Genomic DNA, 57,671 nt, shown 5'->3' with positions numbered 1-57,671 from the left:
GGGCACGCTGCGCGTGGAGACGAGCGCCATCGGTGCGGACACCGCGCTCGCCCGCATCATTCGGATGGTCGAAGATGCACAGGCCGGCAAGGCGCCGATTCAGCGCGCCGTCGACCGCGTGGCGGCGATATTCGTGCCGGTGGTCGTGCTGATCGCCATCGTCACGGTGGTCGCCGGACTCGCGCTGGGTATCGGCCTGGAAGCGGCGTTGCTCAATGCGGTGGCGGTGCTTGTCATTGCGTGTCCGTGCGCGCTGGGGTTGGCCACGCCCGCCGCCATCATGGTCGGCACGGGCGCCGCGGCGCGGCAAGGCATTCTCATCAAGGATGCCGAGGCGCTGGAGCTGGCGCATCGCATCCGGGTGGTCGCATTCGACAAGACGGGTACGCTGACTGAAGGGAAACCGCGCCTGGTGGCACATCTGCCTGCCGGGGGCAAGTCTGCCGAGACGTTGCTGCGCTGGGCCGCCGCAGTCCAGTCGGGCAGTTCGCATCCGCTCGCGAAGGCCGTGATGATCGCCGCGGACGAGGCCGGGGTGACGTCGGCCATGCCCGTGGCGTCCGACGTGATGGCGTTGCCGGGGCGTGGCATGCGGGCGCACATCTCGGAACCCGGAGACGCGAGTGGTGGGCACACCCTGCAGTTGGGCAACACACGGCTGCTCGAGGAACTCGGGGTGTCGGCGGGGGCGCTGGCGAGCGAGGCGACGCGTCTCGCCGCCGAGGGGCGCACGATATCCTGGCTGGTCGAGACGCCTGAGGCGAGTGCCGCGCAGCTGCTCGGGTTGCTGGCATTCGGGGATACGCTCAAGGCGAGCGCCAGGCCGGCGATCGAGCGGCTGCATGCGCTCGGCGTGCGATGCGTGATGGTCACGGGCGACAACGCCGGGAGTGCCAAGGCGGTGGCCGCGGCGCTGGGCCTCGACGAGGTTCACGCGGACGTGCTGCCGGAGCACAAGGCGCAAGTGATAGCGCAACTCAAGCGCGACGGCGCTGTCGTAGCGATGGTCGGCGACGGAATCAATGATGCGCCGGCTCTGGCCGCCGCCGATGTGGGCATCGCCATGGGCTCGGGCACGGACGTTGCAATGCAGACGGCCGGCATCACGCTCATGCGCGGCGATCCGTTGCGTGTGGCCGACGCCATCGATGTGTCGCGTCGCACGTGGTCGAAGATCCGTCAGAACCTGTTCTGGGCATTTGCCTACAACGTTGTCGGCATTCCGCTCGCGGCCTTTGGCCTGCTGAGTCCGGTGATCGCCGGGGCGGCGATGGCGCTCAGCAGCGTCAGCGTGGTGAGCAATGCCTTGTTGTTGCGCCGCTGGCGCCCGGCGGCGCCGGCGTCCGGCGTTGGGGCGTCCGATGTCCTGCACTTGTCGCGCGACGCGCGAGCGTGACATACCCCGGCGCACCTCCGGCAGGTCGCTCGTGCATCGGGCAGCGGCATTCGGCTCGCCCGGGCGTCAGGCGAACGGCGCATAATGAATTGATCAGGACCAATGTCGGGACGACGGGCGGCCCGCCGGCCGCACTGCATCGTCCGAATTTTTTGACTTGAAAATCGCCGAAAGCGACCTCATCTAGGTGATATCGTCTGTCTTCCGGCACGGAGTCCATGCTGCCGAATATGAATAGTCTGCATATCGCGAGTTACAACATTCACAAGGGCTTTTCCGCGTTCAACCGCTTGCGCGTTCATGAACTGCGCGCGGGGCTGGAGGGGCTCGCCCCGGATCTCGTTTTCCTGCAGGAGGTGCAGGGTATGCATCAGAGGCACGCCCTGCGCCATACCGACTGGCCGATGCAACCGCAGCACGAGTTTCTGGCCGGGGCGATGTGGCGCGATCACGCGTACGGCCGCAACGTCGTTTATGAGCACGGGCATCACGGCAACGCGATTCTCAGTCGCTATCCGATCGTGAAATCGGACAATCACGACATCACGACCTATAGTTTTGAGAAACGGGGCATGCTTCATTGCGAGATCGCGGTGCCCGGGTTGGCGCAGCCCCTGCATTGCCTGTGTGTGCACCTGTCGCTGGCAGGGCCTGGCCGTCGACGCCAGTTCGAGATGCTCACCGAGCGCGTTGCCGATGCCATTCCGGCGGATGCGCCGCTGATCATCGCGGGAGATTTCAACGACTGGAGCAATCAGGCCGATCGGTTGCTGGCCGAGAAACTGGCGCTGACCGAGGTTTTCCAGAACAGCGCGGGGCGTCCTGCCCGGAGTTTTCCGAGCGGAATGCCGCTTTTGCGACTTGACCGCATTTACGCACGCGGCTTTCATATTGAAGGGGCGCAGGTTTTACACGGTCGCCCCTGGTCACGGATCTCCGATCACGCGCCGATCAGCGCCCGACTCGTGCCGTCGGGTGGCGACGAGGCGGTGAACGGCTCCAATACCCCGTCGTTCAACCCTCGTTCCCCCCAGTGAGGCAGCCATGAACATCGGACAAGCGGCACAGGCCAGCGGCGTGACCGCCAAGATGATCCGGTACTACGAGAGTATCGGCCTGATGCCCCCGAGCCCGCGCTCCGAGGCAGGTTACCGGCGCTATGGCGAGCAGGATCTGCACCTTCTGCGTTTCATCCGTCAGGCCCGACGATTGGGCTTCGGCATCGATCAGATCCGCCAATTGCTCGCCCTTTGGCAGGATCGCGACCGGTCCAGCGCCCAGGTCAAGGCGTTGGCGCAATCCCACGTCGACGAGCTGAATCAGCGTATCGGGGAGTTGGTGGCCATGCGCGATACGCTCTCTCACCTCGCGATGCACTGCCACGGCGACGATCGTCCCGATTGCCCGATTCTCGAAGGGATTGCTGCGGCAGGGTTGTCGTCGGCACCGAATCCCAAGGCCGATTGCTCGGCGGAAGGCACGTCGTCGTGCGCTCACGAGCCGGCGACGCTCGCGCAGGGAGCGTCCACCGGCGCCAGCGCCGCGCAGGGCGCCACCGGCACTGCGGGCACTACGGCCGCCACGGCGCCCGCCAGTGCTGCCGGAGGGGACGGCGATGGCAAGGCGTTACACGGCCGGCGGGAGTAGTCGAGCCACTTGGACACTGGCCGCGAAGTACGCCTTCGGATCCGGATTTCAGGCCGCCTACCATCCTTTGCAACATGACGCGCCGCAATAGCGGCGCTTTTTTTATCCGCGGAATTTTGATCGATGGCTGCGACGCCATGCCGCAAGCCGGCCGTCGGGGCGGTTTTTGTTGTCCCATCTATTTGATTTTTATGTGATTTTTTTGGAATTAACCGGATTCGAGGCGAGGCTCTAGCAGATTTTGTGGGATTTTTGCACATAGGGGCTAACCCTTACCGGGAAAACCCTATATAATGCGAAGCACTGCTGCGATGCAGCACATTAAATGAACTGGAGAAACGTCATGTTTGCCGCCCTGTTTGAAGTCGTGAACACTTGGTTTGAAACTGCTGAGCGTCGTCGTCGTGAAGCGTTCCTGGCTGAGTCGAAGGACATCATTGAGCTGGAACAACGTATCCGCGCGCTCGAAACCGCCGGTTACTAAGCAAGTCAGCAGGAAGTCCTTTCGGACGAACGGTCGTCGCTGGCGCAATCAGATCAGTCGATCGTCCAACGGGCGATTCCCGTCATCGGTTGCGATGACGTGCGACGGCGCCCCGCCGTGAGTCCGGATGCCAAATCCCGTCGTTCCGGGAATTGGTTCGCGAAAGCCCGCCACTTTGGCGGGCTTTGTCGTTTACCTCTGGTTGTGTCCGTTGGTGTACGTCGCCGCGCCCTCGCTGCAGCGTCGTTGCCGCCAGCGCCCATCGATTCCATCGCTCGCTCCCCGCCATCGCCGATGTTCAGGTCTCCGCCATCGACAGGCGTATCGGCAAGGCGCTGGGGGAGGCGTCGACGCCGGCCCGATGCGGGTGAGGTGCCCGGGAGCGTGCGGCTCCCGGGATACGCTTCAAGTACGCGGTCAGTCGGTGCCGTACTTCGGCGAGCGTGGTCCGTACAGCAGGCCGTTGGGGCGGCCGGCGGACAGCAGACGCGCGTTCGCCGTGCCGGCCACCGTGTAACCCGCGTTCGACACGCTGTTCACGATCTGCTTGACCGCCGCCGTGATCAGCATGCCGATCAGGCCGCCGCCGCTGTTGTTGCCCCCCTCGTTGTTCGATGCACTTGCGGCACCGCTCCAGAGCTTGGCACCGTTGCGCAGGTCGACGAGATCGGCCGACACCGTGACGACGGTCGCGCTGTCGAGCACCATGTACTTCGTGCCGTATTGCTTGATCTTGATGTAGAGCGCGGCGTCGGCGCCGAAGATCTCGCGCAGCTTGGCCGGGCTTACCTGATGGATGTCGCCGGCAACCGTCAAGCCATTCTGACGGAACGACTCGTCGACCAGCGCGACGGGCATCACGTAATAACCGGCTTCGCCCAACGGAACCGTCACCTGCGACAGCACGCTGTAGGTGGCATCGATGTCGGGTGACTCATTGAGCGGCGGCAGCACCAGAATCGACTTCGGCTTGCTTTCCTTGAACGCCGTGTAGTCGTAGGGCTTGGCCTGATGCACGGCGCACCCGGTCATCACGGCCGCGAGCGTTGCGACGGCCATCCATTTGCACAGTCGGACGATCATTGTTTGGCCTCCGGGGTCTTGTTCTTGAGAAGGAAGTCGATATAGCCGGCGGATTCGGGGAACAGCTGCTTTTCGGTCTGGAATTCCTCGACCATCTTGTCGGCCTTGCCGACCGATGCGTAGAGGAGTCCAAGGTGCGCGTGATAGCCCGGGGGCGCGGCGTGGTTGCCGGCCTTGATCTTTTCGAGATCGCGCTCGAGCACGATGATCTGCGCTTCCTTCGATTCTCCCTTGAAGTATTCGTAGACCTGGGGCTGATAGCTTTCCCAGTCGTACAGCGGCTTGGGCGGCGTGGCACAGCCGGTCACCAACGTGACGACGGCGCCACCCACGGCGGCCGCGAGCGCGGCACGGCCGGACGAGAACTTGCGAATCATGGCGTAGTAATCCTGTCAGGCATGGCGCGGCGTGGTTGTGCATCGCGCTCGCGCACACGAGAAGTGCGCGCGATCACGCGATCACGCGATCACGCGATTACGTGAGTACGCGGGCGCGCGGCGTGCGCGTCACGACCGACGCGCCGCGACATGCGGCATTAATGAAGGCTTAGGGCGTGGGTACGCTTACTTGCCGGGCTTCCAGGCGCCGCTTTCGATGCCGGCGACCAGGTTGTTGACCGCTTCGCGCATGGCCAGATCGAGGACCTTGCCATTGAGCGTGGAGTCGTAGCCGGCGGTACCGCCGAAGCCGATCACCTCGCGGTTGGACAGCGCGAACTCGCCCGCGCCACCGCTCGAGAAGACGACCTCCGACGTGGCGATGTCGACCACGTTCAGATTGACCTTGGCGTAGGCGATCTGCTCGCGGCCTCGGCCGAGAATGCCGAAGAGCTGCTTGTCCCCCACTTCCTTGCGGCCGAACTCGACGACGTCGCCGGTGATGACGTAGTCGGCACCCTTGAGCGCCTGCCGCGTCTTCTTGATGTCGGCTTCCTGACGAATCTCGGCCATGTTGTCGCGGTCGAGCACGTTGAAGCGGTTGGTTTGCTGCAGATGCGTGATCAGGATCGTCTTGGCCTGACTGCCGAGACGGTCGACGTTATCGGAAAACACGCCTCGCATGTATGCCGAACGATTGTCGAACTTGCCGACGGCGATCGGCGTGCGCACCCCGACGAATGGGCGGCTGGCACTCTCGACCTTGGCGACTTCCACGGTACGCGAGCTTTCGGTGGCGCAACCGCCGAGCACGCCGACGGCGAGCACGGCTGCGCTGAACAGCGCGACGCTGGACTTCCTGTTTTGCACGGTGAACCCCTTGTAGTGTTGTCACCCGGCGGTCGACGTCTCGTGGCGTCGACCTGCTGCGGGCATCTGATCGCCTTACCGGAATTGCGGACTTCTCGTTCTGATATTTGGTAAGGGGTGCTGATGTTAGCACGCGTGCAAGCCACTGCGGGCGTTGTCGAACGTCAAAAAATGCTCAGGGTTGGCAGCTTCAATCGAGTCCGAAGACGAGCAGGAGGTTGGTGGCGGTGATGACGGCGAACAGGCCCCATGCCGCCACTTGCGTGGGGCGTCCGATGGCATTGCCGTGCATCACGCGGCGGTCGCTCACCGAGCGGATGAGCGGCCACATGGCGAACGGGAGTTGCAGGCTGAGCAGCACCTGACTCCAGACGAGCAGCTTGCCCACGGCGCCGTCGCCGAGCCACAGCACGCCGACGAGCGCGGGCACGAGCGCCAGACCGCGCGTGATCAGGCGTCGCTGATAGCACGGGATCTTCAGGTGCAGGAAGCCGTCCATGATGACCTGACCGGCGATGGTGCCGGTGAGCGTCGAGCTTTGCCCCGAGGCGAGCAGGGCGATGCCGAAGAGCAAGGCGGCCGCACTGCCGGCAATCGGCGTGATGAGCTGATATGCCTGCTCGATATCGGTGACGTTGGTCTGGCCGCTGGCATGAAACACCGAACCGGCAAGCATCAGGATCGCCGCATTCACCCCCATGGCGATCACGAGCGAGACCCACGTATCGATGCGCACCAGCGCGAGTGTGTCGTGTACGTCGCCGCGCTTGCCACCGACCACGCGCCGGGTCTGCACGACCGACGAATGCAGGTACAGGTTGTGCGGCATGATCGTCGCGCCGACAATGCCGAGCGCGAGCACGATGGCATCGCGCCGGTCGTGGCTCGGGGCGCCGGGCACGAGGCCGGCGGCAACCGCATGCCAATCGGGCGGCACCATCGCGACCTGCGCGACGAAGCAGAACGCCATGGTGCCGATCAGCCCGAAGACAATGGCCTCGATCTGGCGGAATCCTTTGCCCTGAAGGCCCAGCACGATCATGGTGTCGAGCGCGGTGAGCACGATGCCCCAAGCGATCGGCACGCCGAGCAGCAGTTTGAAGGCCAGCGCGCAGCCAAGCACTTCGGCGATATCACACGCGATGATCGAAATCTCGGCGGTGATCCATTGCACGAAACGTCCCGCGCGGCCGTACCGTTCATAGCTGGCTTGTGCGAGATCGCGTCCGGCAACGAGTCCCAGCCGCGCCGCGAGCATCTGGAGAAAGATGGCGGCGAGACTCGACATCGCCACGACCCAGAGCAGGGAGTAACCGAATTGCGAGCCGGCCTGAATGTCCGTGGCCCAGTTCCCGGGATCCATGTAGCCGATGGCGATGAGCAGCCCGGGGCCGGCGAAGCGCTTGAGCTTGCGCCAGCGGGAGTCGCGTGCGTCGATGACGATGCTGCCTTTGACTTCGGAGGGACAGAAGGGGGCGGTGGCGGTGGTCGGCAGGGGCATGAAGGCGCAAAGGCGGGAAGCGGGAAATGAGAACGGTTGGCAACGGGTTTCGTCCGATCCCGCAACGTTAGCCGGGTGTGCGCAGGCTCGCAAGCGGGATCGCGGTGGGAGGGGCGGGCGATGAGCGGCGATGAGCGGCGAGGAACGTGGGGGCAAGAGGGCAAGAGGGCGCTGTCGGAAATGCGTTCACGAATCTCTGGTCAATGGCGGACGAACTGCTATACTGTATATTCATACAGTATTTTGGTGCATGATGACCCTGTCGCTTTCCTCCCTGCCTGCCGGGCTGTGGCGTGCCAGTGAACTGGCGCATTGCCACCGTGCCGGGCATGCCTCCGGTTTTGCCGCGCTCGACGCCGAGTTGCCCGGTGCCGGATGGCCATATGGCGCGGTGACGGAGTTGCTGAGCGATCGTCCCGGGATCGGTGAGTGGCGGTTGCTCGCCCCGGCGTTGCGCGATCTCACGCAGGCGGGCAAGCCGGTGATGGTGATTGCGCCGCCGATGCTGCCGTATGCGCCGGCGCTGGCCGGCTGGGGAATCGATCTACGCTGGCTCAGTGTCGTGCTGCGCCCCGCGCATGACACCGCCGGCGCGGGGGGGCATCGGCGTGGCGTGCGTGGCGTTCGTGGGGCCGCCGGCGCGCGGGACCGCGACATGCTCTGGTGCGTCGAGCAGGCGCTCAGGAGCGCGTGTTGCGGCGCGGTACTGACCTGGCTCCCGGCGGCCACACCCGAGCAGATTCGGCGGTTGCAGGTCGCGGCGGGGGGCGCGCAAACGCTGGCCTGGGTGATGCGTCCTTGCGCCGCGGCGGCAACGGCATCGGCGGCGCCGTTGCGGCTGGGGCTGAGTGTCGGCGAGGGGAGCCGTCTTGGCGTGCGGTTTCTCAAGCGTCGCGGTCCGCCCCGGCTCGAACCTCTCTGGCTGAGCCTGCCTGCCCCGTACGCTCGTATTGCTCAGGCGGTCACGGGAGCCGCCGACGTCGCCGACGACGGGATGGCGGTGTCCGCGGCGCCCGATCCCGCGCCTTCGCCCGCACCGTCCACGGTGCCGTTCGTTTCTGCTTCCGGAGTCTCGCATGGCTTGCTGGATCGCCCTGCATCTGCCGTATCTGGCGCTCGAGATCGCCGCGTCGTTCACGCCGGCTGACGCGCAGACGACGGTCGTGCTCGCACAGTCGCGCGTCTGGCAGGCCGGCGAGGCGGCAAGGGCGGCGGGCGTGCAAACCGGCATGCGCCGCGGCGGGGTGTTGGCGCTGTTGCCGCAGGCGCGATTTCATGATCGCGACGAAGCGGCCGAGCGCGTCGCACTCGAAGCGCTGGCGCTCGCATTGCTGCGCTTCGGCCCCGACGTTGCCATTGCCTCGCCGCAGTGCGTGCTGATCGACGTGGCCCCGAGCCTGCGGTTGTTCGGCGGGCTGGCCTCGCTCGCCGCGCAGGTACTCGAGAGTGCCGAGGCGCTCGGGCACCGGGCGTCGCTCGGTATCGCCGCGACGGCCGGTGCGGCCGCGCTGCTCGCGCGTGCCGGCGAGGCAATGCCGCTGCCCGTCGACTCGCAGGCGCCGACACCGCGGCAGATGCAGGCCGCCATGCAGACGCGGGCGTCGCGCCGCTCGATCGTACCCGGGCAAGCCGGGCAGACGGGGGCCGCGAGAACGTCTGTCGGGATGGCGATGCCGCTGGCATCGGCATGGCAGGGCGAGCCGTTGTTGCCGCCGGACGAGCGGGCGCTGCCGCAACAGCTCGACTCGCTGTCGGTGGCATTGGTGCCCGAGGCGCAACCATGGCTCGACTGGCTCGCACAGATCGGGTGTGCGACGTTGGGCGAATTGCGGGCATTGCCTGCGCCCGGCGTGCGACGGCGCTGCGGCGCCGAACTGCTGGCGGCGCTTTCCCGCGCGTATGGCGAGACACCGGAGGCACCGGCCTGGTACCGTGCGCCGCCCCATTTCGAGGCCGTGCTGCCGCTGCCGTCACTCACACATGACGTCGAGGTGCTGCTCTTCGGCCTGCGCCGTCTGCTGGCCCAGCTCACCGGGTGGCTTGCGTCAGGTCAACTGGCCACGCGCGCGCTCACGCTGGTGCTGGAGCACGAGCCGCTTGGCCGGCAGACTCTGGCGCCGACACGTTTCGATATCCGCCTGGCCGAGCCGAGCGCCGCGCCCGCGCACCTGCTGTCGCTGTGCAAGGAACGACTGGCCCGTGCGCCGCTGGTCGCGCCAGTGTTGACCTTGCGGCTCGACGTCACGCAAACGGCCCGGCATGAACCGCAAAGCGGATCGTTGCTGCCCGAGCCGGGACGCGCCCGGCAGGACTTCGTGCAACTGATGGAGCGCGTGACGGCGCGGCTGGGCGATGAGCACGTGAGGCGTTTGCATGTGCGCGGCGATCACCGTCCGGAGGCGGCCTGCGTCAGTGAGCCCTACGGCTCGCCCGCGGCATCCGCCCAGGCACCCGTCGGCAAACGCACGGCGTCCGACGTGAGTCGCCATCTGCCGACGCGGGAGGCGCGGGTCCCGCCGCGTCCGGTGTGGCTGCTCGATACGCCTCAGCGGTTACGCGTGCACGAGGAGCGTCCGTGGCGGCAGGGCGTGTTGCAACTGGTGAGCGGTCCGGAGCGGATCGAGGCCGGCTGGTGGGAGCCGGGAACGGTTACGCGCGACTACTTCATCGCCGCGGACACCACGGGGGCGCTGCTGTGGGTGTTTCGCGAGCGTCCCGTGAAGGGGGCGGACGCCGCGTGGTATTTGCATGGCTTGTTCGGTTGAATCCGACGAGACCGTTCTGCTATGAATGTCGACGATTTTCTGCCATGGCAAGGGCCGACCGAGGGGCTGGCCGCCAATGACGACAGTGCCGATGACAGTGCCGCTGCGTCCGCTTCGGGCGAGACGGACGACGGCGGTCTGCCCGCCTATGCCGAACTGCATTGCCTGTCGAACTTCTCGTTTCAGCGCGGTGCGTCGCATCCGGAGGAGTTGATCGCGCGTGCTGCACATCTGGGCTACACCGCGCTGGCGATCACCGACGAGTGCTCGCTGGCCGGCGTGGTGCGCGCGTTGGCCGAGGTGGTGAAGCATCCGCCGATGTCGCTGATCGTGGGCAGCGAGTTTCGCCTGACGCCTCAGGCACCGCAAGCGGTCGAGCCGGCGTCGGCCCGCGCGCCGATGGCGCCCGTGGGCATCGACATCTCGGGACAGGATCCGGATCGCCTGGGAACCCTTCATCTCGTGGCACTTGCGCAGCATCGCGACGGCTACGGCAACCTTTCCGAGATGATCACGCTGGGGCGCATGCGCGGGCCGAACCGCAGTTATCGGCTGCACCCGCGAGACTTCAGTGCGCCACACGCCGGGCAGGCTCATTTGCGGGGGCTGCCGGGCTGCCTGATCATTCTCGTGCCCGACCCCGACGCGAGTGTCGAGTGCACGCTGGCCCAGACGCGCTGGGCGAGGCAGACATTCGGCGAGGGGCGTGTCTGGCTCGCGCTCGAGCGGCGGCACCGCGCCGACGATGACGCGCACCTGGCACGGCTGCGCATGATCGGTGCCGAATGCGGCGTGCCGCTCGTTGCCACCGGCCACGTTCTCATGCATGTGCGCTCGCGCAAGCCGTTGCAGGACACGCTCACGGCCATCGGGCTGGGCAAGCCGGTACAGGCCTGCGGGCTGGCACTGGCGGCCAACGCCGAGCAGCACCTGCGCACGCGGTTGCGGCTCGCATGGCGCTATCCGGCCGAGGCCCTGGCCGAGACGATTGCCATCGCTTCCCGGTGCCATTTCGATCTGCGCAGCCTGCGTTACGAGTATCCCGAGGAGCTGGTGCCCGCCGGTCATACCCCGCAGACTTACCTGCGTCAGGAAGTCGAGGCGGGCGCGAAGCGGCGCTATCCGCATGGCGTGCCGCAAAAGGTTCGCGACCTGATAGAGAGCGAACTGGCGCTCATTCGGGATCTCGAGTACGAGCCGTACTTTCTGACGGTGTACGACATCGTGCGCTTTGCCCGCAGTCAGAACATCCTGTGCCAGGGGCGTGGGTCGGCGGCCAACTCGGCGGTGTGCTATTGCCTGCACATCACGGCCGTCAATCCGGACGAAGTGCAGTTGCTCTTTGGCCGCTTTCTGTCGAAGGAGCGCAACGAGCCTCCCGATATCGATGTCGACTTCGAGCATCAGAAGCGCGAGATCGTCATCCAGTACATCTACCACAAGTACGGCAACGATCGGGCGGCGCTGGCCGCGACGGTGATTTCCTATCGCATGCGCAGCGCGGTTCGCGATGTCGGGCGGGCGCTCGGCATCGATCTGTCGATCGTCGAGCAGGTGGCGCAGAGCCAGCAGTGGTGGGACGGGCGCGAGAATCTGCTCGCACGCATGGCGGCACAGGGGTTGTCGCCCGATGCGCCGACCACGCGGCTGTGGGCCGATCTGGTGGCGCGGCTGATCGGCTTTCCGCGGCATCTGTCACAGCACGTCGGCGGCTTCGTGATCTCGCGCGACAGGCTTTCGCGGCTCGTGCCGATCGCGCCGGCGGCGATGGAGAATCGTTACGTCATCCAATGGGACAAGGACGACATCGAGACGCTCAAGCTGCTCAAGGTCGACGTGCTGGCGCTCGGCATGCTGAGCGCGTTGCGCCGTACGCTCGACTTGCTGGGCGAGTGGCGGGGCAAGCCGATGGAGCTGGCCGATATTCCGCGCGACGATCCGGCAACGTACGGAATGATTCGCCGGGCCGATACCGTGGGCGTTTTCCAGATCGAGTCGCGGGCGCAGATGAGCATGCTGCCGAGGCTCAAGCCGGACAAGTTCTACGATCTGGTGATCGAAGTGGCGATCGTGCGGCCGGGACCGATTCAGGGCGGCATGGTGCATCCGTATCTGCGCCGCAAGCAGGGCAAGGAGGAGGTGATCTATCCGCGCGAGGAGATCAAGGCGGCGCTCGAGCGCACGTTGGGCGTGCCGATCTTTCAGGAGCAGGTCATGCAGATCGCGATGATCGCCGCCGACTTCTCGCCAGGAGATGCCGATCAGTTGCGCCGCTCGATGGCCGCGTGGAAGCGTAAGGGCGGGCTCGAGAAATTCCAGACGCGCATCATCGGCGGGATGCAGAAAAACGGTTATCCGCTCGAATTCGCCGAAGCCATCTGCCGACAGATCGAGGGCTTCGGCGAGTACGGGTTTCCCGAAAGCCATGCGGCGAGTTTCGCGTTGCTCGCGTATGCCAGTGCGTGGCTCAAGTGCCATGCGCCGGAGATGTTCCTGTGCGGGTTGCTCAACAGTTTGCCGATGGGGTTCTATTCGGCGTCGCAACTGGTGCAGGATGCGCGGCGGCATCGTGTCGAGGTGCGGGCGGTCGATGTCTGCGTGAGCGATGTCGATTCGCGTCCCGAGGCGAGGGTCGGGCGATACGGCAATGCCCGGCGCCCGGCGGTGCGGCTTGGACTGTCGTTGGTCAAGGGCCTGTCGGAGGCGGGAGCGAAAGCGATCGAGCAGGCGCGGCGGCAGCGGCCGTTTACCGACATCGACGATCTGACCGCTCGTGCGGCGTTGTCGCGGCGCGACCTCGATGCGCTGGCGGCGGCCGATGCCTTGTCGGCCTTGCTGGGCGGACGCCGCCAGGCGCGCTGGGCGGTGGCGGCGTGGCAACCGCCCACGCCGCTGCTGGGCGCGACGGCCCTGCGTGACGCGCTGCCGGGCAGTGCCGACGAGCAGGTGGCGTTGCCGCCGATGCCCGAAGGGCAGGACATCGTGGCGGATTACGCGAGCACGGGGCTGACACTGCGGCGTCACCCGTTGCTGTTGCTGCGCGAGAAACTCGCGAGAATGCGCGTGCGAACGGCAAGGGAGTTGCAGACCGAGGGCGTCAACGGCCGGCGCGTGCGCACGGCGGGCATCGTGACGGGGCGCCAGCGTCCCGGCACGGCCAACGGCACGGTGTTCGTCTCGCTGGAAGACGAGACCGGTGTGATCAACGTGATTGTCTGGCCGGACCTGGTCGAATCACAGCGCAAGGAACTGCTGGCGTCGTCCTTGCTGGGGGTGGAAGGCGTGTGGCAGCGCGAGGAGCGAGTGACCCATCTGGTGGCGCACCGCCTGGTCGATCTCTCGTCGATGCTCGGCGAGCTCACGATCTCGAGTCGGAACTTTCACTGACACGATTTCGCCAGCTCACCGAAGCGTGATGCACGCCTCCGGCACGTCGGTTCAATGGGCGGCGTCGGCTTGCTTGCCCGCCTCCTGAGCAAGCGCACTGGCCTCTTCCTCGCTGCGCAGGCCGTTGAAGTGAGCGTTGAGCAGCACGGCGCTGATCGACGCGAGCAAAATGCCGCTGTGAAAGAACGGCGCGAACGCGTGCGGCAGCTTCATGAAGAACTTGTCCGATGCCACGGGAATCATCCCCACGCCGATGCTGATGGCGATGATGTAGAGGTTGTAGCGATTCTTCGACAGATCCACCTTCGAGAGAATCTTGATGCCCGTGGCCGTGACCATGCCGAACATCACGATGCCCGCCCCGCCCAGCACGAATTGCGGCACCGACGCCACCACGTGCGCCACCTTCGGAAACAGTCCGAGCACGATCAGGATCAGCCCGCCTGTCGCGCACACCCAGCGGCTTTTCACCCCCGTCACGCCCACGAGTCCCACATTCTGGGAGAACGACGTGTACGGAAACGTATTGAAGATCCCGCCGATGACCGTGCCCAGTCCGTCGACGCGCAACCCGCGCACCAGCGTTTTCTGATCGACCGGGCGACCGACGATGTCGCCCACCGCGAGAAACATGCCGGTCGACTCGATGAAGGTCACGAGCATGACCAGCGTCATCGTGGCAATCGCGATCGGATCGAAACGCGGCATGCCGAAGTGAAAGGGCATGACGAAGCCGAACCACGGCGCCTCGGACACTCCCGCGAACGACACCTTGCCGAGCACGACCGCCACGATCGTGCCGAACAGAATGCCGAGCAACACGGCTATGTTGGCGAAGAAGCCGCGAACATATTTGGTGATGAACAGAATGCACAGCAGCACCGCGAACGACACGCCGAGGTAAAGCGGATTGCCGTAGTCGGGGTTGCCGAAGCCGCCCGCCGCCCAGTTGATGCCCACGCCCATGAGCGAGATGCCGATCACCGTAATGACCGTGCCCGTGACGACCGGCGGGAAGAGCCGCAGCAGCTTGCCGATGAAGGGGGCGATGAAGATACCGATCACACCCGCCGCGATAGTCGCGCCGTAAATGTCGAGCAGTCCGAGGTCGGGGTTGGTGCCGATCGCGATCATGGGCGTGACGGCCGTAAACGTCACGCCCATCATGATCGGCAGGCGCAGGCCGAAGATCCAGAGACCGAGCGTTTGTATCAGCGTGGCGATACCGCACGCGAAGAGATCGGCATTGATCAGGAATGCAATCTGATCGACCGACATCTTCAGCGCTCCGCCAATGATCAGCGGCACGGCGACCGCGCCCGCATACATCACCAGCACGTGTTGCAATCCCAGCGTGAACAACTTGGGCAGCGGCAGGCGCTCATCGACCGGGTGCACCGGCACAGCAGCGGATTGCGTCATGTCTTCTCCTGATCCGACGGTATACGTAGATTTACAAGGCGAAGCCGAGCGTAAATTTTTTACCGGAGGGCAGCGAGTGCAGTCAAAAAAAGGCCGCGCGTGGCGATCATCCCTTCAAGGCCCGCAATCGGCGTGCGTTCATGGCGAAAAAGTGCGGTATGTCGCCATGGTACGCCCGCCCGCGAGGCAATGGCGCGTGGGACGCAACCCCTTGCCGGACGTGGCATGCGGCGTGATGCCTGCGTGCGGATGACACAATCGCGCATGCGACCGACGAAGTTGGAATGGTCCGGTCGACGGCGTCCGGGCGCACCGTCGAGTGGCTCAATATATCGATTTTGAAATACCAAAGATTGCGTTTGGCGTATGAGGTGGCGCGACACGAACGACGGGTTCGGCGGCGTCCGACACGCCTGGGCGATCGGACGAGCAGACCGGCGCCGGTAGTCCTAGCGCGTACCGGTCGTACCGGAGGGCTTGCGCACGAGCGCGTCGCCGGTGTTGCTTCCCGTGGTGGCGTTGCGTTGCGCCACGCTGTCGAGCTTGCTGGAGATTTCGTCACCCATGTGGTGCAGAAACTCCATTTCCTTCGTGCCGATGCCGCCCGCGCAAAGCGCACCGCCCCAATCGCCGTAGAGCAGCGCCACGGTCTGGTTACGCTGGCGAATCGGCAAAAGGAAGAAGGACTTCACATTGGCGAAGTGCTGCCGGTGCCACAGCGGGATGCGCGCCACGATGCGCGGCTCGCGCGCATTGTCGATCAGGATGGCTCGTCCGTTGGTCAGCGCAAGGTGGAAGACGTCGGGCTCGAACGCTTCGGGGAACGCCAGCCCGAGCAGCGGTTGCACGTCGCGACCGATGCCGAATCGCATCTCGAAGACCTTGTTGGTCGGCGAACGCACGAAAGCGGCGCAATTCACGAAGCCCAGCGACTGCAGGATCGCCTCGAGCGTCAGGTTGAGCAGGCCCACGGCATCCGTCTCGCCGGTGGCGGCGCGCACTTCCGAGAGGCCGTCGGCCAGGCGGCGTGCCGCGTCCAGCGGCTTGCCGGCCGGCGGCTGGCGCGAGTTCGACGCACCGGTGCTGATCGCGATGAATTCCTGATGGCTCGTGTCGCGCGCCATCTCTTCGCCCACCGAGACGACTTCGCCGACGTCCAGCGCCAGACGGTCCGCGTAACGCTCGGCCAGCTCGGCCAGACGCGCCGGGTCGGCGCCGCGCGTGAGCTCGGTCACCATTTCGTTGGACATATTGGCCACCGCACACAGCCAGTCGGCGTGCGAGAGCGGCGCGTCGCCTTCCAGATCGATCGGCCGCATGCTTGTCGCAATCGACTCGGGCAACCCCCACTTCCGGGCGGCTGCCTCGGCCAGTTCCGGGAACGAGATGGCCAGCACCTGTTCGCAGGCATCGCTGTCGCTGATGCCTTGCTGCTCGGCGAGCGTCTGGATCTCCACCCATTCATCGGGAAAGCAGTACGTCACCAGCAATCGCGCCACGTGATGCAGCAACGTGCACACGACCGCCTCTTCGCCGTCGCGAATACCGTTCTTGGACGTGATATCGCGCGCGAACGCGCCCGCGAGCGTGGCGCGCGCGAGTTCGCGGGCCATGTCGTCGCGGCCTGCCGCGACTTCGCCGAAGCCTTCGAGCAGCTTGAGGCTCAGGGCGAGGTGCCCGATCGTATCGACGCCGAGAATCATGATCGCGCGCGAGACCGTCGTCACGTTGCAGCCGAACGGCGCATACATGGCGGAGTTGGCCAGGCGGATCACTTTCTGCGTGAGCGCGAAGTCGGAGAGCACCGACGACGCCAGATCGGCGGTACTCGTGTTCTCGCTTTGCATGGCGGACACAATACCCGTGACGGAGCGCTGCAGCGACGGGAAGTCGCCGCGCTCGGCCATGCGCTGCCATAACAGTTCGAGCGTTTTTTCTTTGGTCAGACTCATGGTGGCGGGTTGTCCGGTCAATGGCCGGCGTCCACATGGAGGCGCCCGCTCGCAAAGGCCGCCTCGAGTTCTCCCGCGGGCAGGGCCTTCGACACCAGCCAGCCCTGGATGGAATGGCAGCCGCGATCGATCAGCATCTGCCGTTGTTCTTCCGTCTCGACGCCCTCGGCGATCGCCGACAGTCCGAGCTCGCGCGCCAATCCGAGGACCGCGGTCACGATCGTACGGTCGTTCGGTGACGTGGGCATGTCTTTCACGAAGCTGCGATCGATCTTGAGCGATGAGAGCGGGAAGCGCTTGAGATATCCCAGACTCGAATAACCCGCGCCGAAATCGTCGACGGCAAAGCGCACGCCGAGGGTCTGCAACTCGCGCAGCACCAGATTGGCCTGCTCCGGATCGCGCATGAGCACGCTCTCGGTAATTTCGAGGACCAGCCGGTGGCCTTCCACGCCCGAATCGGCAATCGCCTGCCAGACCAGGCTCGGGAACGAGGGATGGTGAAACTGCTGCGCCGAGACGTTGACCGACATGTAAATCCCGTCGAGCCGGGTGCGATCCCAGCGCGCGAGTTGCATGCAGGCCGCGCGCAAGGCCCAGCCGCCGAGCAAATTGATCAGACCGTTGGCTTCGGCGAGCGGAATGAATTCCGCCGGCGAGACCGGACCCAGCGCCGGATGCCAGCGCATGAGCGCCTCGACCCCTTTCACGTTCAACGTGATGGGGTCGCAGATCGGTTGGTAATGCAGGCTGAATTCGCCGTTGTGAATCGCCTCGAACATGGCCGATTCGAGCGAGAACGCCTTGCGATGCAAATCGCCCAGATCGTCCGTGTAGACAAACAGTCCGTTACGGCCGCGATCCTTGGCGCAATACATGGCGGCGTCGGCGTGCTTGATGAGCAGGCCGGCAGAGTCGCCGTGTTGCGGATAAAACGATACGCCGATGCTCGTGGTCAGGTGCAACAACTGGTCGCCGACCTGGAACGGCTGCTGCACGGCCGAGAGCAACCGCTTCATGATCCCGCCGAGTGCCTGTTCATTGTCGCAGCCCGGCAGTACCAGCACGAATTCGTCGCCGCCCATGCGTGCGGCCATGTCCGTGTCGCGGATCTGCGCGATCAGGCGCTGCCCGGCGTCGCGCAGCAATTGGTCGCCGACGTCGTGGCCGAGCGAATCGTTGACCTTCTTGAATCCGTCCAGATCGAGCAGGGCGACGGCGAAGTTCGGTCCCCCCTCGCGCGCGTGCTGGATCGCCTCGACGATGCACTGCTGGATGTATTGACGATTGCCCAGTCCGGTCACCGCGTCGCGCACCGCCAGATCGGAAAGACGCGCCTCGTTTTCCTTGAAGGCGGTGATGTCTTCGCCATGGACGAGGAACGTCGCGCCCGCGCCGGCAATGCGCGGGGTGTACTGGGCGATGCGCAGGCGCATCCAGACCCGGTCGGTGAGGCCGCGCAGCAGGCGAACCGTGCACTGCTGGGGACCGAGCGTCTGGGCGGCGGAGAAAGCGTCTTGCAGCAGCGGCACGTCTTCGATGCCGGTGAGCTCGAACAGCGTGGCGTGGTCGATATACTCGCGCGAGTATTCGAGCAGGCGCAAGGAAGTTTCGGCAATGAAGAGGAAACGGCCGTCTGCAGCGACATGTGCCGAGAGTCCGCCGGTCAGCTCGACCAGCGCCCGGGACAGCGCCGGGGCCGGCACCGAGACCTGGGCCTCGGCGATGGCCGGCGCCAGGGTCGAAGGTTCGACCAGGGGCACGCCGGCTGGGAGTCGATCTGAACTCATTGTTGTTGTCTGTGCATGCATCACGTCGAGCGCGCCGCTGCTCATGTGCTTCCCCGTTAAGGCAAACGCGCTCATGGCCGGAGGTCGGTCCGGCAGGTGTCCGATGGATTGTGGGCCATTATAGCCAAAGACGCCAGCGATTTTGGTGGCCGCAACCCTCGTTTCATGCCGCTTTCCACAGGTTTCGGCTTGTGGGTTTTTTTCTGACAAGGCAAGCGGGTTTTTTCCTGCATGGACATCGGGCGTCGAGCCGATGTCGTGTCACAGGTCGAGCCGCGAGCCCACGTCCGACGGCGTCTCGCGCGTATGCGACCGCCGGCGGGCGCCGTTCGCGAGCGCCAAGTCTACTCAGGCGCGGGGTGTTGTGGGAACGGCAATCGCGGATTTCGTCACCGCGGCGCAACATCGCCGACGGCGGGCGGACCGACGCCGCACGCAGTGGACGCCGCCGCCTACGTCGCCAAGGAAGCGCTGCAGTGTGGTGGCCTGGTGGCGCAGAGGCGCCGGCGGACGAATGCCCCTATGCCGTCGCGGGGTTTTCGTGGGCGAGCGACCACGCGATGCACGCACGGGCGAGGGCGGCCGAGGCATCGAGGCCGAAGCGGCCGAGGGGGGTCTCGCAAGTCGCGAGCGCCACCGGAATCTCGGTGCACCCGAGAATGACACGCTGCGCCCCGGCAGCGAGCAGTTGCTCCATCGCCATGGCAAGCGCTTCGCCGCCGCGACGTACGTCACCGGCCTTGGTGAGGCGAATGCCTTCGTTCACGAGCGCCTGATGGGCGAGCGGTTCGGCCGCCGAGGCAAACCGGTAGCCGAGCGCTTCGAGCCGAGGGCGATAGACGTTGGCGTGGTGCGTGCCTTCAGTGGCCATCAGCCCGATGGGCGACCCGGGCGCGACGCAGGACGACAATTCGCCCGCGACGGCCTCGACCACGTCGAGCACGGGCAGGCGGGTGCCATGACGCAGGGCGTCGATCCAGGCATGGGCGGTATTGCAGGCGATGGCGATGCAGCCGGCGCCGGATTGCTCCAGCGCGTGCACACCGTCGAGCATGCCATCCAGCGGGGAGGCGCCGTCGCGCAGCAGGGCTTCGGTACGGTCGGGGATCTGCGGCACCGAGTAGAGGATGAACGGAATGTGATCCTGATCCCGGCTGGCCGGATGTTGATCGACGATCTTGCGGCAGAGGTCGATTCCGGCGGCGGGGCCCATGCCGCCCAGGATACCGAGCGTGGCGTGCGAATTCATGATGGTGACAATCAGGGGGGGGCTGCGGTCGAACGGGATCGGGCGCCGGGCAGGGCGGCGCAGGGGCGCTGGCCCCTGCACGACGCGCCGTCCTTCAGGATCAGTCGTAAGCCTTGGTGATCGGATCCTTGAACATGGCCTTCATTTCCGCGGTCATCGGATAGTTCATGTTCTGACCCTTCGGCGGCACCGGCTGGGTGAACCACTTGTCATAGAGCTTGGTCATTTCGCCCGACTTTTCCATGTTGGCGATGGTCGTGTCGACGACCTTGGTGAACGCCGGATCGTCCTTGCGCAACATGCAGGCGTAGTTCTCGAACTGGAGGTTCGGGCCGACGATCTCATAGTTCTTGCCTTCGTCCGCGGACAGCGACGCACGCTGACCATAGAGCAGCGGCTCGTCCATCACGAACGCCACGGCGCGACCCTGCTTGACCGTCAGGAAGCCGTCCGAGTGTTCCTTCGTCTGGATCAGGTTGAAGCCGATCTCGCCCTTCTTGCCCGACAGAATGCGGTCGGCGGTCGTGCCGGCGGTCGTGGAAATGGTTTTGCCCTTCAGGCTGTTCAGGTCAGTGATACCCGAACCCTTCTTGGCGATCATCTTGATCGAATACAGGAAGATGTTGTGCGAGAAGCCGACCTGCTTGGCGCGCTCGAACGTGTGCGTGGTCGAGCCGCATTCCAGATCGATGGTGCCGTTCTGCATCAGGGCGATACGGTTCTGCGAGGTGATCGGCGTCTCCGTCACCTTCAGGTTCGGCATGTTGAGCTCTTTCTTGACCGCGTCGACGATCTTGAGCGCGATTTCCTGGGAGTAGCCGATGGTCTTGCCATTGTTGTCCGTATACGAGAACGGAATCGACGACTCGCGCACCCCGAGGGCGATCACGCCGGTGTCCTTGATCTTCTTGAGGGTTCCCGTGAGTTCCTGCGCGCTCGCGGTTTGCGCGAACAGGGCGGCAGCAGCGCTGACGAGCAGCAGGGGAGCAAACAGCTTCTTCATGGTCTCTGTCCTATCGGAAGTGAATGGCACGGTGGTCCGCGCCGTTGGAATGTCAAACCCAAACACACTGATACAACTCGACACGTCTTCCCGCGTTTTCCCGTGGGAGAGAGGTACCTGACGTCTCGCACCCGGCGCTGCCTGCATCGCTGGCCGGGCGGCCTGCTATGGTCGTCGACCAAAAATCACCCGGCCAGCCGGGCAAACCCTGCCAGATCGACAGCGGGGCGCTTGCCGTCGATCGCGTCGGCGATCACGCGCGCGGCGCCCATCGACAACGTGAAACCCAGGCCACCGTGGCCGACGTTCAGCCACAGATTGCCCAGCGTATGCGCGCGCCCCAGAATCGGGCGGCCATGCGGCGTTGCCGGACGCATGCCGGTCCACTCGAGCGGCGCGTCCGCACCGCGCAGCGCGGGGAACAAGCCCGCCGACAACGTGCGCAGCGCGTCGATGCGGTGCGCGGCAATGCGATAGTCGTAGCCGACCAGATCGGCAATGCCCGCCACGCGCAGGTGCTCGCCGAGACTGGCATAGACGACCTTGTTGTCCGCATCGGTCACCGACACTTGCGGGCGGGCCTGCGGCGGTGCGCCGCGATACGTCAGGCTGTAGCCCTTGAGCGGATACAGCGACACCGACTCGCCCACGGTGCGCAGCAGCGGCATGGCTGCCAGCCCATTGGCGACCACGCACGCGTCGACCGTCACATCGCCCGAACGGGTGCGGATCGCCCGCACGGTGTTGCCGCGCGCGTCGAAACCGGTGACCTCGCGCTCGTACAGCAGTGCGCCGCGCGAATGTTCGCCGACGAGCCGTGCCAACGCCTGACACAGCAACTGACAATCGCCGGTCCCCTCGCCCGGCGTATGAATGCCGCCGGCCAGCTCGCCCGCGATCTTGCCGAGGGCGGGTTCGAGCTCGGCGCAGGTCGCGGCGTCCACACGCCGTTGCGCATAGCCCAGCCCATTGGCCAGTTCGAGCGAGCGCTCTGCGGCGGCGAGCTTGTGCGCGTCGCGATACACCACGAGCTTGCCGCTCAGCCGGTAATCGAACGACACCGATTCATTCGCCAGGAACTCCAACATCACCTCGCGGCTGTGCAGCCCGAGCGAGAGCAGGCGCAGCGTGGAACTGGCGTTGGCCTGGGCATTGCAATGTTTGACGAACTCGATCGACCACCGCCAGAAGTCCGGATCGAACGAGGGTTTGATCCGCAACGGCCCCGTGCGCGAGAACAGCAGCGAGGGCAGTTGCGAGAGCACGCCGGGGGCGGCGAGAGGCGACACGTAGCCGTAGCTCAACTGGCCGCCGTTGGCGAAGCTGGTCCCGAGACCCGGACCGCGTGCGGCGTCGATGACCGTGACCTCGTGGCCTGCGCGAAGCAACTGATACGCGCTGGCGAGGCCGACGACGCCCGCCCCGATGACTCCAATATGCATGACGATGAATGACAACCAAAAACGCAGGGGAATGCAAGGCGGAAAAATATGCTCCGCCGGGGACGGGGGCGCCTCGCGGCGGGCCTTCCGCACCACCTTTGCTACGCAGTGTAGAGCGAGAAAATTCGGTAACCTATGCGGATTTGAGGCAGCATATGTCTTTTGGGTATAGGGTCGGCGGCCTCGCCGATTCGCGCTTGGGGACAGGGGGACGACGTCAGGCATGAAATTGCGGCATATCGAGACGTTTCGCGCGGTGGTACTGACGGGTTCCGCCAGCGGCGCGGCGCAATTGCTCAACGTATCGCAACCGGTCGTCTCGCGCGTACTGCAGCACGCCGAACAGCAACTCGGCTTCAAGCTGTTCGATCGCGTCAAGGGGCGCCTCGTGCCGACGGCGGAGGCACGCCGGTTGTACCCCGACGTCGAGCGCATCTTCAGCGATCTCGAGCGCCTTCGCACCACGTCGCGCAATCTGCGTCAGCACGGCATCGGACACCTGCGCATCGCCGCCACGCCGAGTCTGGCGCACAGCCTGCTTCCCGCGGCCATCGAGCGCATGCGGCGCGCGCACCCCGATGTCGTCTTCGAACTCATCACCCACCACACGACCGAGATGATCACCGCGATCCTCACGTCGTCGGTCGACGTAGGCATCGTGTCCGCGCCGCCGATGGCGGCCGGGATCGTGAGCCGTCCGGTCGCGCAGGGACACATCGTGCTGGCGGTACCGGCCGTGTGGCCGAAGCTCGCGCGGCGCGGCCCGGCGAGCGCCGATGCGCTGGTCGGGCGCGACCTCATCAAGCTGCACGACGACACGCCGCTCGGTGCGCTGATCAACGAGCGTCTGGAACAGACCGAACTGCTGCAGGATGCGGAGGTCATGGTGCAGACATACTCGCTCGCGGCGGCGCTCGTCGAGCATGGCCTGGGGTATGCGCTGCTCGACCAGTTCACGGCGGCGAGCGCGAACGGGCAGGCGCAGCGCCTGTATCGCGTGGCGCCCGCCATCGTGTTCCCCGTGGAGATGCTGCGCCCGTCGCACGAACCCGAGTCGGTGCTCGCCGATACGCTGCGGCGTCATCTCGCGGATGTGGCCACGGAGCTCAGCGAGCGGGCCGACGCCCTGTGCGAAGGTCGCGAGATCGTGCTGGCGCCGAACGGCGTCGCCGAGGAAGGCTGAGCCCCTCGGCCGCCGTCGACGTGCATCGCTCTTCAGCGGGTGGCGAAGCGCGCGGCCTCAGCGGCAACTCGGTTCGCTCCTCACTTCCAGGTAGGTAAACGGCTGCGGCCGGAGCTTGTCGGCCAGCGACGGGTAATTGGCTTGCACGAAGCGGCGCGCGCCGGCCATGTCGAACGCCGTGCGCAACCAGAGTTTGCCGTCGTGACTGTCGAGCATGAGCGTGCCCGCGTAGATCACGTCGCCGCGACGCACATTGACGGTCGGCACCTTGCGTCCCTTGCAGTAGCGAAAGCGGTAACTGTTGTCGGCGGGAGTGAATTCCATCGGTCCGAAACGCTCGTTGCGCATGAGCGGCGAGACGCGCATGGCGATGAACCCGCGCGTGGGCGGATTGGCGTTGAGCGTGCGGATAAGCTTTGCGCCGACGATGCCGTTGACCGTTTGCGAGTCATCGGAATAACTCCACGGTCCCCAGGTGCTGCGCAGCGGCGTGTCGAGCCCGACGATCACGAGCGCGTATTCGTCGAGCGTGTCTTCGGTGAGGGCGGGGTTGGGCGGCACGCCCTTGGTGCTGCAGGCGGCGAGCCAGACGGCGCTCAGCGACGCCAGCGCGGCGAGCGCCGCACGCCGCGCGAGAGGCGAAAACAACAGGGTGCGAAACGACCTCATTGCAGCCTCCTTGTCGCGCCTGGCGCTCGGGGACGATTCCAACGGTACGAACGGTACGAGTGCTACGAACGGTACGAACGGATTGACCGGATCGACTGAAGCGGCAAGACGTCCGGCGGGCACCGTGCGACGGGCCGGTCCGTGCCGGGCAAGGCGCGCACGCCCGAAAACGCCGTCAGGCGCCCGAATCTCAGTCCTGCAGGAATCTTACCTTGACCTTGCGGCCCTTCACACGCCCGTCGCTCAGCTTTCGCAACGCCACCGGTGCGATGTCGCGTTCCACGGCAATATACGTGAAGTTGTCGAGCACGTTGATCTTGCCGATCTGCGACGCGGCGAAGCCGGCTTCTCCGGTCAGCGCGCCGAGCACGTCGCCGGGACGGATCTTGTCCTTCTTGCCGCCCAGCATCTGAATCGTCACCATCGGCGGCAGCAGATGGCCGCTGCCCGACGGCGTAAGCTCGTCGAGCTTGTGCCACGGCACTTCATGGCCCAGCGCGGCTTCGATATTGCCCACACGGCCCATCTCGTTCATCGTGACGAGGCTGAAGGCCCAGCCGTCTTCGTCGGCGCGGCCGGTGCGGCCGATGCGGTGCACGTACACCTCGGGGTCGGGCGTCACATCCACGTTGATCACTGCCTCGAGCTGGGCAATATCCAGCCCACGTGCGGCCACGTCGGTCGCCACGAGCACGGAGCAGCTACGGTTGGCGAACTGGATCAATACCTGATCGCGCTCGCGCTGCTCCAGCTCGCCATGCAGCATGAGCGCATGGAAGCCTTCGGCGCGCAGCACGTCGGTGAGATCGCGGCACTGCGCGCGCGTGTTGCAGAACGCAATGGTGCTCACCGGGCGGAAGTGATCGAGCAGGCGACCCACGACGTGCAGGCGCTCGTTATCGTCCACTTCGTAGAAGCGTTGGCGGATCTTGCTCGCGTCATGCTTCTCTTCAAGGCGCACTTCGCGCGGTGCGCGCAGCAGGCGCTGCGCGAGCTTGCCGATGCCTTCCGGATACGTCGCCGAGAAGAGCAGTGTCTGGCGCGAGGCGGGGGTTTGGCGTGCGACCGTGGCGATATCGTCGAAAAAGCCCATGTCGAGCATGCGGTCGGCCTCGTCGAGCACCAGGGTCTTCACGCCGGCGAGCGAAAGCGTGCCGCGCTCGAGGTGGTCCATGATGCGTCCGGGCGTGCCGACAACCACGTGCGCGCCATGCGCGAGGCTCTCCGCCTGCGGCCGAATCGGCGTGCCGCCGCACAGGGTGAGCACCTTGACGTTGTCTTCCGCCCGCGCGATGCGGCGCACTTCCTGGGCGACCTGCTCGGCGAGCTCGCGGGTCGGGCAGAGCACGGCGGCCTGCACGGCGAAATCGCGGGCGTCGACGCGCTGAAGCAGGCCGAGCGCGAACGCGGCAGTCTTGCCGCTGCCGGTCTTGGCCTGCGCGATGAGGTCGTGGCCGGCGAGCATGTCGGGCAGCGACGCCTGCTGGATGGGCGTCATCGAGACGTAACCGAGCCGTGCGAGGTTCTCCTGCATGGCAGGCGTGAGCGGCAGGCTCGAGAAGGGGGCGCTGTCGTTGCGCGAGTCGGTGGCTTTTGAGTTCATGCGCAATTATACCGGGCAGGGGAACGGGCCGACGCGGGTCCGTCCTGGGACTCGGGGTTTGCGCCGTTGCCAGTCCGGGGCCGCCGGGCGTAGCATGGCCGTGCCTGGTCGATATCCTCGCATGTCCTGAAGTCTCGTCCATTCCCGCAGAGGTTGCCCATGCCCGCGAATCCGGAAGAGAAGGTCCGCCAGCACATGGCGGAAGTCGTCGCAATGGCACGCGAGCGCGCGCCCGACGTGGCCGCCCTGTTCGAACCGTTCGTGCGGCATTACTACGGACTGGCCGACGCCGAAGACGTCGTCTCGCGCAGTGTCGCCGATCTGTACGGCGCGGCAATGGCCCATTGGCAGCTCGGCCAGAAGTTCGTCAGTGGCGAGCCGCGCATCCGCATCTACAATCCCACGCTCGACCAGCACGGTTGGCATTGCGACCACACGGTCGTGGAGATCGTCAACGACGACATGCCGTTTCTGGTCGATTCGGTGACGATGGAGATCAACCGTCAGGGGCTTGCCCTGCATTCGGCGTTTCACCCCGTTTATCGCATTCGCCGCGACGCAGCGGGCAAGCGCCTCGCCGTGGCGCCGGGCGCGGGGCCGGGGCGCGCGGCTTCGGCGGGCGAGGACACGGCGGTCGGTGCGGACAACGAGGGCACGCCGGGCACTTCAGGCTCGTCAGGCGGCGCAGGTGCTTTGCTGACCCCGGGCGCGGGCGGCGCGGTGTGCGGCAATGGCGCCGACGCGCAAAACGGCAACGGCGCGCCTGCGCACGGCAGCCGTTTCGAGTCGTACATCCACATCGAAGTCGATCGATTCTCCGAGCCCGAGCGTATCCAGGCGTTGGCCGACGGGCTGCAACGCGCGCTCGGCGACGTGCGTGCCGCCGTTGAAGACTGGCGCGCCATGCAGGCCGCGGCGCAAGCCGCCATCGAATCGCTCGCGCAACGGGCGCAGCACGCGGGTGTGAGCGCGCAGGAGCGCTCCGAGATCGACGAAGCGCAGGCGTTTCTCGACTGGATGCTCGCACGGCATTTCACTTTCCTGGGCTATCGCGATTACGAACTGATCGTGCGCGACGGCGATCCCTGTTTGCAGGGCGTGGCGGGTACGGGCCTGGGCGTGCTGCGCGAGTCGCGGCGAGATGCCGCCACGCCGGACGTGACCCGTCTGTCGCCCGGCGCCATCGGCATCGTTCAGGCCACCACGCCGATTTTCCTGACCAAGGCGAACTCGCGTGCGAGCGTGCATCGCCCTGGCTATCTCGACTACGTCGGTATCAAGCGTTACGACGCCCATGGAAACGTGTGCGGCGAGCGGCGGTTTCTCGGCCTGTACACCTCCACGGTCTATATGGTGCCGGTCGACGAGATTCCGCTCGTGCGGCGCAAGGTCGCGGAAGTGATCGCGCGTACCGGCTTTCTGCCGAACGGTCATCTTGCCAAGACGCTCGTGACGATCCTCGAGCAGTACCCGCGCGACGAACTGTTCCAGATCGACGTCGACGCACTGACCGACATCGCGCTGGGCATTCTGCGGTTGCAGGAGCGCCAGCGCACGCGGCTGTTCGTGCGACGCGACCGATTCGATCGCTACGTGTCGTGCCTGGTGTTCGTGCCGCGCGAGAAATTCAATACGGATCTGCGGGTCCGCGTGCAGAACCTGTTGCTCGCGGCGTACCACGGTACGAGCGTGGAATTCACGCCCCAGCTCTCCGAGTCGATGCTCGCGCGCATTCACATCACGGTGCGCACGGAGCCGGGCAAGGTGCCGGACGTCGACGTCAACGAACTGGAGGCGCGCATCGTCGAGGCCACGCGCCGCTGGCAGGACGATCTTGCCGACGCCTTGCGCCAGCACCTGGGCGAGGAGCGAGGCACGCGCGCATTGCGGCGCTACGCACAGGCGTTTCCCGCGGGATATCGTGAGGACTATGCCGCGCGCGTCGCGGTGCGCGACGTCGAACTCATCGAACCTCTGCTCCTGGCGACGTCGGCCACGCCCGCCGCGGCGTCGGGCGCCAGACCGCTGGCCATGCAGCTCTATCGTCCGCTGGAAGCCGCGCCGGGCACGCTGCGCTTCAAGATCTATCAGGCGGGCGAGCCCATCGCGCTCTCACGCAGCCTGCCCATGCTCGAACACCTCGGCGTGCGGGTGAACGACGAGCGGCCGTATCGCATCGAGCCCGCAGGCGAGGGCGCCGTCTGGATGCACGACTTCGGCATGACAAGCCTCGATGGCGCCGACGTCGACCTGGAACACGCCCGGGCGCGATTCGAAGACGCCTTTGCGCGTATCTGGGCAGGTGACGTGGAGAACGACGATCTGAATCGTCTCGTGCTGCAAGCCGGTCTCACGTGGCGCGAGGTGCGTATCCTGCGTGCGTACGCGAAGTACATCCGGCAAGTCGGCTCGACGTTCAGCAATGCCTACATCGAGAGCGCGCTCACCGGGAACCCGTCGATCGCGGGCATGCTGGTGCGCCTGTTCCTGGCGCGTTTCGACCCGGCCCTGGGCGACGACGCGCGTGCATCGCAAGCGCAAAGGCTTCGCGGGCAAATCCACGCCGCGCTGGAGGACGTGCCCAATCTCGACGAAGACCGCATCCTGCGCCAGTTCCTCGGCGTACTGGAGGCGACGTTGCGAACCAACTACTTCCAGACGGCCGGCGATGGCCGCACGCCGAAGACGTATCTGTCGTTCAAGTTCGATCCGTCCCGGGTGCCGGGGCTGCCCGAACCCAAGCCGATGTTCGAGATTTGGGTCTATTCGCCGCGCGTGGAGGGGGTGCACCTGCGAGGCGGTCGCGTGGCGCGCGGCGGCCTGCGCTGGTCGGACCGCCGGGAAGACTTCCGCACGGAGGTGCTGGGTCTGGTCAAGGCGCAGATGGTGAAGAACACAGTGATCGTGCCGGTGGGCTCGAAAGGCGGTTTCGTGGTCAAGCAACCCCCGCCGACGGGCGATCGCGACGCCTATCTCGCCGAAGGCGTGGCGTGCTACCAGACGTTCCTTCGCGGGCTGCTCGACCTCACCGACAACTATGTCGACGGCCGGCTCGTGCCACCGAAGCAGACTGTGCGCATCGATGGCGACGACCCGTATCTCGTCGTGGCGGCCGACAAGGGCACGGCGACCTTCTCCGATTACGCCAATGCGATCTCCGCGGAATACGGCTTCTGGCTGGGCGATGCCTTCGCGTCGGGCGGCTCGGTCGGTTACGACCACAAGAAGATGGCCATCACCGCGCGCGGGGCCTGGGAGTCGGTCAAGCGGCACTTCAGCGAGATGGGCGTCGACACGCAGACGCAGGACTTCACGGTGGTGGGCATCGGCGACATGTCGGGCGACGTGTTTGGAAACGGCATGCTGCTCTCCCGGCATATCCGGCTCGTCGCCGCGTTCGACCATCGTCATGTGTTTCTGGATCCGGTGCCGGACGCGACGACGTCGTTTGCGGAGCGGGAGCGCCTGTTCCAGTTGCCGCGCTCGAGCTGGGCCGATTACGACACGCGCCTGATCTCCGAGGGCGGCGGCGTCTTTCCTCGCACGGCCAAGGTCATCCCGATCTCGCCGCAGGTGCGCGAGCTGATCGGCACGGACGCCACGGAAATGGCGCCCAACGACCTGTTGCGCGCGCTCCTCAGGGCGCCCGTGGATCTGCTCTACAACGGTGGCATCGGCACGTACGTGAAGGCGAGCAGCGAGACGCACGCCCAGGTCGGCGATCGCGCCAACGACGGCCTGCGGGTCAATGGGGGCGAGTTGCGCTGCAAGGTCGTGGCCGAAGGCGGCAATCTGGGCCTCACCCAGCTCGGCCGCATCGAGTATGCGCAGCACGGCGGGCGCATCAACACCGATGCCATCGACAACTCGGCGGGTGTCGATTGCTCCGATCACGAAGTGAACATCAAGATTCTGCTCGGTCTTGTCGTCACCGACGGTGAAATGACGCTCAAGCAGCGCAACAGTCTGCTTGCCGAGATGACCGACGAAGTCGGTGCGCTGGTGTTGCGCGACAACTACCTGCAGACACAGGCGTTGTCGCTGGGCAGGTTGCGCGCGCCGCAGTCGCTCGACGACGAGGCGCGCTTCATGCGATTTCTCGAGCGCGCGCAGCGGCTGGCGCGCGCCATCGAGTTCCTGCCGGATGATGAAGCGCTGGACGCGCGTCGCGCGGCGGGCGCGGGGCTAACCTCGCCCGAGCGTGCCGTGCTCATGGCGTACAGCAAGATGTGGCTCTACGATGTGCTGCTCGCGAGCGATCTGCCTGACGCCGGGTTCGTGGCCGACGGATTGCCGTCGTACTTCCCCACGCCTCTGGCGAGCCGGTGCGGCGCGGCAATGCAGCGTCACCCGCTCAGGCGCGAGATTCTTGCCACGATGCATGCCAACGCGCTGGTCAACCGCGCGGGCGTGACGTTCGTGCATCGGCTCAGCGAGGAGACCGGGGCCGAACCGGCCGACGTGGTGCGTGCCAGTCTGGCCGCGCGCGGCGCCTACGGGCTCGACACCCTTTGGCAGGAGATCGACGCGCTCGACGCGCGGGTGTCGCACGAGACACAGGCGTCGTTGTTTGCCGCGGTGTCGCAGTGGCACGAGCAGGCCACGCTGTGGTTCCTGCGTCGCCGCCTGAGCGATGTGCCGCAAACGGTCGAGCGTTTGCGCGGTGTGCTGGACCCGTTGCTGCCCGCGCTCGACGGGCTCGTGAGCGGCGAGGCCGCCGACGCCGCAAGCGCGCGAGGCCAGACGCTGATCGACGCGGGCGTGCCGCCCGTGCTGGCGCGGACGGCCGCCGACATCGACGCCCGCGTGTCGCTGCTCGACATTGCCGAGGTGGCCAGCACCCACGGTTGCGAACCGGCGCTCGCCGCGAAGGTGTACTTCGCACTTGCGGCGCCGCTGGGGTACGGTTGGCTCCAGTCGGGCGTGCTCGGCTTGCCGATGCAAACGCACTGGCAGCGGCTCGCGCGCGCCACGTTGCTCGAGGAGCTGTCGGTGTTGCGGCGGCGTTTGACGGCGAGTGTGCTGGCGGGCGCCGCGGCGCAGGGCGAAGACGCGCGGGAAACGAGGGGGGCGACCAGGGCCGAGGGGGCAGGAGGGGCAGGCACGTCGACACGAGAGGGAAGCCGTGGCGCCGGGGAGGGCAAGGGAATCCAGGTGAGCGAAGTGAGCGGACTAAGCGACGGGAGCGACGGAAGCGACGGAAGCGAGGTGGACGACGCGTCGCCGGCGGGCCGTCTGGTTGCGCAGTGGCAAAAGACGCATGCCGATGCGCTGGCGCGTTACCACCGCGTGCTGGCCGATCAGGTCGCGGCGGGGAACGCCGATCTGGCGATGCTTTCGGTGAGCCTCAAGGCGCTTGCCGAAGTGGGGCGCTGAATCGGGGGACTGGATCGGGCGCAGAAACCGGCGACAGCCATGCGGCGGGCCGGGGTGGCGCTCGCCGCGCCCGGCGGCGTCCCGCAAGGATGTCGTGCGGGTGGGTTTCGCGTCCAAGTCGCCCCGCAAAACTGTCGCCAGGTCACTTTTAAGCGTTTACACAAAAGACGCGAAACGGCGTATCATCCGGGAAAACCCTAGGATTGCATCGACCCGTACGAACGCTTGCCCGTCGTGCGTCTCGACGCATCCTGGGGTTTCGTCGATTCCTGATCCCGCGAAATGCCCAACGATACCCGCCCTGCGAACGGACAGTTCGCCACGACGTTGCAGATCGTCTCCACCGTGTTTTTCACGTTCCTCTGCTATCTGACGATCGGCCTGCCGCTCGCCGTGCTGCCATCGTTCGTGCATGTCGATCTCGCCTACAGCTCCGTGATCGCGGGACTGGCCATCAGCGTTCAATATCTCGCGACGTTGCTCTCGCGGCCGTACGCGGGCCGAACGGCCGATGCCTGGGGGCCGAAGCGCACGGTGCTTTGCGGACTCGTCGCATGCGGTGCATCGGGCTTGCTCGTGTCGCTCGGCGGACTCGTCTCCGGGGTGCCCTGGCTGTCCCTGGTCACGTTGATTCTCGGGCGCCTCGTGCTGGGCTTCGGCGAGAGCTGGGTGTCGACGGGCGCCATCATGTGGGGCATCGGGCAAGTGGGGCCGTCGCACACCGCACGGGTCATCTCGTGGAATGGCGTGGCAACCTATGGCGCGCTGGCGTTGGGCGCGCCGCTCGGCGTGGCGCTCGACAATGCCTACGGGATCGAAGCGCTCGGTGGCGCGATCGCGCTGGCCGGCGTCGTCGGCGTAGCGCTGGCGCGCCTGAAGCGCGCAACGCCGGTTATTCACGGAGATCGGCTCGCATTCCGCGCGGTACTCGGTCGCGTGGTGCCGTTCGGCATGGGACTCGCGCTGGGTTCGATCGGCTTCGGGGCCATTTCGACGTTCATCACGCTCTATTACGCCAGCCATCACTGGGATCACGCCGCGCTTGCCCTGACGGCCTTCGGCCTTTGCTTCATGGGGGTGCGCCTGCTCTTCGGCAACAGCATCGGTCGTTTCGGCGGGTATCGTGTTGCGATGACGTCGTTCGCGCTCGAAGCCTTTGGCCTCGTCGTGCTGGGTATCGCGCCCACGGGCTTTACCGCGCTGCTCGGTGCGGCGCTGGCGGGCGCGGGCTTCTCGCTCGTGTTTCCGTCGCTGGGGGTGGCGGCCGTCAATCGTGTGCCGGCGCAGAACCGGGGGGCGGCATTGGGCGCGTATTCCGTTTTCCTCGACGTGGCACTGGGCGTTACCGGCCCGGTGGCCGGCCTGATCGTCGGCGCGTACGGATACGCGCAGGTTTACCTTTGCGCGGCCATTGCGGCCATCGCGGCGGTGTTGCTCACGTTGTGGATGTCGCGCAACGTCGCGGCGAACGAAGCGCACGACGCCGAGCCGGCAGGCGGCCATCGGCCAGCCCGGACCGCAACCTCCTCGGCCGCGTCCTCCTGATGACCGTCGCGCGCGTCTGACACCCGTCTTCCCCGCGTCGCGACGTCCCCTGCCGCATCGTCGTTTTCCCACGATCGCATGCTTCGTGCTTCATGCGTCGTGCGCCGGCGCGCGGCCGTTGGGCGCGACGCATCGTCGCGCCGGCACAATCTCCCAAAGTGCCTCGCCGCTGCCGCAATCCCGACACGCGCGACGCATTTCCTGAAGTCTTCCCGCACGCACGCGCCTTAAATCGAATCCGCTGTACGAAGTCAACGGACGTACAACCGCCTCGATCGGCGTAGTGCAGCGCAGTGCGTACGACGTGCGCGTCGTTGGCGTCGCGTCGGCATTCAATGCTTCGGGAGATGACGATGGAACACCGTGAACTGGTTTGGGCCGCCTTGCTGGCGGCTTTGATGGTCGTGGCGACGCCGTCGCATGCCGGCGTCCAGGTCGGCGTGCAGCGTTGTCCGTCGATGGAGGATATCGGCGGCAAGGGTGAGGAATTCAGACAGCCGTTGCTGGAAGCCGAGGGGGAGTGGCGCGCCGCGCCGCTGGCCAAGGGCGCGCGCGGGCGCGTCGTGAGCTTCGTCGACGCGTTGGCGATCGGCGAGGGCGACGAGGTCCGCCTTCAGAAGTGCGTCTACAAGCTCGACGGCAGCGGCGAACTCGATGTGCTCTACGAGCCCGTGTCAAAGGACCGCGCCGTGAGGCTGCCGTCGGGGCCGACGAGTTGGACGCAAACGTCGTTCGCCGGTTTGACGGTATTTGTTTGCGAGGCGGCGAAACCGGAGCGCTGCGTATTCGCGCCCGCGGCGCGTCCCCGGAGCGATTGACGGTATTGACCTTGCCTAAGCGGCTTGCGACGCCACGATCGCTGCAAGTCGTTTGATGAGGCCGGGGATGCGGGCGGCGTCCGTGTCTCCGTAGCCGATCACCAGCCCGTTGTCCGCCGGTTGCGGATCGAGCGCAAAGCTCGACAGCGCCCGCGGGCCGATCCCCTCGCGCTGCGCCGCCGCCACGATGGCCTTGTCGGGGAACGCCGGGTCCAGACGCACCGTGAGGTGCAGCCCGCAGCGCTCGCCGATCACCGCATAGCTCGGTCCGAAATGTGCCGACAGTGCGTCGCGCAACGCGCTCTGCCGCTCCCGATACAGCCGTCGCATGCGTCCCAGGTGACGCGCGAACTGGCCGCTGCGAATGAAGTCCGCGAGCGCGAGCTGTTCGAAGCGATGGCCGCCGCGCAGCAGTTCGTCGAGCGCATCGCGGGCCTGCGCGAGCAACGACGGCGGAAGGATCAGAAAACCCAGGCGCAGCGCCGGAAACATCGTCTTGCTGAACGTGCCCACGTACACCACGGGGGCGTCGGGCACCATCCCCTGCATGGCCGCGATCGGTTCGCCCTGATGGCGGAATTCGCTGTCGTAGTCGTCTTCCAGAATCCATGCGCCATGGCGGCGCGCCTGCGCAATCAGGTCGAGCCGTCGCGCGGCCGAGAGCACGCTGCCGAGCGGGTACTGGTGCGAAGGCGTGACGTACACGAGCCGCGGCGGCATGCGCTCCCACCATCCATCGGGAATGACGATGCCTTCGTCATCCACCCGCAGCGCATGCAGCCGCACGTCGCTCGAATGAAAGGCTGCCTTGGCACCGCGATAGCCGGGATCTTCCATCCAGACGGCATCGCCCGGATCGGTGAGCAGGCGCACGCAAAGAATCAGCGCCTCGTGGGCGCCTTCGGTGATGACGACCTGAGAGGCGTCGCAGCGCACGCCGCGCGAGATACGCAGATGGCCAGCAATGGCCTCGCGCAAGGCGGGCTCGCCCATCGGGTCGCCGTAGTGATACAGCCGCGGCGGCGCCTCGCGCATGACCCGCTCGAGGGTGCGCCGCCATGTACTCGCCGGAAAACGCGTCAGCGCCGGCACGCCGGGAGTGAAGGGAAGCGGCGACTCGCCGGCGCGCGCGGCGTGACGCGTGGCCGGCAGGCGTTGCAGTCTGCGCGAGGCAAGCGGCGCGACTTCCGGCTCGCGTGGCGGCAACTGTGCGATGGCCTTCTGCCTGGCCGCCTCGGCGGCTTCTGCCGCGATTTGCGGATCGATGGACAGGTGCGCCACGCGCGTGCCGAGGCGGTGCGGCACGATGAAACCCTCTGCGGCGAGCTGGTCGTAGACGATTGACACCGTATTGCGCGAAACCGACAGATCTTCGGCGAGCGTGCGCGAGGCGGGCAGCCGCGCACCGGCCGGCAGGCGTCCCTCGAGAATGGCGTGTTTGAGCCGTGAGAGAAGCTGCTTTTGCAGCGAGGCGCCGCGCCCGGCACCGACACTCAACGGACTGTCGAAGAGCGCGGCGACGTTTTCGGGTACCGGATCGTGCACGGGCGCAGCCGCTTTGGGATTCATATGGCACCAAGAGATTGTTCGCGAGTGGTGCTTTTCATCGTACCACCGAACCGATACTTTCGACGTCAGAGACAGCGATGTCCCGTCCATCTCCAATGAGGAAGCGATGACCGAAGCGCCCAACTTCAATGAATTCGACCAACCTATCGGGCCGCCGATGCCGGATTGGACACCGCGCGCGTTGCCGCCGCGCACTCCGATCGGCGGGCGCTACTGCCGGCTCGAACCGATCGACGTCGAGCGTCACGCAAAGGACCTTTACGAGGCCTACGCGAGCGCGCCGGACGCTCGCGACTGGACCTACATGTCGACGGGGCCGTTTCCGGACTTCGACGCCTATTACGCGCATGCGACCCGACAGGCGGTGTCGACCGATCCCTTGCACCACGCAGTGATCGACCTGGCGACGGGCAAGGCCGTGGGCACGCTGTCGCTCATGCGCATCGACCCGGCCAATGGCGTGGTCGAAGTGGGGCACGTGGCGTATTCGCCATTGCTCAAGCGTACGCGGGCGGGGACCGAGGCGCAGTATCTGCTGATGCGACGTGCATTCGACGAACTGGGTTATCGGCGGTACGAGTGGAAGTGCGATTCGCTCAATGCTCCGTCGCGCCGCGCGGCGACGCGTTACGGCTTCACGTTCGAGGGCATCTTCCGGCAGGCGACGGTGTACAAGGGCCGCAGCCGCGATACGGCCTGGTTTGCCATGACCGACGGGGAATGGCCCGCCATCAGCCGCGGCTTCGAGCAGTGGCTCTCGTCGGAGAACTTCGATGCCGAGGGCCGGCAGCGCGCGGGACTCGCCGCGTTGATCGCGGCGGCGCGGGTGTAGACGCGGGCATTGCCGCAGGCACGACCGGGGGCCACGACGGAAGGTCACGACGGCACGCCGATGGGCGCGTTTGGGCGGGCGCACGAAAGCAAACAGCCCGCCGGAGTCATCCGGCGGGCTGTTTGCTTCGACGCGTCAACGGGATACCGACGCAATCTCGGACATTGCTTAGCGATCAGCCGGGGAAGAACACGTACTTCAGCACGAACAGCACGGCGATGACCCAGGCGGCCGGATGGACTTCCCTGGCACGCCCGGTGAACAACTTGAGCACGGCGTACGAGATGAAGCCGAAGGCCAGGCCCGTGGCGATCGAGTACGTGAACGGCATGGCCAGCGCCGTGAGGGCGGCCGGCGTGGCTTCCGTGACATCGTCCCACTCCACGTCGAGTAGTTCGCGCAGCATCAGGCCGGCCACGTACAGCAACGCCGGTGCGGCGGCATAGGCGGGCACGGAGCCGGCCAGCGGCGCGATGAACAGCGCGAGGATGAACAGGACGGCGATCGTGAGCGCGGTAAGGCCGGTGCGGCCGCCGGCCTGCACGCCCGAGGCGCTCTCCACGTACGCGGTGGTGCTGCTCGTCCCCAGCAGGGAACCGATGAAGATGGCGATCGAGTCGGCGAACAGTGCACGTCCGAGTCCCTTGTAGTGCGTACCTTCGAGCAGACCGGCGCGCTTTGCCACGCCCATCAGCGTGCCGGTCGCGTCGAACACTTCGACCAGCACGAAGGCCAGGATCACGTGCACGAAGCCGGCATGCAGGGCGCCCGGAATATCGAGTTGGAGGAACGTCGGGGCAAGGCTCGGCGGCATGGCGAAAACACCCTGGAACTGGTTCAGGCCAAGGACCATCGACAGCACCGTGACCACCAGAATTCCGATCAGGATCGCACCACGCACGCGCAAGGCGTCGAGCACGGCGATCAGGAAGAAGCCGAAGATGGCGAGCAGGGCCTGCGGCGAGTGGAGGTCACCCAGCCCGATCTTCGTTGCCGGATTGGCCACGACCACACCGGCGTTACCGAGCGCGATGATGGCGAGAAAGAGGCCGATACCGGCGGCGATGGCACAGCGCAGCGACTTGGGTACCCCGGCAATGAGCCAGGAGCGAATGCCGGTGACCGTCAGGATGATGAACAGACAGCCGGAAATGAACACCGCGCCGAGCGCCTGTTGCCAGGTGTAGCCCATGGCGCCCACGACCGTGAAGGCGAAGAACGCGTTGAGCCCCATGCCCGGGGCCATGCCGATGGGATAGTTGGCCACGAAAGCCATGACCACCGAGCCGATCGCGGCTGCGAGGCACGTCGCGACGAACACGGCGCTCTTGTCCATCCCGGTCGTGCCCAGGATATTAGGGTTGACGAAAATGATGTACGACATCGTGAGGAAGGTCGTGAGACCCGCCACGATTTCCGTGCGTACATTGGAGCCATGCTCCTCGAGCTTGAAGAATTTGGTCAGCAACGTGCTCTCCTTGTGACTTTGTTTTGCCGTTGTCCGTGTGCAGCGGGGGCGCGCGCATTGTACTGCGGGCGCGCCCGTGCAAACGAGTTTGTCAGAACTTCATTCGCATGCCCACCCCGAAAGTATTCCCGGCGTCGAGCCCCGAGACCTTGTCGTTCAGGTAGGCCGCGTACAGGTCCGTACGCTTGGAGAGGTCGTAATCGTAGCCGAGCGCCCAGGTGTTACGACTGCTGGTGTTGGCGCCCGAGTTCTTCGTGTAGGCGTAGGAGGCCATCACGCGGCCGCCGCCGAGCGGCACCGAAACTCCAAGTTGACCGCCGTTGGAGGTGAGGTTGCCGCCCGTGATCGTGTTCTTGATGTACTGATACTGGCCGAACAGCTTCACCACCCGGAAGTCGTACGTCATGCCGGCCTGTAATGCCTGCTGATTGCGAAAGCCCGCGATGCCGGCCATGTCGTCGGGCGTCGTATCGAACTTCACTTGCTGGTAGGCGAGCGTGGCGGCGAACGGGCCGTGAAAATACATGGCGGCGGCGCTCCACTTGTTCTGGCCCGGCTCGCCCGCCTTGTTGCCGAAAGCGTACGAGACGCTGGCGCCGAGGCCCTTGTAATCCGGCGTGGCGTACATCACCGCATTGCTCCACCCCGAATCGCCCACGATGCCCTGGCCCGCGAGGCCGAGGAACGTGTGATACACCATCGGGCTGAAGGTATATGAGTCGACGAACGGATTGAAAAGAATCGTCGAGACGAAATAGGACGTCGTCAGACGCCCCATCGTGATCGTGCCGAGGGTAGTCGATTGAAGGCCGACGTAAGCGTTGCGCGAGAAGAAACTGTCGCCCGTGAATCGGCCATAAGTACCGCGTTGCGGCAGGAAGAAGTCTTCCAGCGTGAAGATCGCCTTCAGACCGTCGCCAAGGTCTTCCGAGCCCTTCATCCCCCAGTACGATGTCGACATGCCCCCGCCGCCCTGCGTCCACGCGCGCTCGCCGCCGGGGGCCTTGGCCGCGCCGACCCAGGCGTCGACCTGACCGTAAAGCGATACGTTCGATTGTGCGTGAGCGACGCCCGCCGCGCCGCAGACCGCGAGGGCGAGCGTGCCCCGCAGCCAACCTGCTGCCTTGCTCATGAATGTGTCTCCGTCTCGTTTTGTTTTATGCGTGCCTCTGGACTTCCGTTCGTCACCGACGAGTGCAAGGGGCCGCCTGAGTCATTGACACACTGACTTCGCTTCGCGCGGGTATCGGTGCTGCTTTGAGGCGTGATCATTATTATCAGGATGCCTCGCGCGAAATATCACGCAGCGTTGATACCCGGTATTACGTTGTTGTCGTCACAGTTCGGGGGTTAACACCGGCAGCCGACCGCTTGCATCCCGTTGCGGTCTCCGATAGGTGCCGCGCCGCGTGTACTAACGAATCGCCCGCCAACTGGCGTGATGCGCGGCGAGCCAATTCCGCGCGAGGCTCGGATCGCCGTGTCGATTCGGATGAAACGACGGCGCGAGGTATTTCAGCATCGGCCCAGTGCTGCGCCAGACCACGCCGTCGCGGCCGAAGAACATCGTGGCGAAGCCCCACCACGTGCGGGGCTTGAAGAGCGTGCCGTCGTGCCAGAGGTTGTTGATCGTCTGCGCGTGGCTCTCGAGCGCGAACATGACGAGCACGTAGAGATAAGTGAGCACCCGTTGGCGCTCGCTGCCGCCAAGTGCACGGTACAGATCGAACGCCACCGCCTTGTGCTCCGTTTCCTCCGCCGCATGCCAGCGCCACATCAGGCGCATTTTCGGTTCGGCGTTCGCCAGCCATCGGTCATAGCGCAATGCGCCGTCGCCGAACACCGCGGTGCAGTGCTCATACGCCGCGGTGACCGCGAGCATGTACATCGGCGAGAGTTTGCGGCGGTGGGCCCAGCGAATGCGCCGGTTCGCCCAGTTCTCCCAGTGGTTCACCAGCCCCTGCCTGGCCAGTTGCGCGTTGTACTGACCATGCAAATGGCGATGCGTGGCTTCCTGCCCGATGAATTGGGCGATGTCGGCGCGCAACGTGTCGTAGCGGGCGTCCGCCGGAAGCCGATCCATTGTGTTGCGCACCGAGTCGATGAACGACTGCTCGCCGACCGGAAAACTCATCGATAACGCGTTGTAGTACATCGTTCGATAGGCGTCGCCGCTGTGCCAGTGCCGATCGAAGCCGGCGGCCAGATCGACCGTCAGCTTGCGCACGGTCAGCGCGGAAATGTCATGGCTCATGGTGTCGTATCTCCCCGGTCGGGTTGAGGAATCGCTTGATATCCGGTGCGAATGTGAGCATTATTCATTTTTCAGGCACCTGGCCGCAACTCGCTTCCCACTCAGATTTTCCTCATGTCCACCACCAAGCCGCCCACGTCGCCGAATGCCTCGTCCACCATGCGAAAGCGGCCGATGCAAGCTCGCGCGCAACATACCGTCGAGACCATTTTCGAGGCCACCGCTCAGGTTCTCGACGAAGAAGGCGAAGCCGCGCTCACGACCAATCGCATCGCGAGGAAGGCGGGCTTCTCCATCGGTACGCTTTATCAATACTTCCCCACGAAGGAGGCGATCCTGCTCGCGATGATCGCGCGCGAGCGCCGGCGGGTCATGGACGAACTCAACGAGCGCATCGCGCGCGCCGCGGAAGAGGGCGCCGACCCCGAACGCGTCATTCGGGAGCGATTGCGTGTGCTGATCGAGGCGTTCGGCGCGGGGGGGCGCGTCAAGCGCTCGCTCATCAAGATGGCATGGCAGCTCGACCATCACGAGAACATCATGCAGGCCATGCGCGAGGCCTCGGAGCACATTGCCGTTGCCATGTCGCGTCGCGACGCGCCCGAGATGCGCCCGCCGAGTGCTGCAACCGTGTTCGTGCTTACGCGCGCCGTGATGGGCACGCTGCGTTCGGCGGCGCTCGAAGACTCGCCGTTGCTTGGCACGCCTGAATTCGAGGACGAGCTTTACCGGTTATGCTGGGGGCTGCTGCGCGCGGACACTTGAGGCGGTCCCGGGGGCCGACCGCGTCGCCGATGGCGCGAGGGTGTGACGCTCCTCGACTTGCCTTACGCAAAGTGCGTGGCTAGAATGCGAACTGATTTTTGGCATCCGGCGCTGTCATCGGTCGGTGCCACGTAAGCGTTCACGTGAACCAACGCATACTCCGCGACAGCGGCCGGGCGATCCGGCACGTCGGTCGAGGGGCGTGCGTTCGTCGATGAACCACCGGGCAGCCCATTCGGCGCAATCCCCGGTTCTCTGCGCGCCACAAGCGCCTTCTCTCCCGATTTGTCCGTACTGCCGGTTCGTTCCGATGCCTGCGTCGCGATCGTTCGCCCGCCGGCTCGCGCTCGCGCCGCGCCCATCGGTATCGATGCCCTGTCGCTTCGGTCGCCGACGTATGCGCGGCACTTGCCTCTGCCGGCCCCTTATGGAGTCATGACACATGCCGTCCCCCGCAACTCCGGCCGCCGCCGCGCCTCAGGCCGCTGACGCGACCGTCAGCGTAACAACCAACGCAACCGCGCTGCTGCTGCGCTTCTCGCTGAACGTCTTCCTCGCATGCCTGACGATCGGCATGTCGCTGTCCGTCGTGCCGCTGTTCGTGCACGACGTTCTCGGTTTTCACAACGTCGTGGTCGGATTCGCTGTCGGCGTACAGTCGCTCGCGACGGTACTCACGCGCAAATTCGCCGGTCGCACGGCGGATCTGCGCGGCGCCCGCGTTGCGCTGATGCGCGGGCTGACGTTCGTCGGGCTCTCCGGTGTTGCCCTGCTCGCCACCGGGCTCGTCACGCTGTCCCCCGAGCCCCGGCTGGCGATGCTGACCGTGGCACGTTTGCTGCTGGGCGTGGGCGAGAGCCTGTGCATCACCGGCACGCTGACGTGGGCCATCGGCAGTCTGGGGGCATCGCAATCGGGGCGTGTGATGTCGTGGACCGGGGCGGCCGTCTTCAGCGGATTTGCCGCCGGCGCGCCACTCGGCCTCTCGCTTTATGGGGCTACCGCGCTCATCGGCGTGGCCATCGCGATCTGCCTGCTGCCCATCGCCGGTTGGGTCGTGATCTCGCGGATTCCCGGCGTGGCGCCGATGCATCAGGCGGGGCGTGCGCTGCCGTACTCGCAGGTGTTGCGCATCGTTTTCCTGCCGGGGCTGGCGCTCGCGTTGCAGGGCGTGGGTTTCGCGGTGGTCGGCGCTTTCGTGGTGCTGTACTTCGATGCGTCGCGCTGGTCGGGCGCTGCTGTCGCGCTGTCGGCCTTCGGGCTTGCGTTCGTGCTGGTGAGACTGATCGGTGGACGTTGGCCCGAGCGCTTCGGCAATCTGCGCGTGGCGCAGGCGTCGCTCGCGGTCGAAGCCGTCGGCCTGTTGCTGGTGTGGCAGGCGCCGGGCGCGTGGCTCGCGCTGGCCGGCACCGCGCTCGCCGGCGCCGGCGCATCCCTGATCTTTCCCTCGCTGGGCATCGAGGTAGTCCAACGTGCGCCCGCCGCGAGCCGTGGCACGAGTCTGGGCACGTATGCCGCGTTTCAGGACGTCGCCATTCTCCTGACCGGGCCGCTCGCCGGCGCCGTGGCCAACCCGTTCGGCTACCGCGCGGTCTTCCTGTGCGGTGGGCTCGCGGCTGCGGCGGGCGTCATCGTCGTCGTCATATTGCGCGCACGTCGCCGCTGATCCAGCAGCCCGCGGCGGCGTCGAGCGGATCGCGCAGCGTCACGGTGATCGCCGAGGCGCGTCCCATGGCGACCCCCTGGCGCACGACCACGCCGCGCTCGCCAGGGAGAAGCCAGCCGTAGCGGCGTGCGCCGTAAAGCAGTGCGGCTGCCGCGATGCCGGTCGCGGCATCTTCGGGATAGCCGGAGGCGCGCGGATACTGGCGCGCCTGCAACACCGGCAGCGCGCGCCCATCGCCCGCCGCTTCCCTCGCGCACGGGTACAGGCCGGTGGATGCGATGGCGTCGCACGTCGCGGCCATCGTGGCGAAGTCCGGCTGCAGCGTCTGCAATGTCGCCACGCTGCGCAGCGGCACGAGTGTCTTCACGCGACTCGTCGCCGCGTTGCAGATGCCTTCGGGGGCAATGTCGTCGGGCGAGATTCGCAATGTGGCGCAGATGGCCTCGATGGCGCTCGCGTCGATGACCGGCTCGGTGCGCCCCGCCGGCTGGCTGACTTCGATGTGCTCGCCGTCGGCGGCCAGCCGACCTTCGACCGGACCACTCAGCGTCTCGATCGTGACCGACCTGCCGTCCCAGCGTCCCGCGCGGCGCAATACCCATAACGCGCCCAGCGTGGCATGACCGCACATCTCCATCTCGTGATTCGGCACGAAAAAGCGAAAGCGCCACGCACGGTGCGGCTGCGTCGAGGCCGTGACGAAGCCGCTCTCGTGGCCGTAGTGCGCCGCGACGGCGCGCATATCGCCTTCCGACATCGCGTCGGCGTCGAGCACGATCGGGGCGGGATTGCCGCCATCGTCGGCGGCGGGGAAGACGCTTACCAGACAAACCGAGGCAGGCGCGGGCAGCGATAGCGGGTTGTGGACGGTCATGATTCGACTCAAGGAAAGCGGGGGCCAGTGGGCGACGTCGCGTAGGGGGCGGCAACTTTTGGGATGACGCGTTCCACGCCGATCACGTGATCGGCACAAGGGAAGCCCCAAGCGTACGCGCGAAATCGCATGTCCGTCAGGTACCGATGACCTGCGCCATGCCGAATCTTTCGGATGCACTCTCTTCGCCATGCGAGTGTCAGGCAGCGGCGTCGAATATCGGCGCGCCATCGCGGCATTGACGCGGCCCATCGTCGACCGTCCTGTCAATGTCGCCTCACCGTCGCGCGCTTGCCACAGTCGGGCGACTTGCGATCTCGGAATGTGCTCAATGACTGAAAGACTGCTCCATATAGAGCGGTGTCCTATGGTTTACAATCGCGGCGGCCTCCCAATCACCAAAGGGGATGGCCGGGTGAGAAACGTCGCGCGCATGCCCTCGGGCTGGCGCAGACGTCCGGAGACAATGTCGACGGACTCCGCGAGATCGATTCCCGCGACATGGGAATCGTGAGGTCTTCAGAGCAGTCGGGTGGGTAAGGCGGCGTGATCGGTGCGAGTGGTCCGGCGGCAGCGTTGCAGTCTTGATTCCGGCTGCGTGGCAGCCGAAGTTCGAAGTGGAAACCATGAGTACTATCGCTAGCGGTACCCAACCCAGTGCGCAGTCGCGCGCGATCGAGGCGCAAGCCTACGCCAAAGCGACCTGGCGTTTGTTGCCGTTCCTTTTCCTTTGTTACGTCGCGGCGTATCTCGACCGTGTCAACGTCGGCTTCGCCAAGCTGCAGATGCTCAACGACCTTCAGTTCAGCGAGACGGTCTATGGCCTGGGCGCCGGCATCTTCTTCATCGGCTACTTTTTCTTCGAAGTGCCGAGCAACATCATCATGCACAAGGTCGGTGCGCGCCGCTGGATCGCGCGCATCATGATCTCGTGGGCGGTGCTCTCGGCGGCCACGCTGTTCGTGAAGACACCCACGCAGTTCTACGTCGTGCGTTTTCTGCTCGGCGTGGCCGAGGCGGGCTTCTTCCCCGGCATCGTGCTTTACCTGACCTACTGGTTCCCGGCGCAGCGTCGCGGTCGCATGAACGCGCTGTTCATGATCGGCATTCCTGTCGCAGGCGTGTTCGGCGGTCCGCTCTCGGGCTGGATTCTCGCGGCGTTCAATGGCGTGGGCGGCTGGGCCGCCTGGCAATGGCTGTTTTTCATCGAAGCCATTCCGTCGGTGATTCTCGGCGTGATCACGCTCATGTATCTGCCGAACGGCATTCGCGCTGCCACTTGGCTCACCGAAGACGAAAAGGCCGTTCTGGAGCACAACATCGCGCAGGACAGCGCGGGCAAGGCGCAGCACTCGGTCGCGTCGGTGTTCGCGAACGGTCGTGTGTGGCTCATGGCCGCGATTTACTTCTGCTGCATGATGGGCCTTTATGGCATTGGCTTTTACCTGCCGACGCTGATCAAGGCCAGCGGCGTGAAGAGCGCGCTGGACGTGGGGCTGCTTACCGCCATTCCCTACGCTTGCGCCGTGCTCAGCATGATCGTCGTGGCGCGCAGCTCGGACCGCACGCGCGAGCGCCGCTGGCACTTCGCCGTGGTGTCGCTTGCCGGGGCGGTGGGCCTGTACCTGAGCACGGTCTGGGGCAACAATGTCCCGCTCGCCATGGTGGCGCTGTCGGTCGGCACGGCCGGCATGCTGGCCACGATGCCGGTGTTCTGGACGTACCCGAGCGCGCTGCTCGTCGGCGGCTCGGCGGCTGCCGCCATCGGCATGATCAACTCGATCGGCAACCTGGCCGGTTTCGTGAGCCCGTTCGTCATCGGCTGGCTCAAGGATGTGACGCAAAGCACCAACGCCGGCATGTACTGCGTGTCGGCCGCGCTCGCCCTGGGGGCTGTGCTGGCGCTCACGCAATCGAAGGCCCAGGTCAACCGGTGAAGCACTTCAGGGCACGGTGATGGCGGCAGCGGTGCGAATGCCGTCGATGTCGCCCTGGTCGTGCCTGGTTTGCGTGGTCGACGAAATAGAAAAAAGCCGGCGTTCGCCGGCTTTTTTCATTGGGTGCTGCAGGGCGGTCGTGCCGACCCGCCCTCGATCACTTTCGCGCTTAAGCCGTTGCAACGCTCGCGAGCGCGGCGTTGAACGTCTTGCTCGGGCGCATGACTTGCTCGAGCTTGTCGAAGTCGGGCTTGTAGTAGCCACCGATGTCGGCCGGCTTGCCTTGCACTTCGGCGAGTTCGGCCACGATCGTCTTCTCGTTCTCGGCCAGTTGCTTGGCCAGCGGTGCGAAGTGCTTGGCCAGGTCGGCGTCTTCCTTCTGCTCGGCGAGTTCCTGTGCCCAGTACATCGACAGATAGAATTGGCTGCCGCGATTGTCGAGCTCGCCGGTCTTGGGCGACGGGCCCTTGTTGTTGTCCAGCAGCTTGCCGGTTGCCGCGTCGAGCGTCTTGGCGAGGATCTTGGCGCGGTTGTTGCCCGTCTTGATGCCGAGGTCTTCCAGCGACACGGCCAGCGCCAGGAATTCACCCAGCGAGTCCCAGCGCAGGTGGTTCTCTTCGACCAGTTGCTTGACGTGCTTCGGTGCCGAGCCGCCGGCGCCCGTTTCGTACATGCCGCCACCGGCCATCAGCGGCACGATCGACAGCATCTTGGCGCTGGTGCCCAGCTCCATGATCGGGAACAGGTCGGTCAGGTAGTCGCGCAGAATGTTGCCGGTCACCGAAATGGTGTCCAGGCCGCGGATCACGCGTTCGAGCGTGTAACGCATGGCGCGCACTTGCGACATGATCTGGATGTCGAGGCCGGTGGTGTCGTGATCCTTCAGGTACGTCTCGACCTTCTTGATCAGTTCGGCTTCGTGCGGGCGGTACGGGTCGAGCCAGAACACGGCCGGCATACCCGAGTTGCGAACGCGGTTCACCGCGAGTTTCACCCAGTCGCGGATCGGGGCGTCCTTGACCTGGCACATGCGCCAGATGTCGCCGGCTTCCACATTCTGCGAGAGCAGCACTTCGCCCGTGGCGATGTTGACGATGTTCGCCACGCCGTCTTCGACGATTTCGAACGTCTTGTCGTGCGAGCCGTACTCTTCTGCCTTCTGCGCCATGAGGCCGACGTTCGGCACCGTGCCCATGGTGGTCGGGTCGAATGCGCCGTTCGTCTTGCAGAAGTTGATGATTTCCTGATAAATGCGGGCGAACGTGCTCTCCGGGATCACGGCCTTGGTGTCCTTCGGACGGCCGTCGGCGCCCCACATCTTGCCGCCCAGGCGGATCATGGCCGGCATCGAGGCATCGACGATCACGTCGTTCGGTGCGTGCAGGTTCGAGATGCCCTTGGCCGAGTCGACCATCGCGAGTTCCGGACGGTGCTCGTGGCACGCGTGCAGGTCGCGGATGATCTCTTCACGTTGCGTGCTCGGCAGCGCTTCGATTTTCTCGTACAGGTTCACGAGGCCGTTGTTGACGTTCACGCCCAGTTCGTCGAACAGCTTGCCGTGCTTCTCGAAGGCTTCCTTGTAGAAGATCTTCACGGCGTGGCCGAACACGATCGGGTGCGAGACCTTCATCATGGTGGCCTTCACGTGCAGCGAGAACATGACGCCGGTCTTGCGCGCGTCTTCCATCTGCTCTTCGTAGAACTCGCACAGCGCCTTCTTGCTCATGAACATGCTGTCGATGATTTCGCCGTCGAGCAGCGAGACCTTCGGCTTGAGCACGATGGTCTTGCCGCTCTTCGTCACGAGTTCCATGCGCACGTCGCAAGCCTTGTCGATCGTCATCGACTTTTCGCCGTGGTAGAAGTCGCCGTGCTTCATGTGCGCCACGTGAGTGCGCGAAGCCATGCTCCATTCGCCCATGCTGTGCGGATGCTTCTTGGCGTAGTTCTTCACGGCCAACGGGGCGCGGCGATCCGAATTGCCTTCGCGCAGCACCGGGTTCACGGCCGAGCCCAGGCACTTCGAGTAGCGCTTCTGGATGGCCTTCTCTTCGTCGGTCTTCGGGTCTTCCGGATAGTCCGGCACCTTGTAGCCCTTCGATTGGAGCTCCTTGATGGCGCTTTGCAACTGGAACACCGAAGCGCTGATGTTCGGCAGCTTGATGATGTTGGTGTCCGGATCCTGCGTGAGGCGGCCCAACTCGGCGAGGTTGTCCGGCACGCGCTGTTCTTCCGTCAGGAATTCGGGGAATTCGCCGAGGATACGACCTGCCACCGAGATGTCGCTCGTCTCGATCGCCACGCCGGCCGGCGCGGTGAACGTGCGAATGATCGGGAGGAAGGCGCCGGTGGCCAGAAGCGGTGCTTCGTCGGTCAGGGTGTAGATGATGCTGGATTGCTGCGTACTCATCGCTGGTCTCGGATTCAAGAATCAGGAAAAGGTGGGGGAACGCCGCCGACTGGGGTGACAGTCCGCTAGCCATGACAAATTCTCTCGATTGTGACACGGGTCAGGGGCAAAACTGAAATGCCTTTTCGTAATGTGAATGCTCCAGTCTTATATAAGACTGGCTCTGAAGGCCCCGTCATATCGTGGAAATCCCCGTCGCGCGGGGCACGGGTCGCGCCACGCCCCGGCGGGAAGTCGGATCGGCATGCGTCAAAATTAATCGAATTTGTGTGTTGATTTAAAAAATCTATTGATGTTGCGGTGTCGCGCACGCATTTCCGGCGCATGCGCTTTGTTTGCGTGGCGTCGCTCGCCGCCGGTGCGTACGGTTGGGCGGGGGCATCCCGGTGTTCCGCTTGCCATGCCCGGGCGGTTGCGCTCTAATGGCGCCCAGCGCCGACCTTGGGAAGCCGTCAACGGTTCCCATGCACAGTCCTCCCCCCGTTTGCTGTGCCGCGCGCTCGCCCTCGCTGCCGTCATCAGAAGAATGAAAACGCGGCGTGGCGGTATTCGACCGAAGAGCGCAAAACCAATCATTGTTCCGCGAGCGTCGCCGGCATGCCCGGTGCCTCGCCGTACCGGGGAATCACTGCATGTCTGTTTCAACGCTTCGCCGAAGTGCGCTTGCCGCTGCGGTGCTGGGTGCCGTTCTGGCGCATGGCGCGTATGCCGCGGGCACGCCCGTCGCGGACGGCATGGCCGCCGTCGGCGGACCGCCTGCCTCACCGTCCGACGCAAGAAACGCCGCGATCTCCGAGGCTCGCGCGCTGATGCGCGCCAAATCGCCCGCACGGGCCTACGCGTTGCTGGCGCCGCTGGAGAGTCGTCTGGCGGGCGACGGCGAATATGACTACCTGCTGGGTATCGCTGCCGCGGACAGTCATCACCTCGAGGTTGCCGAGCGCGCACTCAAACGCAGCGTGGTGGCGCGTCCTGGCGATGGTCCGGCTCACCTCGAACTGGCGCGCACCTATTTTCTGCTCGGGCAGCGCGATAACGCGAGACGCGAGTTCGAGGGGGTGGCCGCGGGCGAGGTCCCCGAGGGTGTGCGTCCGGTCATCGAGGCCTACCTGAACGCGATCAATGCGCCCGCGGGCGCGCGTACGTCCTGGACCGGCTACGTGCAGGGCAACGTCGGGCACGATACCAATGCCAACAACGCGACGACGAATTCCGCGATCGCGATTCCGGCACTGGGCGGCTTGATGTTCGTGCTCGACGGCGCCTCGCGCGGAACGCCGGCGAACTTCGGCGACATCAGTGGTGGGCTAGGCGTGCGACATGCCGTGACGGACAACCTGGTGGTGTCGGCATCGGGAGAGGTCGATGTGCGCACCTACGCCGATAAGGCGCGCGCCTTCGATCAGGGCAGCTATTTGCTTCAACTGGGCGCGAACTGGTTGTCCGGGCCGAACAATTTCGGATTTCAGTACGCCAACCAGCACATGTGGGTCGATTCGGAGAGCTACCGCAATCTCAACGGCTTCACCGCGCAGTGGACGCGCGATCTTGGCAGCGACCTTCAGGTGGCGACGTTCGCGCAGTACACACCGATTCGCTACATGGGCACGAATGCGCGCGACGCGAATCGCGCCATCGTTGGCGCGTCGATCGTCAAGGGATTCTCGTCGGTCTATGGCGCGCCGGTCGCTTATGCCTCGCTGTACGCGGGGCGAGAAAAGCCCAAGGACGACTTGTCCGCCGCGTTCGGCAATCGGCTGTGGGGCGCGCGACTCGGTGGCGAATGGCACGTGATGCCGGATCAACTGCTGTTCGCCAGCGCTAGCATCGAGCGACGCAACTACGACACGCTCGACAGTTTGTTTCTCGTGGAGCGCAGCGACCGTCAGCTTGATGTGAGGGCTGGCTATTCGTACTTCGTGACGAAGGCGTTTTCGATCACGCCGCAATTCAGCTTCACGCGGAATGGCTCAAGCCAGCCGCTGTACCAGTACCACCGAAGTGTCTACGAGGTCGTGGCTCGCTATGACTTCCGCTGATCTCAATCCTCACGCCGATCCGGAGCGATCGATCATGACATTCATCGTGTTGTCGGGGCCTCGTCGGGCCTTGCGTTTTCCCGCGCGCCGCGCTGCGCAATGGAGCGCCATCGCATCGGCGGTGGCTTCTTTCGTCATCCCGCAGGCCAGAGCGCAGAGTGGAGGGCTCGACTTCTCGCGATTCCTGCCGCAGCCGGTGGTGTCAGCTTCAGGAGGCACTGCTGCGAGTGCTGTGCCGGGTGGGGCGAGTCCGGGTCTCTATGTCGATGTGCTGGGTGGCGCGATCGTCGTGAGCAATGGTGGTGGATCGCCGCTTTTCTCGGCCGGGCAATTCGGCTTCACGCCCAATTTCAGCGTGCCGCCGGTCGTGCTTCCGCAGAATCCGGGAATCCTTTTCACGCCGCCCCCGATATTTTCGGCAACGGGTTCGCCGACGCAGCCCACACCGGCTACAGGGCCTGTCGTGCTGTTGCCGACGCCACGGCCGCCCGCCGCCGAGCTTCCGCCGGTCTTGACGCCCCCGGTTGTGACGCCGCCGGTGCTCCCACCACCCGTCGTGCTGACCAGCGGCGCGGGGTATTACATGATGAACTGGGGCTCGGACGGTATCGCAAGTCTTGGCACGGGCACGGCGACCTTCAATGCCGCGAGCGAGATGACGAAGTTCGTGGGGTCGGACATGCCGTTCAATGTCGTGTCGGCCGTGACGGTCGCCGACGCGGGCAAACTGGATGATCTGGGCTGGGGGCGCTGGACGGCGGGCACGATATCCGATCACGGCGAGACGATCGATTTGTCGACGTGGAGTTCGGGCATGCCTTATATCGTTGGCAAGCCCACGCTGGATGCGAATCTGCCGATCTCGGGCACGATGACGTACGCGCTCGCCGGCGCAACGAAGGCTATCGACAGAATTTCCGGTGCGACCGGTACGTTGACGGGATCGCTGAGCATCGCGTTCCAGAATGCGCGCTACGACGTCACGCCGAATCTGAATATCGCCATGCCCGGGCAGACTTACGCGACCGGCGCCGGCATGACGGTGGTTGGCCCGGACGGTGCGCGTGCAACGTTCAACACGATGACGCAAAACGTCTCGGGCGGCGCGTGTGTCGGCGGCGCTTGTACGTTCTCGACGCAAGGCGTGCTGACCGGCGCGGCGGCGAACAATGCGGGCATCGTGTACTCGCTCTCGGGCCCTGAGATTCGGGTAACGGGGGCGGCGGGGTTCAAGCGCTGAGGTGCGAGGTGTGGTGCAGGGCAGGGGAGGTGCGCTCGCATTGAAGCGGGCGCCGGTCTCGTCGTTGCGGCATGCGGGATCGATCGCACGCGATCCCTGTGATGCCGGCGCAGAATGCAAAAAGGGCCGACGTATCGTCGGCCCTTCGAATCTGGTGGGTGGTACAGGGATTGAACCTGTGACCCCTGCCGTGTGAATCGGAAAGTTGGCACCAACTACGCCGGACTGTACTTGGCTTCCCTTGAAAATTCAAGACCGCTGCACCCCTGAGTTCCCTGTCGGTAACCGTGACTCCCGTGTTCAGTGTGCCAAATTTGTGTCATGGGAGAGACCCGTAGCGCGTTCCAGATCCGTGACCGTAAGGTTGAACTGCTTGAGGTGACGTTGGATGCGGCAGCGATCACTTGCGATGAAGCGGGTCAGTCTGCGCTGGTTCTCTGCATCCTCAATTTCGGCAGCGCGTTCCAGCGTCGAACGGAACGTGACCAAGATTTTCGTCGAGACTTTCTCTACGCTCTCGTGTGTCAACGTGACCTTGCGCCTCTTTAGCCCCTTTAGGATCGGTCTCGCGGCCTCGATAGCGTCAAGGCGAGTCCGCCAATAAGCGATCTCAAGCCACCAGTCATCGTTATCAGTGAGGAGTGCGCCCCATGCCCATGAGGATATGGCGCTTCTCGCTCGCCGCATAGGCATTGGACGTGAACATTCGTACTCGCGCTGTTTTCGCCCCTCCGCCGCGGTCTCGCCTGTATCCTCGTAACCATAGAACAGTCGTTCGACTTCCTTCTGTGTCCCTGCGATGAGCCACAGTCGTAAGGCTAGTTCTCGAGATACATGCAGTGGCAAATCGCGAATTCGCTCGCACGGGTTTTCGTCATCGACCTTTCTCAGCTCATCTTTCCGGATGTCGCGCACAGCGGCAGTGAAAAGCATTGCCAGCGCGTGTTCGGGCATTTTCGCGTAGTCGAGCGCCATCCTTCTTCCCCTATCTGCATCTTGGTTCCCCTATTGATGATACGGAGTCCGTACTCCACCTCGCAAGTGTGATTTGAAGACGCCGGAACTGCGCGCTAAGTGTCCTCACCTGTCTGACAGCCCGAGAAGGATGATCAGGTCACTACAGGAACTTCGGGGGAACCGAGACATGGAAGAGCGAAACTACGACCTCGCTGACCTGCCCCCTTCAATAGGGCCAATGGGCTTCTAGCAAAGTCCTGTTAAACCAGCTCCTGGAAGGCGGCGGGAGCATCCGCGGTTGCCCGGTGTTTCGCCGCAAACTCTGACGGCGCAAGGTAGTTCAGTGCACTATGCGGCCTTTGCTCGTTGTAGTCCTGACGCCATGCCGCGATGACAGCCCGAGCGTGCGCGAGCGTCGTAAACCAGTGCTCGTTAAGGCATTCGTCGCGGAATTTGCCGTTGAACGATTCGATGTACGCATTCTGCGTTGACTTGCCCGCCTGAATCAACTTCAGTGTGACGCCGTTCGCATACGCCCACTGGTCAAGCGCGCGGCTCGTAAATTCGGGGCCCTGGTCGGTTCGCACCGCCTTGGGATAGCCACGGAAGCGAGCTGCACGGTCCAATGCCCGAGCGACATACAAACCCGAGATGCCATGGTCGACGACGATGTCGACAGCCTCTTTCGTGAAGTCGTCGACGACGGTCAGGCACTTCACGCGCCGGCCGTTGGAAAGCGCATCCATCACGAAATCGATTGACCACACCTCGTTGGGCGCACCCGGCAATGCCAGTTGCTCGCGCTCAATCATGACGCCCTGGCGCTTGCGACGGCGCCGCACAGCCAGCCCCGCCTCACGGTACAGGCGATAGATGCGCTTGTGATTGGCGTGCGTGCCTTCGCGCTCCACCAGGGCGTGCAGTCGACGGTAGCCGAATCGACGACGTTCGTGCGCCAACTCCACCAGACGCGCCGCGAGCACCTCATTGTCGTGGTCCGGCTTCGCGTCGTAATGCAGCACGCTGCGAGAAAGCCCGACAAGCCGGCAGGCGCGGCGCTCGGAGATGTTGACCTTCTCCCGAATCGCCGACACTGCTTCGCGTTTGGCTTGCGGGCTCAGGGCTTTCCCTTGACGACGACCTTCAACGCTTCCATATCGAGCATTGCTTCGGCCAGCAGCTTCTTCAGCCGGGCATTCTCCACCTCGAGGTCCTTGAGACGGCGGGCTTCCGAGACTTCCATGCCGCCGAACTTTGCACGCCACGTGTAGAACGACGCGTCACTGAACCCGTGCTTCCTGCACAGTTCCTTGACCGGCATGCCAGCTTCAGCTTCCTTCAGAAATCCGATGATTTGCTGTTCCGTAAAGCGCTTCTTCATGTTCGTCTTCTTCTCCGAAAACGAACTTTACTAGACTCCGGCTGGCCCTGTTTGTAGGGGGCAGGTCAAATGTGCGTCAATTTTGCGTCGATTTCGAGCCGTCGCTGGTGAGCGTGCGAGCTGGGTTCATGAGGGTGCGTTAGGAATGCGTCGTTTTCGACGCATCTCTGTTTTGCCTTGAGCAGCCTCAAATGGTGAATCGGATGTTCGTGCGATCAGATGCGCCGTTGAGTCGATGTTCATAAGAAGCCACGTGCAGAATGAGAAATTGCTCAGCTTCTGAGGAAAACCTCAATTCGCGCCCGCAGGTTTTCCAGATCCCGCGTTTCGCATGCCCAGATTACGAGAACTTTCCAGCCGGTCGATTCGAGCTCTTCTTGAACTTTCCGATCACGCTTAACGTTCGCATCGAGTTTCGGTATCCAATATTCAGAATTCGAAAGCGGTGGCTTCCCGCGGGGACAGGTATGCCGATGCCAAAAGCATCCATGGACGAAGATGACCTTCCGACGGCTACGGAAGACGAGATCCGGCCGGCCTGGCAATCCGGCGACACAGAGGCGGTACCGGAACCCCATCGAATAGACGAGCCGGCGGACAGTCAGTTCCGGGGCAGTCCCGCTGCGGCGCACTCGGCTCATGAGCGCGCTTCGAGATTGCTTGGAAAGGTGATCCATCGGGAGTAGGAACGTGATCTTTACTTTCGAAACTGACGCAGCCGCGCTAACGCTGGCCTCTCAAGTGCGCATGTGGTTTAGATAGCGCTCAGGTCGATTAGTTTTCCCGGCGAGGCGGTGCGCCGCATCGGTTACACTCAATGGGCCCTCATTCCACTGGCTCGGGGCTGGCTCGCGCACAGCTGTGATTGTTGTGAATTTCTTGACAATTTGAAAGCTTTGCTGCGAAGGTGGGTGAGCAATCGAACAACGAACTGGCTGGGCGGACATAATGAACCAAAACGAAAGACCAGAGAACTTTCAAATGTTGATTCAAGGCGGGATGTTGGAAGCGCTTGGAATTAACATGTATACATCGTTGGGCAAATGCTTGGTTGAGTTCGTCGCCAATGCGTACGACAGCAACTCTCCTGATGTGCGTATTTCGATTCCGTTTGACCGTATCGCGGAAGCGCGCCAAAAATTGAGGGCCGCGCAAAAGCTCAAGCAGAAGGAGAAGGGCGGGCAGGCTGAGCAGAAGGGTCCAGCAGCCGTAGACACGCCGGTTTCAGCGGATGCGGCCGTGACCGAGAAAGTGCTGAACGTGCCCACGGCTGAACCGATCTCTCCCCCGATTGCGTTGCCCGATGTTTCGGTTTTTGAGGAGACGTTGGGGCCAGATGTCTCAATCATAATTTCCGACACCGGGCACGGCATGAGTCCGGCCGACGTAGCATCCAAATTCCTGCCCATTAATCGCCGCCGTCGAGCGAGTGCAAACGGCGCTGAAACCGTACTCATGTCTGAAGGGAACAAACGGCATGTTATGGGGCGAAAGGGGCTTGGGAAACTCGCTGGGTTCGGGACCGCGCAGAGAATTACTATTTCTACGAAAAGGGCGGGGGAAACATTTCGAACGATATTCAAGCTTGATGCCCGAGAGCTTCGCGTTGCTGAAAATCTTACCGAAATAAAGATTCCGGCATCTTATGAAGAAGGTGCACCCGTTGACGAGCATGGTACAACGATCACTTTGTTGGATCTTAAGCCGGATGCGGTGAAATCGAGTGCCGAAAAAATAAATCAGACGCTCGCTGAAGCTTTTTTCGGAATCAAGCCGGAGGAGTTTGCTATCACCCTGAATGGGGATCCCGTGCAGGAGACAGGGGTTGAGTACGAATTTATTTTTCCCGAGGATGCATCTAAAACGGGAGATTTGGTGACGGATTATGTGGCGATTCCAGATCTTGGTTCATTGAAAATTCGATATGCAGTTAAGTTTAGAAAACGAGGGCAGCATTTGAGTGCTGGGCGTAGAGGGGCAAGAATTTACTGTAATGGACGTCTCGCTGCTGGCCCATCGCTTTTTAAACTTCCTACAGGAATGCATAACTTCCATGCTCAAGACTATATGGAAGGGATTTTTGTTGCGGATGATATAGACCGACTTGGGATTGATTTTGTCAATACGAATCGAACTCAACTTCGAGAGGATAATGACGTCGTTGATGCGGTTATTCAGCATATCTCGGATATTATGAAAGCTGCGATTTCCAGGCACGCGGCTTTTAAAGAGGGAAAGGTCGAAGAGGAGATTCGCGAGACCGAGACCGGGAAAATGATGACGCGGATTATAAATAATCTTCCAACAAAAACCCGAGGTCCGGCCTCGAAGTTGCTGAAGACAATCGCTGGGCGATACGGCGCCGAAAGTGTTGAGTTCAATCAATTGGCTCCCTTGGTTGTTCAGTCAATGAATGCTGGTGAGGTTTTGATTCGCCTAATTGAATTGCAGTCGGATCCAGGGACTATCCAGCGGATTACGAGCGAATTGAGTGAGCTTGCGGAAATCGAAAAAAGTGATTCATTGAAGTTGTATCGCGGTCGTCGAAATGGGATTATCGCTCTTCGCAAGCTTATCGAGAAGGGGGAGAGCTTGTGGAGGGAAAAGGGGATCGAGGGTGAGTTGCAGAATCTCTTTAAAAGTGATCCTTGGCTCATTAAGCCGGAATATTCAAATTACGTGACTAGCGATGAAAATTTGAATAAATTGGCATCTAAAATCGCAAAGATATTAAATGTTGATAAATATTCGCCAATTACCAATGTTGACGGCAGCTATGACAAGGAGCGTCCTGATTTGGTGTTTTTGATGTCGGATAGCGCAAGTCCTCATGTTTTTACCATTGTGGAGCTTAAGTCGCCGACGCTTCCGCTTGAGTTTGATCATCTAACTCAGCTGAAAAAATATATGGGGAAGGTCGAGGATTTCATTAGTACCGAGCTTAAGAAGCCTGCAACCGTTAATGGGTACCTGATTGGGTCGATGCCGGATTCGAATCCCAAAAAGCAGTCTGAGGAGCAGCGATTGCTCCTGAACGAGATGAAGAAGCGTGAGCCCAGCGCGGAGTGGGAGGTCATCGGCCTCGAGGAACTGCTCGCCCGCGCCCAAGCGATTCATTCCGATGCGATCAAGGCCTTTGAGGCGCATCTTCACGAGAGTGCTAGCGACGGTTCGATTACGGTTGACTCTGCGATGGCTGGCGGGGTAGCGACATCGCCATCCGTTCCAGCGGCTTCGACGGCAGTTGGGCAAGGCGCTGCATTGCAAAGTGGCGCGATGGCGGTCAATGGGTCTCGTCCGCCAAAGGCCGCCGCTCCAACTCAAGGGAAAGGGCAGCAGAAGAAGGGCCGTCGCGGCCGCCATGGCGCGCGCAGGTAAGTACAGCCTCTTGCTGCGCCTCATGCAGGGGGCTGGAACGATTTGGCCTCGCGGGTGACGCACTTCATGTGCCGAAACCGCGAGCCCGATCGGGCGTAGGAGGGCTTGGCGAACGGGCGCTTTCTTGACATCATGACGCCACTTGGCTGCCCGGTGGAGTTTCAGTCGATTTGACAAATCGCTACCATGGAGCATTTTTGGGATTCTGATCGAGATCGTTATAAGTGATGTCGCCGCTTAAAAGTAGAATGATTTATATTAACCTGGTGAAAAATGAACAAAACAATTGATTTGTTCGCAGGGGCGGGTCTCATGACTGAAGGGTTTCGGCAAGCGGGATTTAGGTCTGTTTTTGCTGCTGAATCGGACGCGCGGGCGGTGGCTAGTTTTAATCGTAATTTGGAATCTGTCGCTAAGACATGGGACGTCAGAAACGTTGTGCAAGGGTTGGCGGCTGATGTCATCGTCGCCGGGCCTCCCTGTCAAGGATTCAGTTCTCTTGGCAAGATGGACAGCAATGATTATCGAAACAAGTTGTCTCTCTCTGTATTGGATTGGATCAAATCCGCCAATCCGAAGATCGCTGTTATCGAAAATGTTCCGCAGTTTGTTGAATCAAAATATTGGCGGGCGGTAGAGCGTGCTGCGAGAAAGCTCGGTTACGATTCCGTTGTATGGAAACTGAATGCCTCGGACTTTGGGGCGCCGCAAAATAGACTGCGCGTGTTTTGTATCCTCTCAAAAATTGGTTTGCCACAGAAACCAGAAGCTACCGTCGCACGCGCTGTCACGGTACGCGAGGCATTTAAGGGTCTGTCGAAAGCCCCTAGCATAGAGATGCAGCACGTCGCTCCCATTCCTGTTGGAGTCGCTGCCGAACGCATTAGGCTAATACCCCGGAACGGCGACAAGCGAGATTTGCTGCGTAAAGCCCCTCATTTGTGTCCGCCGAGCTGGGCAAAAATGGGGGCACAGGCTACGGATGTGTGGGGGCGAATGAAATTCGACGCACCTGCGAACACTCTTCGTTGCAGCTTTCAGAACGCATCGAAAGGTCGTTACATCCACCCAACGGAAAATAGGGTAATTACGTTGCGCGAGGGCGCAAGGTTGCAGGGGGTTCCAGATGATTGGGTGTTTGAGGGTGATCGATCGTCCATTGCAAGGCAGATCGGCAATGGAGTTCCGGTACCTTTGGCAAAGGCGGTAGCCGAAGCCATCTACAAAACAATAGTTGGGAGCCAGAAGGCTCCGTTGACACCTGACCTGTCCTGAAAATTTCGTACCAATCAGATCTAGGGATAATGGCTCCTCAGCTCAGATGAGGAGTTGGCATGAA

At 64.2% G+C, this 57,671-nt stretch carries 39 protein-coding genes and 1 pseudogene (1 of these 40 running past the window's edge); 19 read left to right on the top strand and 21 right to left on the bottom strand.

All coding sequences use genetic code 11. From position 1 onward, the window contains the following. The 4 genes and pseudogenes from PMO31116_RS10085 to PMO31116_RS10070 form a co-directional block, all read left to right on the top strand. Window positions 1-1,396, top strand: the 3' portion of a protein-coding gene (locus PMO31116_RS10085; RefSeq protein WP_150566605.1) for a heavy metal translocating P-type ATPase. 1,097 nt of this gene lie to the left of the window's left edge; the window shows 1,396 of its 2,493 coding nt (coding positions 1,098-2,493); its start codon lies beyond the left edge, outside the window; the stop codon is at window positions 1,394-1,396. A gap of 230 nt (window positions 1,397-1,626) precedes the next feature. Then, window positions 1,627-2,433 carry an endonuclease/exonuclease/phosphatase family protein gene (locus PMO31116_RS10080; protein ID WP_150566604.1) on the top strand — a complete coding sequence of 269 codons (807 nt, stop codon included), beginning with the start codon at window positions 1,627-1,629 and terminating at the stop codon, window positions 2,431-2,433. Between the two features lie 7 nt (window positions 2,434-2,440). After that, window positions 2,441-2,827: pseudogene (gene cueR / locus PMO31116_RS24055) on the top strand (Cu(I)-responsive transcriptional regulator); the annotation flags it as partial. Window positions 2,828-3,386: 559 nt separating this feature from the next. Further along, window positions 3,387-3,527 carry a DUF3563 family protein gene (locus PMO31116_RS10070; RefSeq protein ID WP_072617503.1) on the top strand — a complete coding sequence of 47 codons (141 nt, stop codon included), beginning with the start codon at window positions 3,387-3,389 and terminating at the stop codon, window positions 3,525-3,527. Window positions 3,528-3,944: 417 nt separating this feature from the next. Here PMO31116_RS10070 and PMO31116_RS10065 read toward each other — a convergent pair whose 3' ends face one another. The 4 genes from PMO31116_RS10065 to PMO31116_RS10050 all read right to left on the bottom strand — a co-directional run bounded on the left by PMO31116_RS10065 (window position 3,945) and on the right by PMO31116_RS10050 (window position 7,358). Then, a complete protein-coding gene (locus PMO31116_RS10065; RefSeq protein WP_150566603.1) occupies window positions 3,945-4,610 on the bottom strand; it encodes a DUF799 domain-containing protein in 666 nt (221 codons plus the stop codon). Beyond that, window positions 4,607-4,987: a DUF4810 domain-containing protein gene (locus PMO31116_RS10060; RefSeq protein ID WP_150566602.1), complete on the bottom strand. Its 381-nt coding sequence runs from the start codon at window positions 4,985-4,987 to the stop codon at window positions 4,607-4,609. The genes PMO31116_RS10065 and PMO31116_RS10060 overlap by 4 nt, the downstream gene beginning before the upstream one ends. Before the next feature lie 186 nt (window positions 4,988-5,173). Beyond that, window positions 5,174-5,857 (bottom strand): CsgG/HfaB family protein, encoded by a 684-nt coding sequence (locus tag PMO31116_RS10055; protein ID WP_150566601.1) that lies wholly within the window; start codon window positions 5,855-5,857, stop codon window positions 5,174-5,176. 190 nt (window positions 5,858-6,047) lie between these two features. Further along, on the bottom strand, window positions 6,048-7,358 hold the full coding sequence (locus PMO31116_RS10050) for an Nramp family divalent metal transporter (protein WP_150566600.1): 1,311 nt from the start codon (window positions 7,356-7,358) through the stop codon (window positions 6,048-6,050). Window positions 7,359-7,608: 250 nt separating this feature from the next. Between PMO31116_RS10050 and imuA the strand changes: the two genes are divergently transcribed. Genes imuA through PMO31116_RS10035 form a run of 3 tightly spaced genes read left to right on the top strand, consistent with a single transcriptional unit; the run spans window position 7,609 to window position 13,510 of the window. Next, window positions 7,609-8,505, top strand: a complete 897-nt coding sequence (imuA, locus tag PMO31116_RS10045) for a translesion DNA synthesis-associated protein ImuA (RefSeq protein ID WP_174971117.1) — start codon at window positions 7,609-7,611, stop codon at window positions 8,503-8,505. After that, window positions 8,435-10,123 (top strand): Y-family DNA polymerase, encoded by a 1,689-nt coding sequence (locus PMO31116_RS10040; RefSeq protein WP_150566598.1) that lies wholly within the window; start codon window positions 8,435-8,437, stop codon window positions 10,121-10,123. Before imuA ends, PMO31116_RS10040 begins: the two co-directional genes overlap by 71 nt. A 21-nt stretch (window positions 10,124-10,144) precedes the next feature. Then, complete coding sequence (locus tag PMO31116_RS10035; RefSeq protein WP_150566597.1) at window positions 10,145-13,510, top strand: error-prone DNA polymerase; 3,366 nt, start codon at window positions 10,145-10,147, stop codon at window positions 13,508-13,510. Between the two features lie 51 nt (window positions 13,511-13,561). On the opposite strand, the gene PMO31116_RS10030 is transcribed toward PMO31116_RS10035, so the two are convergent. The 6 genes from PMO31116_RS10030 to PMO31116_RS10005 all read right to left on the bottom strand — a co-directional run bounded on the left by PMO31116_RS10030 (window position 13,562) and on the right by PMO31116_RS10005 (window position 22,368). After that, window positions 13,562-14,932 carry a nucleobase:cation symporter-2 family protein gene (locus PMO31116_RS10030; RefSeq protein WP_150566596.1) on the bottom strand — a complete coding sequence of 457 codons (1,371 nt, stop codon included), beginning with the start codon at window positions 14,930-14,932 and terminating at the stop codon, window positions 13,562-13,564. Window positions 14,933-15,381: 449 nt separating this feature from the next. Further along, window positions 15,382-16,884, bottom strand: coding sequence for an HDOD domain-containing protein (locus PMO31116_RS10025; protein WP_150566595.1), 1,503 nt, complete (start codon window positions 16,882-16,884; stop codon window positions 15,382-15,384). 17 nt (window positions 16,885-16,901) lie between these two features. Next, complete coding sequence (locus PMO31116_RS10020; protein WP_174971114.1) at window positions 16,902-18,674, bottom strand: putative bifunctional diguanylate cyclase/phosphodiesterase; 1,773 nt, start codon at window positions 18,672-18,674, stop codon at window positions 16,902-16,904. A gap of 520 nt (window positions 18,675-19,194) precedes the next feature. Next, window positions 19,195-19,923 carry a cysteate racemase gene (cuyB, locus tag PMO31116_RS10015; protein WP_150566593.1) on the bottom strand — a complete coding sequence of 243 codons (729 nt, stop codon included), beginning with the start codon at window positions 19,921-19,923 and terminating at the stop codon, window positions 19,195-19,197. A 100-nt stretch (window positions 19,924-20,023) separates the two neighbouring features. Continuing rightward, entirely contained in the window at window positions 20,024-20,926 is a 903-nt protein-coding gene (locus PMO31116_RS10010; protein WP_150566592.1) for a transporter substrate-binding domain-containing protein, read from the bottom strand. 185 nt (window positions 20,927-21,111) lie between these two features. Next, on the bottom strand, window positions 21,112-22,368 hold the full coding sequence (locus PMO31116_RS10005) for a D-amino acid dehydrogenase (RefSeq protein ID WP_174971111.1): 1,257 nt from the start codon (window positions 22,366-22,368) through the stop codon (window positions 21,112-21,114). Window positions 22,369-22,591: 223 nt separating this feature from the next. Between PMO31116_RS10005 and PMO31116_RS10000 the strand changes: the two genes are divergently transcribed. Continuing rightward, window positions 22,592-23,551: a LysR family transcriptional regulator gene (locus tag PMO31116_RS10000; protein ID WP_023595135.1), complete on the top strand. Its 960-nt coding sequence runs from the start codon at window positions 22,592-22,594 to the stop codon at window positions 23,549-23,551. Between the two features lie 57 nt (window positions 23,552-23,608). Here the strand turns inward: PMO31116_RS10000 and PMO31116_RS09995 are convergent, their stop codons facing one another. Both PMO31116_RS09995 and dbpA read right to left on the bottom strand, forming a co-directional pair. Further along, complete coding sequence (locus PMO31116_RS09995) at window positions 23,609-24,220, bottom strand: hypothetical protein (protein WP_150566590.1); 612 nt, start codon at window positions 24,218-24,220, stop codon at window positions 23,609-23,611. A 190-nt stretch (window positions 24,221-24,410) separates the two neighbouring features. Further along, window positions 24,411-25,823: an ATP-dependent RNA helicase DbpA gene (gene dbpA / locus PMO31116_RS09990; RefSeq protein WP_150566589.1), complete on the bottom strand. Its 1,413-nt coding sequence runs from the start codon at window positions 25,821-25,823 to the stop codon at window positions 24,411-24,413. A gap of 159 nt (window positions 25,824-25,982) precedes the next feature. On the opposite strand from dbpA, the gene PMO31116_RS09985 reads away from it, so the two are divergent. The 3 genes from PMO31116_RS09985 (at window position 25,983) to PMO31116_RS09975 (ending at window position 33,562) form a co-directional block, all read left to right on the top strand. Next, window positions 25,983-31,199 (top strand): NAD-glutamate dehydrogenase, encoded by a 5,217-nt coding sequence (locus PMO31116_RS09985; RefSeq protein ID WP_150566588.1) that lies wholly within the window; start codon window positions 25,983-25,985, stop codon window positions 31,197-31,199. Window positions 31,200-31,481: 282 nt separating this feature from the next. Continuing rightward, a complete protein-coding gene (locus tag PMO31116_RS09980; RefSeq protein ID WP_150566587.1) occupies window positions 31,482-32,744 on the top strand; it encodes an MFS transporter in 1,263 nt (420 codons plus the stop codon). 353 nt (window positions 32,745-33,097) lie between these two features. Continuing rightward, entirely contained in the window at window positions 33,098-33,562 is a 465-nt protein-coding gene (locus PMO31116_RS09975; protein ID WP_174971108.1) for a DUF3757 domain-containing protein, read from the top strand. 15 nt (window positions 33,563-33,577) lie between these two features. Here PMO31116_RS09975 and pdxR read toward each other — a convergent pair whose 3' ends face one another. Continuing rightward, window positions 33,578-35,131, bottom strand: coding sequence for a MocR-like pyridoxine biosynthesis transcription factor PdxR (gene pdxR / locus PMO31116_RS09970; RefSeq protein WP_150566585.1), 1,554 nt, complete (start codon window positions 35,129-35,131; stop codon window positions 33,578-33,580). Window positions 35,132-35,237: 106 nt separating this feature from the next. Between pdxR and PMO31116_RS09965 the strand changes: the two genes are divergently transcribed. Beyond that, window positions 35,238-35,963 carry a GNAT family N-acetyltransferase gene (locus tag PMO31116_RS09965; protein ID WP_150566584.1) on the top strand — a complete coding sequence of 242 codons (726 nt, stop codon included), beginning with the start codon at window positions 35,238-35,240 and terminating at the stop codon, window positions 35,961-35,963. Window positions 35,964-36,138: 175 nt separating this feature from the next. Here the strand turns inward: PMO31116_RS09965 and PMO31116_RS09960 are convergent, their stop codons facing one another. The 3 genes from PMO31116_RS09960 to PMO31116_RS09950 all read right to left on the bottom strand — a co-directional run bounded on the left by PMO31116_RS09960 (window position 36,139) and on the right by PMO31116_RS09950 (window position 39,685). After that, entirely contained in the window at window positions 36,139-37,431 is a 1,293-nt protein-coding gene (locus PMO31116_RS09960) for an NCS2 family permease (RefSeq protein ID WP_023595143.1), read from the bottom strand. A 91-nt stretch (window positions 37,432-37,522) separates the two neighbouring features. Further along, window positions 37,523-38,563, bottom strand: coding sequence for a porin (locus PMO31116_RS09955; RefSeq protein WP_150566583.1), 1,041 nt, complete (start codon window positions 38,561-38,563; stop codon window positions 37,523-37,525). A gap of 282 nt (window positions 38,564-38,845) precedes the next feature. Further along, on the bottom strand, window positions 38,846-39,685 hold the full coding sequence (locus tag PMO31116_RS09950) for a metal-dependent hydrolase (protein WP_028731391.1): 840 nt from the start codon (window positions 39,683-39,685) through the stop codon (window positions 38,846-38,848). Between the two features lie 114 nt (window positions 39,686-39,799). Between PMO31116_RS09950 and PMO31116_RS09945 the strand changes: the two genes are divergently transcribed. Both PMO31116_RS09945 and PMO31116_RS09940 read left to right on the top strand, forming a co-directional pair. Beyond that, the gene (locus PMO31116_RS09945) at window positions 39,800-40,450 is read left to right on the top strand and encodes a TetR/AcrR family transcriptional regulator (protein ID WP_246185238.1); all 651 of its coding nucleotides are present in this window, start codon (window positions 39,800-39,802) and stop codon (window positions 40,448-40,450) included. A gap of 442 nt (window positions 40,451-40,892) precedes the next feature. Next, on the top strand, window positions 40,893-42,116 hold the full coding sequence (locus tag PMO31116_RS09940; protein ID WP_150566582.1) for an arabinose transporter: 1,224 nt from the start codon (window positions 40,893-40,895) through the stop codon (window positions 42,114-42,116). Here PMO31116_RS09940 and PMO31116_RS09935 read toward each other — a convergent pair. Continuing rightward, a complete protein-coding gene (locus PMO31116_RS09935; RefSeq protein ID WP_150566581.1) occupies window positions 42,091-42,990 on the bottom strand; it encodes a PhzF family phenazine biosynthesis protein in 900 nt (299 codons plus the stop codon). The two genes, PMO31116_RS09940 and PMO31116_RS09935, sit on opposite strands and share 26 nt — an antisense overlap. A gap of 626 nt (window positions 42,991-43,616) precedes the next feature. On the opposite strand from PMO31116_RS09935, the gene PMO31116_RS09930 reads away from it, so the two are divergent. Continuing rightward, the gene (locus PMO31116_RS09930) at window positions 43,617-44,927 is read left to right on the top strand and encodes an MFS transporter (RefSeq protein ID WP_150566580.1); all 1,311 of its coding nucleotides are present in this window, start codon (window positions 43,617-43,619) and stop codon (window positions 44,925-44,927) included. A gap of 169 nt (window positions 44,928-45,096) precedes the next feature. Here PMO31116_RS09930 and PMO31116_RS09925 read toward each other — a convergent pair whose 3' ends face one another. Then, window positions 45,097-47,337, bottom strand: a complete 2,241-nt coding sequence (locus PMO31116_RS09925) for an NADP-dependent isocitrate dehydrogenase (RefSeq protein WP_150566579.1) — start codon at window positions 47,335-47,337, stop codon at window positions 45,097-45,099. Window positions 47,338-47,969: 632 nt separating this feature from the next. Here PMO31116_RS09925 and PMO31116_RS09920 point away from each other — a divergent pair. Then, window positions 47,970-49,376 carry a surface lipoprotein assembly modifier gene (locus tag PMO31116_RS09920; RefSeq protein ID WP_150566578.1) on the top strand — a complete coding sequence of 469 codons (1,407 nt, stop codon included), beginning with the start codon at window positions 47,970-47,972 and terminating at the stop codon, window positions 49,374-49,376. After that, window positions 49,363-50,616, top strand: coding sequence for a hypothetical protein (locus PMO31116_RS09915; protein WP_150566577.1), 1,254 nt, complete (start codon window positions 49,363-49,365; stop codon window positions 50,614-50,616). The genes PMO31116_RS09920 and PMO31116_RS09915 overlap by 14 nt, the downstream gene beginning before the upstream one ends. Before the next feature lie 300 nt (window positions 50,617-50,916). On the opposite strand, the gene PMO31116_RS09910 is transcribed toward PMO31116_RS09915, so the two are convergent. From PMO31116_RS09910 to PMO31116_RS09900, 3 genes are all read right to left on the bottom strand, one after another. Beyond that, window positions 50,917-51,591 (bottom strand): hypothetical protein, encoded by a 675-nt coding sequence (locus tag PMO31116_RS09910; RefSeq protein ID WP_150566576.1) that lies wholly within the window; start codon window positions 51,589-51,591, stop codon window positions 50,917-50,919. A 242-nt stretch (window positions 51,592-51,833) separates the two neighbouring features. Then, window positions 51,834-52,954, bottom strand: a protein-coding gene (locus tag PMO31116_RS09905; protein WP_150566575.1) for an IS3-like element IS407 family transposase whose coding sequence is annotated in 2 segments (ribosomal slippage) — window positions 51,834-52,696 and window positions 52,696-52,954 — 1,122 coding nt in all. Because the reading frame shifts where the segments join, the coding sequence is not laid out codon by codon here. Window positions 52,955-53,226: 272 nt separating this feature from the next. Continuing rightward, a complete protein-coding gene (locus PMO31116_RS09900) occupies window positions 53,227-53,631 on the bottom strand; it encodes a very short patch repair endonuclease (RefSeq protein ID WP_150566574.1) in 405 nt (134 codons plus the stop codon). 271 nt (window positions 53,632-53,902) lie between these two features. On the opposite strand from PMO31116_RS09900, the gene PMO31116_RS09895 reads away from it, so the two are divergent. Then, entirely contained in the window at window positions 53,903-56,332 is a 2,430-nt protein-coding gene (locus tag PMO31116_RS09895; RefSeq protein ID WP_150566573.1) for an ATP-binding protein, read from the top strand. 273 nt (window positions 56,333-56,605) lie between these two features. Continuing rightward, window positions 56,606-57,607, top strand: a complete 1,002-nt coding sequence (locus PMO31116_RS09890; protein ID WP_150566572.1) for a DNA cytosine methyltransferase — start codon at window positions 56,606-56,608, stop codon at window positions 57,605-57,607. Window positions 57,608-57,671: the final 64 nt, after the last annotated feature.

This window comes from Pandoraea morbifera (genome assembly GCF_902459575.1).
GTDB lineage: Bacteria > Pseudomonadota > Gammaproteobacteria > Burkholderiales > Burkholderiaceae > Pandoraea > Pandoraea morbifera.
This window is presented reverse-complemented; position numbering and strand designations above follow the sequence as displayed.

Bases quoted from the DNA above. Each gene is read 5' to 3' on its own strand.
- PMO31116_RS10010 (WP_150566592.1), bottom strand. From the start codon at position 20,926: ATGAAGAAGCTGTTTGCTCCCCTGCTGCTCGTCAGCGCTGCTGCCGCC.
- imuA (WP_174971117.1), top strand. From the start codon at position 7,609: ATGATGACCCTGTCGCTTTCCTCCCTGCCTGCCGGGCTGTGGCGTGCC.
- PMO31116_RS09985 (WP_150566588.1), top strand. From the start codon at position 25,983: ATGCCCGCGAATCCGGAAGAGAAGGTCCGCCAGCACATGGCGGAAGTC.
- PMO31116_RS10000 (WP_023595135.1), top strand. From the start codon at position 22,592: ATGAAATTGCGGCATATCGAGACGTTTCGCGCGGTGGTACTGACGGGT.
- PMO31116_RS10025 (WP_150566595.1), bottom strand. From the start codon at position 16,884: ATGAGTCTGACCAAAGAAAAAACGCTCGAACTGTTATGGCAGCGCATG.
- pdxR (WP_150566585.1), bottom strand. From the start codon at position 35,131: ATGAATCCCAAAGCGGCTGCGCCCGTGCACGATCCGGTACCCGAAAAC.
- PMO31116_RS10065 (WP_150566603.1), bottom strand. From the start codon at position 4,610: ATGATCGTCCGACTGTGCAAATGGATGGCCGTCGCAACGCTCGCGGCC.
- PMO31116_RS10035 (WP_150566597.1), top strand. From the start codon at position 10,145: ATGAATGTCGACGATTTTCTGCCATGGCAAGGGCCGACCGAGGGGCTG.
- PMO31116_RS09900 (WP_150566574.1), bottom strand. From the start codon at position 53,631: ATGGATCACCTTTCCAAGCAATCTCGAAGCGCGCTCATGAGCCGAGTG.
- PMO31116_RS10070 (WP_072617503.1), top strand. From the start codon at position 3,387: ATGTTTGCCGCCCTGTTTGAAGTCGTGAACACTTGGTTTGAAACTGCT.
- PMO31116_RS09920 (WP_150566578.1), top strand. From the start codon at position 47,970: ATGTCTGTTTCAACGCTTCGCCGAAGTGCGCTTGCCGCTGCGGTGCTG.
- PMO31116_RS09980 (WP_150566587.1), top strand. From the start codon at position 31,482: ATGCCCAACGATACCCGCCCTGCGAACGGACAGTTCGCCACGACGTTG.
- PMO31116_RS10020 (WP_174971114.1), bottom strand. From the start codon at position 18,674: ATGAGTTCAGATCGACTCCCAGCCGGCGTGCCCCTGGTCGAACCTTCG.
- PMO31116_RS09945 (WP_246185238.1), top strand. From the start codon at position 39,800: ATGTCCACCACCAAGCCGCCCACGTCGCCGAATGCCTCGTCCACCATG.
- PMO31116_RS10050 (WP_150566600.1), bottom strand. From the start codon at position 7,358: ATGCCCCTGCCGACCACCGCCACCGCCCCCTTCTGTCCCTCCGAAGTC.
- PMO31116_RS09995 (WP_150566590.1), bottom strand. From the start codon at position 24,220: ATGAGGTCGTTTCGCACCCTGTTGTTTTCGCCTCTCGCGCGGCGTGCG.
- PMO31116_RS09930 (WP_150566580.1), top strand. From the start codon at position 43,617: ATGAGTACTATCGCTAGCGGTACCCAACCCAGTGCGCAGTCGCGCGCG.
- PMO31116_RS09940 (WP_150566582.1), top strand. From the start codon at position 40,893: ATGCCGTCCCCCGCAACTCCGGCCGCCGCCGCGCCTCAGGCCGCTGAC.
- PMO31116_RS09935 (WP_150566581.1), bottom strand. From the start codon at position 42,990: ATGACCGTCCACAACCCGCTATCGCTGCCCGCGCCTGCCTCGGTTTGT.
- PMO31116_RS09890 (WP_150566572.1), top strand. From the start codon at position 56,606: ATGAACAAAACAATTGATTTGTTCGCAGGGGCGGGTCTCATGACTGAA.
- PMO31116_RS09950 (WP_028731391.1), bottom strand. From the start codon at position 39,685: ATGAGCCATGACATTTCCGCGCTGACCGTGCGCAAGCTGACGGTCGAT.
- PMO31116_RS09925 (WP_150566579.1), bottom strand. From the start codon at position 47,337: ATGAGTACGCAGCAATCCAGCATCATCTACACCCTGACCGACGAAGCA.
- PMO31116_RS10040 (WP_150566598.1), top strand. From the start codon at position 8,435: ATGGCTTGCTGGATCGCCCTGCATCTGCCGTATCTGGCGCTCGAGATC.
- PMO31116_RS09955 (WP_150566583.1), bottom strand. From the start codon at position 38,563: ATGAGCAAGGCAGCAGGTTGGCTGCGGGGCACGCTCGCCCTCGCGGTC.
- PMO31116_RS10080 (WP_150566604.1), top strand. From the start codon at position 1,627: ATGAATAGTCTGCATATCGCGAGTTACAACATTCACAAGGGCTTTTCC.
- dbpA (WP_150566589.1), bottom strand. From the start codon at position 25,823: ATGAACTCAAAAGCCACCGACTCGCGCAACGACAGCGCCCCCTTCTCG.
- PMO31116_RS09975 (WP_174971108.1), top strand. From the start codon at position 33,098: ATGGAACACCGTGAACTGGTTTGGGCCGCCTTGCTGGCGGCTTTGATG.
- PMO31116_RS09915 (WP_150566577.1), top strand. From the start codon at position 49,363: ATGACTTCCGCTGATCTCAATCCTCACGCCGATCCGGAGCGATCGATC.
- PMO31116_RS10030 (WP_150566596.1), bottom strand. From the start codon at position 14,932: ATGACGCAATCCGCTGCTGTGCCGGTGCACCCGGTCGATGAGCGCCTG.
- PMO31116_RS09910 (WP_150566576.1), bottom strand. From the start codon at position 51,591: ATGGCGCTCGACTACGCGAAAATGCCCGAACACGCGCTGGCAATGCTT.
- PMO31116_RS10005 (WP_174971111.1), bottom strand. From the start codon at position 22,368: ATGCATATTGGAGTCATCGGGGCGGGCGTCGTCGGCCTCGCCAGCGCG.
- PMO31116_RS10060 (WP_150566602.1), bottom strand. From the start codon at position 4,987: ATGATTCGCAAGTTCTCGTCCGGCCGTGCCGCGCTCGCGGCCGCCGTG.
- PMO31116_RS09895 (WP_150566573.1), top strand. From the start codon at position 53,903: ATGAACCAAAACGAAAGACCAGAGAACTTTCAAATGTTGATTCAAGGC.
- cuyB (WP_150566593.1), bottom strand. From the start codon at position 19,923: ATGAATTCGCACGCCACGCTCGGTATCCTGGGCGGCATGGGCCCCGCC.
- PMO31116_RS09965 (WP_150566584.1), top strand. From the start codon at position 35,238: ATGACCGAAGCGCCCAACTTCAATGAATTCGACCAACCTATCGGGCCG.